The 46,918-nt window shown below is 57.0% G+C and carries 45 protein-coding genes and 2 pseudogenes; 26 read left to right on the top strand and 21 right to left on the bottom strand.

The window, feature by feature from the left end:
• Window positions 1-275 precede the first annotated feature (275 nt).
• The gene (locus IU397_RS21180; protein WP_239479970.1) at window positions 276-1,319 is read right to left on the bottom strand and encodes a PAS domain-containing sensor histidine kinase; all 1,044 of its coding nucleotides are present in this window, start codon (window positions 1,317-1,319) and stop codon (window positions 276-278) included.
• 330 nt (window positions 1,320-1,649) lie between these two features.
• Between IU397_RS21180 and IU397_RS21175 the strand changes: the two genes are divergently transcribed.
• The 3 genes from IU397_RS21175 to IU397_RS21165 all read left to right on the top strand — a co-directional run bounded on the left by IU397_RS21175 (window position 1,650) and on the right by IU397_RS21165 (window position 3,443).
• Entirely contained in the window at window positions 1,650-2,294 is a 645-nt protein-coding gene (locus IU397_RS21175; protein ID WP_204417470.1) for a DUF998 domain-containing protein, read from the top strand.
• A 10-nt stretch (window positions 2,295-2,304) separates the two neighbouring features.
• The gene (locus IU397_RS21170; RefSeq protein WP_204417468.1) at window positions 2,305-2,823 is read left to right on the top strand and encodes a DUF421 domain-containing protein; all 519 of its coding nucleotides are present in this window, start codon (window positions 2,305-2,307) and stop codon (window positions 2,821-2,823) included.
• 365 nt (window positions 2,824-3,188) lie between these two features.
• On the top strand, window positions 3,189-3,443 hold the full coding sequence (locus IU397_RS21165) for a GlsB/YeaQ/YmgE family stress response membrane protein (RefSeq protein ID WP_204417467.1): 255 nt from the start codon (window positions 3,189-3,191) through the stop codon (window positions 3,441-3,443).
• Between the two features lie 35 nt (window positions 3,444-3,478).
• On the opposite strand, the gene IU397_RS21160 is transcribed toward IU397_RS21165, so the two are convergent.
• The 7 genes and pseudogenes from IU397_RS21160 to IU397_RS21135 form a co-directional block, all read right to left on the bottom strand.
• Window positions 3,479-4,597: an AI-2E family transporter gene (locus tag IU397_RS21160; RefSeq protein WP_204417465.1), complete on the bottom strand. Its 1,119-nt coding sequence runs from the start codon at window positions 4,595-4,597 to the stop codon at window positions 3,479-3,481.
• Window positions 4,587-5,477 (bottom strand): endonuclease/exonuclease/phosphatase family protein, encoded by an 891-nt coding sequence (locus IU397_RS21155; RefSeq protein WP_239479969.1) that lies wholly within the window; start codon window positions 5,475-5,477, stop codon window positions 4,587-4,589. Before IU397_RS21155 ends, IU397_RS21160 begins: the two co-directional genes overlap by 11 nt.
• 106 nt (window positions 5,478-5,583) lie before the next feature.
• A complete protein-coding gene (locus IU397_RS21150; protein ID WP_204417461.1) occupies window positions 5,584-6,531 on the bottom strand; it encodes a YihY/virulence factor BrkB family protein in 948 nt (315 codons plus the stop codon).
• Window positions 6,532-6,596: 65 nt separating this feature from the next.
• A complete protein-coding gene (locus tag IU397_RS21145) occupies window positions 6,597-7,559 on the bottom strand; it encodes a hypothetical protein (protein WP_239479968.1) in 963 nt (320 codons plus the stop codon).
• Between the two features lie 18 nt (window positions 7,560-7,577).
• Window positions 7,578-7,715: pseudogene (locus IU397_RS24040) on the bottom strand (DUF3618 domain-containing protein); the annotation flags it as partial.
• Entirely contained in the window at window positions 7,705-8,106 is a 402-nt protein-coding gene (locus IU397_RS21140; protein WP_204417457.1) for a phage holin family protein, read from the bottom strand. The pseudogene IU397_RS24040 and the gene IU397_RS21140, both read right to left, overlap by 11 nt.
• A complete protein-coding gene (locus tag IU397_RS21135) occupies window positions 8,103-8,585 on the bottom strand; it encodes a hypothetical protein (RefSeq protein WP_204417455.1) in 483 nt (160 codons plus the stop codon). Before IU397_RS21135 ends, IU397_RS21140 begins: the two co-directional genes overlap by 4 nt.
• Window positions 8,586-8,867: 282 nt before the next feature.
• Between IU397_RS21135 and IU397_RS21130 the strand changes: the two genes are divergently transcribed.
• Window positions 8,868-9,365 carry a ferritin-like domain-containing protein gene (locus IU397_RS21130; RefSeq protein ID WP_204417453.1) on the top strand — a complete coding sequence of 166 codons (498 nt, stop codon included), beginning with the start codon at window positions 8,868-8,870 and terminating at the stop codon, window positions 9,363-9,365.
• 3 nt (window positions 9,366-9,368) lie between these two features.
• Here the strand turns inward: IU397_RS21130 and IU397_RS21125 are convergent, their stop codons facing one another.
• A complete protein-coding gene (locus IU397_RS21125) occupies window positions 9,369-10,067 on the bottom strand; it encodes a Crp/Fnr family transcriptional regulator (RefSeq protein WP_255569839.1) in 699 nt (232 codons plus the stop codon).
• Window positions 10,068-10,253: 186 nt separating this feature from the next.
• On the opposite strand from IU397_RS21125, the gene IU397_RS21120 reads away from it, so the two are divergent.
• From IU397_RS21120 to IU397_RS21110, 3 genes are read left to right on the top strand one after another with little or no spacing between them, the layout of a single operon-like run.
• Window positions 10,254-10,412 (top strand): YqaE/Pmp3 family membrane protein, encoded by a 159-nt coding sequence (locus IU397_RS21120; RefSeq protein ID WP_204417449.1) that lies wholly within the window; start codon window positions 10,254-10,256, stop codon window positions 10,410-10,412.
• The gene (locus tag IU397_RS21115; protein WP_204417448.1) at window positions 10,409-10,777 is read left to right on the top strand and encodes a DUF4112 domain-containing protein; all 369 of its coding nucleotides are present in this window, start codon (window positions 10,409-10,411) and stop codon (window positions 10,775-10,777) included. The genes IU397_RS21120 and IU397_RS21115 overlap by 4 nt, the downstream gene beginning before the upstream one ends.
• Window positions 10,774-11,556: a transglutaminase family protein gene (locus IU397_RS21110; protein WP_204417447.1), complete on the top strand. Its 783-nt coding sequence runs from the start codon at window positions 10,774-10,776 to the stop codon at window positions 11,554-11,556. Before IU397_RS21115 ends, IU397_RS21110 begins: the two co-directional genes overlap by 4 nt.
• 6 nt (window positions 11,557-11,562) lie before the next feature.
• Here the strand turns inward: IU397_RS21110 and IU397_RS21105 are convergent, their stop codons facing one another.
• The 4 genes from IU397_RS21105 to IU397_RS21090 all read right to left on the bottom strand — a co-directional run bounded on the left by IU397_RS21105 (window position 11,563) and on the right by IU397_RS21090 (window position 15,144).
• On the bottom strand, window positions 11,563-12,708 hold the full coding sequence (locus IU397_RS21105; RefSeq protein ID WP_204417446.1) for a C45 family autoproteolytic acyltransferase/hydolase: 1,146 nt from the start codon (window positions 12,706-12,708) through the stop codon (window positions 11,563-11,565).
• A 1-nt stretch (window position 12,709) separates the two neighbouring features.
• Entirely contained in the window at window positions 12,710-13,630 is a 921-nt protein-coding gene (locus tag IU397_RS21100; RefSeq protein WP_255569838.1) for a PHB depolymerase family esterase, read from the bottom strand.
• Window positions 13,631-13,821: 191 nt separating this feature from the next.
• Window positions 13,822-14,238: a CopG family transcriptional regulator gene (locus tag IU397_RS21095; RefSeq protein ID WP_204417444.1), complete on the bottom strand. Its 417-nt coding sequence runs from the start codon at window positions 14,236-14,238 to the stop codon at window positions 13,822-13,824.
• A 300-nt stretch (window positions 14,239-14,538) separates the two neighbouring features.
• Window positions 14,539-15,144 carry a GNAT family N-acetyltransferase gene (locus IU397_RS21090; protein ID WP_204417443.1) on the bottom strand — a complete coding sequence of 202 codons (606 nt, stop codon included), beginning with the start codon at window positions 15,142-15,144 and terminating at the stop codon, window positions 14,539-14,541.
• A 318-nt stretch (window positions 15,145-15,462) separates the two neighbouring features.
• Here IU397_RS21090 and IU397_RS24035 point away from each other — a divergent pair.
• Window positions 15,463-15,627, top strand: a pseudogene (locus tag IU397_RS24035) (CreA family protein); the annotation flags it as partial.
• 398 nt (window positions 15,628-16,025) lie between these two features.
• Window positions 16,026-16,433, top strand: a complete 408-nt coding sequence (locus IU397_RS21080) for a host attachment family protein (RefSeq protein WP_204417441.1) — start codon at window positions 16,026-16,028, stop codon at window positions 16,431-16,433.
• Window positions 16,434-16,508: 75 nt separating this feature from the next.
• Here IU397_RS21080 and IU397_RS21075 read toward each other — a convergent pair whose 3' ends face one another.
• Entirely contained in the window at window positions 16,509-17,318 is an 810-nt protein-coding gene (locus IU397_RS21075) for a PRC-barrel domain-containing protein (RefSeq protein ID WP_204417439.1), read from the bottom strand.
• Between the two features lie 382 nt (window positions 17,319-17,700).
• Between IU397_RS21075 and IU397_RS21070 the strand changes: the two genes are divergently transcribed.
• A complete protein-coding gene (locus IU397_RS21070) occupies window positions 17,701-18,375 on the top strand; it encodes a type 1 glutamine amidotransferase domain-containing protein (RefSeq protein WP_204417437.1) in 675 nt (224 codons plus the stop codon).
• A gap of 96 nt (window positions 18,376-18,471) precedes the next feature.
• On the opposite strand, the gene IU397_RS21065 is transcribed toward IU397_RS21070, so the two are convergent.
• Window positions 18,472-19,323 (bottom strand): formate/nitrite transporter family protein, encoded by an 852-nt coding sequence (locus IU397_RS21065; protein ID WP_204417435.1) that lies wholly within the window; start codon window positions 19,321-19,323, stop codon window positions 18,472-18,474.
• Between the two features lie 565 nt (window positions 19,324-19,888).
• Here IU397_RS21065 and IU397_RS21060 point away from each other — a divergent pair.
• The 10 genes from IU397_RS21060 (at window position 19,889) to IU397_RS21015 (ending at window position 29,838) form a co-directional block, all read left to right on the top strand.
• Window positions 19,889-20,086 (top strand): CsbD family protein, encoded by a 198-nt coding sequence (locus tag IU397_RS21060; protein WP_204417433.1) that lies wholly within the window; start codon window positions 19,889-19,891, stop codon window positions 20,084-20,086.
• Between the two features lie 61 nt (window positions 20,087-20,147).
• On the top strand, window positions 20,148-20,399 hold the full coding sequence (locus tag IU397_RS21055) for a hypothetical protein (protein ID WP_204417431.1): 252 nt from the start codon (window positions 20,148-20,150) through the stop codon (window positions 20,397-20,399).
• A 411-nt stretch (window positions 20,400-20,810) separates the two neighbouring features.
• Window positions 20,811-21,026, top strand: coding sequence for a DUF1127 domain-containing protein (locus tag IU397_RS23670; protein WP_204417429.1), 216 nt, complete (start codon window positions 20,811-20,813; stop codon window positions 21,024-21,026).
• 305 nt (window positions 21,027-21,331) lie between these two features.
• Window positions 21,332-22,216 carry a Crp/Fnr family transcriptional regulator gene (locus IU397_RS21045; protein WP_204417428.1) on the top strand — a complete coding sequence of 295 codons (885 nt, stop codon included), beginning with the start codon at window positions 21,332-21,334 and terminating at the stop codon, window positions 22,214-22,216.
• 339 nt (window positions 22,217-22,555) lie between these two features.
• Window positions 22,556-24,670, top strand: coding sequence for a catalase (locus IU397_RS21040; protein WP_204417426.1), 2,115 nt, complete (start codon window positions 22,556-22,558; stop codon window positions 24,668-24,670).
• 347 nt (window positions 24,671-25,017) lie between these two features.
• On the top strand, window positions 25,018-26,394 hold the full coding sequence (locus IU397_RS21035; protein ID WP_204417473.1) for an NAD-dependent succinate-semialdehyde dehydrogenase: 1,377 nt from the start codon (window positions 25,018-25,020) through the stop codon (window positions 26,392-26,394).
• Between the two features lie 75 nt (window positions 26,395-26,469).
• Window positions 26,470-27,105, top strand: a complete 636-nt coding sequence (locus tag IU397_RS21030; RefSeq protein WP_204417424.1) for a glutathione S-transferase family protein — start codon at window positions 26,470-26,472, stop codon at window positions 27,103-27,105.
• Window positions 27,106-27,122: 17 nt separating this feature from the next.
• Window positions 27,123-27,719, top strand: a complete 597-nt coding sequence (locus IU397_RS21025; protein WP_204417423.1) for an SDR family oxidoreductase — start codon at window positions 27,123-27,125, stop codon at window positions 27,717-27,719.
• Window positions 27,720-27,756: 37 nt separating this feature from the next.
• Window positions 27,757-28,179, top strand: coding sequence for a sorbitol dehydrogenase family protein (locus IU397_RS21020; protein WP_239479965.1), 423 nt, complete (start codon window positions 27,757-27,759; stop codon window positions 28,177-28,179).
• Window positions 28,180-28,221: 42 nt separating this feature from the next.
• Window positions 28,222-29,838: a GMC family oxidoreductase gene (locus IU397_RS21015; RefSeq protein ID WP_204417422.1), complete on the top strand. Its 1,617-nt coding sequence runs from the start codon at window positions 28,222-28,224 to the stop codon at window positions 29,836-29,838.
• A gap of 208 nt (window positions 29,839-30,046) precedes the next feature.
• Here the strand turns inward: IU397_RS21015 and IU397_RS21010 are convergent, their stop codons facing one another.
• The 3 genes from IU397_RS21010 to IU397_RS21000 form a co-directional block, all read right to left on the bottom strand.
• The gene (locus IU397_RS21010) at window positions 30,047-31,156 is read right to left on the bottom strand and encodes an HIRAN domain-containing protein (protein ID WP_204417421.1); all 1,110 of its coding nucleotides are present in this window, start codon (window positions 31,154-31,156) and stop codon (window positions 30,047-30,049) included.
• A 257-nt stretch (window positions 31,157-31,413) separates the two neighbouring features.
• A complete protein-coding gene (locus IU397_RS21005; protein ID WP_204417420.1) occupies window positions 31,414-34,821 on the bottom strand; it encodes an AAA family ATPase in 3,408 nt (1,135 codons plus the stop codon).
• Window positions 34,818-35,996: a DNA repair exonuclease gene (locus IU397_RS21000; protein WP_204417419.1), complete on the bottom strand. Its 1,179-nt coding sequence runs from the start codon at window positions 35,994-35,996 to the stop codon at window positions 34,818-34,820. Before IU397_RS21000 ends, IU397_RS21005 begins: the two co-directional genes overlap by 4 nt.
• A gap of 284 nt (window positions 35,997-36,280) precedes the next feature.
• Here IU397_RS21000 and IU397_RS20995 point away from each other — a divergent pair, with 284 nt between their 5' ends.
• The 6 genes from IU397_RS20995 (at window position 36,281) to IU397_RS20970 (ending at window position 43,769) form a co-directional block, all read left to right on the top strand.
• A complete protein-coding gene (locus IU397_RS20995) occupies window positions 36,281-36,997 on the top strand; it encodes a hypothetical protein (protein ID WP_204417418.1) in 717 nt (238 codons plus the stop codon).
• Between the two features lie 29 nt (window positions 36,998-37,026).
• The gene (locus IU397_RS20990) at window positions 37,027-38,232 is read left to right on the top strand and encodes an ImmA/IrrE family metallo-endopeptidase (protein ID WP_204417417.1); all 1,206 of its coding nucleotides are present in this window, start codon (window positions 37,027-37,029) and stop codon (window positions 38,230-38,232) included.
• Between the two features lie 12 nt (window positions 38,233-38,244).
• Window positions 38,245-38,439: a hypothetical protein gene (locus IU397_RS20985; protein ID WP_204417415.1), complete on the top strand. Its 195-nt coding sequence runs from the start codon at window positions 38,245-38,247 to the stop codon at window positions 38,437-38,439.
• 195 nt (window positions 38,440-38,634) lie between these two features.
• Window positions 38,635-40,173 (top strand): Fic family protein, encoded by a 1,539-nt coding sequence (locus IU397_RS20980; protein ID WP_204417413.1) that lies wholly within the window; start codon window positions 38,635-38,637, stop codon window positions 40,171-40,173.
• A 16-nt stretch (window positions 40,174-40,189) separates the two neighbouring features.
• Complete coding sequence (locus IU397_RS20975; RefSeq protein WP_204417412.1) at window positions 40,190-41,995, top strand: ATP-dependent endonuclease; 1,806 nt, start codon at window positions 40,190-40,192, stop codon at window positions 41,993-41,995.
• Entirely contained in the window at window positions 41,988-43,769 is a 1,782-nt protein-coding gene (locus IU397_RS20970; RefSeq protein WP_204417411.1) for an ATP-dependent helicase, read from the top strand. Before IU397_RS20975 ends, IU397_RS20970 begins: the two co-directional genes overlap by 8 nt.
• A gap of 84 nt (window positions 43,770-43,853) precedes the next feature.
• On the opposite strand, the gene IU397_RS20965 is transcribed toward IU397_RS20970, so the two are convergent.
• The 3 genes from IU397_RS20965 to IU397_RS20955 all read right to left on the bottom strand — a co-directional run bounded on the left by IU397_RS20965 (window position 43,854) and on the right by IU397_RS20955 (window position 46,673).
• A complete protein-coding gene (locus tag IU397_RS20965; RefSeq protein WP_204417410.1) occupies window positions 43,854-44,465 on the bottom strand; it encodes an SMC-Scp complex subunit ScpB in 612 nt (203 codons plus the stop codon).
• Between the two features lie 2 nt (window positions 44,466-44,467).
• Window positions 44,468-45,352 (bottom strand): DUF1403 family protein, encoded by an 885-nt coding sequence (locus IU397_RS20960; RefSeq protein ID WP_204417409.1) that lies wholly within the window; start codon window positions 45,350-45,352, stop codon window positions 44,468-44,470.
• Between the two features lie 262 nt (window positions 45,353-45,614).
• Entirely contained in the window at window positions 45,615-46,673 is a 1,059-nt protein-coding gene (locus IU397_RS20955) for a hypothetical protein (protein ID WP_370541751.1), read from the bottom strand.
• Window positions 46,674-46,918 lie beyond the last annotated feature (245 nt).

The raw sequence follows: 46,918 nt of genomic DNA, 5'->3' as shown, positions 1-46,918 counted from the left end.
CCACCGTCCGCACACAAGCCTCGCTGGTATGACGCCAGCCGAATATGCTAACCGGTCAAAGGAAGACCAAAACCTGAACAGAGCTAACCTAAATTAGCGGACTCTAAGGGGAGCAGGTCAAAAGCCCTTGAGTAAGACTGTCCAATGAACTTCGAAAAATTAGACGCAGTCTATTCGAATAGTACGCTCTTCAACCTCAAGAATAGGATAGAAACGCTTTGCTGACATCTGCCATTGAGACGACGAAGATGCCCAAGGTTAACTTGCTTCAATCATTAAATCTCCAACTTGAAACAAAACCGGGTACGATCTTCCGTGGATTCGACTTCCAAAGTGCCGCCGTGGGCTTTCGCGATCTGATCACTGATGTAGAGACCGAGCCCCAGCCCCTGAAGTGAGCTGTCATCACCTCCTCTGGAAAAAGGCTCGAACAAAGTGGGCAAAACGTTGTCCGGGATTTTCGAGCCAGCGTTCGCAACGGAGAGTTCAAAAACATCCTCGATGGAAAGAGCTTCGACCTCAATGGGGCGGCGTCGCGATCCATGAGTGACCGCATTGCCTAGTAAATTGGACAACATCTGGCACAGACGTTCTGCGTCACATAGAATTGGGTTAGTGCTTTCAGCCTTGAACTCGATGACGCGATCCGGATGCGCGAGCCTGATTTCTTCCACCACGAGCTCGAAGCGTTTGGATAGATCGTCAGTTGGTTCAAGTGCTGCCGAAAGACCTTCGCCAAGCCGCGCCCGCGCAAAATCCATGGTGACGTCGATGAGCTTGGCCATCCTGTCTGCGCTGCTCTGGATTGATGAGAGCATCTGTTCGATTTTTTCACTGTGGGGTTCGCGAGAAGCGATGCGTACCGCTGATCCGATAGCAGCCAGAGGGTTGCGCAGGTCGTGCCCGAGAATGGCAATAAATTGTTCCCGCAAGAGCGCTTCGTCATCGCTGGTTCGCAAAGCACGGACGCGGGCCTTGTCATCCGTTATGTCGCGAGCCGAACAAAAGAACATGTCCCCTTCCTCAGCGGCGACCCACGAGAGCCAGCGATAGGACCCATCTTTGCAACGGTATCTGTTCTCGAAATGCAATGCCGGTTCGCCACGTTGCATCGCCTCGAAGACCTTGAGGGTCGGCGCCATGTCATCAGGGTGTAGGAAATCGGTGAAAACCATTGCGCGGATTTCGTCTAAGCTCCACCCCAAGACGACTTTCCATGCCGGATTGGTTTCAACAAAACGTCCGTCGTGGTCCACGAACGCCAAGAGATCGGGTGTTACACGCCAAGTCCGCGTTTCGAAAAGGTCCGGTGCAGCCATAGTTTTATCCCCACTCGCCACAGCCTGTAGCATGTTCTGTGACGTAGAAGAAATCCGGCGCGACGCAGGCAGCATGAATATCTCGGATGGTCTCTCGGTAGCGGGCATCGTTAGCAACGCTCTACGTTGGCGTTACCATCTCGACGAATACTGCGACCCCAGGGTTCGAAAAACTGTTCCAGATTAGCGAGATCGCTCAGTCAGTTCGCCAGACCTGTGCTAGCCTTGAAAGAGGATAAGGTCTTTCCGAGCGAAGATCTGCCAAATCGCGCCTTGCGGAGCTTGAATCTCTTTTCCTGTCGCGTAAATGAGCGAAAGGTAATCCTTGCTATGCAGATTGATGATCACCAACCTGATAAGCACTTGCTCAATGCAGCGGCTTGGATCGCTGGAATAGGGACTTTGTGCCTGCTGCTTGGAAATGTTGTTGGAAGCATCGTCGTACCTGACCACGATTGGGTGGCAGACACAGTCAGCGACCTAGCTGCCGGCCGATATGAGATTATCCAAGATGTTGCTCTCTACGGATACGCAGCATCGCTGATCGCTTGTGCAATCGCGGCGGCCCATCTTCATCTCGACGGCACGCGGTGGAATGTTGGTATTGCGTGCCTCGCCTTGCTCGCCATGTGTGTCGTAGTGATCGGAGCACGCAACGAATATGGTGACAACGATAGCGAAGGGATCGTAATCCACATTTACGTCGTCTATTTTCTGGGCTTACTATTTGCTGTTCTGTTTCTCACGATGGCGCGCGGCCTATCGGGCATCGCGCGGCGCTATGGTGTGATCAGCTACTGTTGCGCGGCGCTCTGGATCGTCGGCGCACCAATCTTTTTCCTCTTACCCACCGAATACGACGGCGCCTTCGAACGGGGTTTGGGCGTTATCACCATGGTCTGGGTTGCGTCGTTCAGTTGGATGCTGATCTCGGTTGCTCGCGACGCGGATCACATCCGTGCGCAAGAGATATAAGGATAGCCTCATGATCCTCGATCACGCTATGGCAGACGCCATTGCCAAAGGCTTCGTCCTGAGTGCTCTTGGCCTCGGCTGGATCATTCTGCTCGTGCGCATCGTGGGATTGCGATCTTTTTCGAAGATGACCATCTTCGACTTCGTCATGACGGTGGCGATGGGGTCGCTGCTGGCTGGTGCAGCTCAAACCGGCAAATGGGTCGATCTCGTGCAAACGATGACGGCAATGGCTGCACTCTTTGCAATTCAGTTCGGTGTCGCATATGCGCGTCAGAGGTCAGATCGTTTGGACACCGCTTTCCAGAACGCTCCTGTCCTGCTGATGCGGGATGGCAAAATTCTTTACGACGCACTTCGCAAAACCCGTGTTGCCGAAGGCGACCTCATCGCGAAACTGCGCGAAGCCAATGCGCTCGAAATGACTTCTGTACGGGCCGTAATTTTAGAGACCACCGGAGATGTGTCCGTTCTACACGGGGACCATCTAGATCAAACGCTGCTGCGCGGGGTCGATCTCGAGGATTAAAGGCGGTTGGTAGTGCCTGCTGCAAACACCGAAAAACTTGTCAGAGATTAGTGTCTACGCACCCGCCCATTCGGTAAATGCTGCTAGGCTGAAAGCGGCTTCCAGGATCGACATCGTTGTCGGTTCAGGAGTCCGGGCCCGAGTACAATGATAATGAAGTGCGTGTTCTCGACCCCCGCCAGCGCATGGCGGAACTGCTCAGTCTCGATTGCACCCCTGATTGATACGGGCAACGACCCGTATCGCTCCAGTGTTTTAACGAGTTCCGCTGCCTCCGGCGTCCCTCCGGTGGCAGCTCTTTGATTAGTACGAGCACAGCGATGCCGCTCGCACAAACCTCACAAAATTGAACAAGGAATGATAAAATGGCCGGAGTAGGATGGATTGGTGCACTGATAATCGGTGCGCTGGCGGGTTGGATCGCCGAGAACATCATGAAATCTGATCAGAGTCTGCTGATGAACATCTTACTGGGCATCGTCGGTGCACTGGTTTTGAACTGGCTGCTGATCGCCGTATTTGGCACGACGCTCGGCGGTTGGATCGGACAGTTGATTGTTGCGGCAGTAGGTGCATGTCTACTGATCTTTGTGGCGCGGCTGATCCGGCGAAAATCATAGCTAGCGATCAGCTGGCAGTCCGAACTTTCAGCTGACTAAGCTTTCCGGGAACGGGATGGTGAATTCTCGTCAAGATCACCTAAAAACCGCGCAAGTGTCTGCAATGATTGGGTCTCGTCACAAGCGATCTTGAGAACGATCAGTATCGGCAAAGCAACAATCATGCCGATGATTGACCAGATCCACGCAAAAAACGCGACAAAGAGGAATACGACCGGAGTGTTCAGGCGCATTCTGCGCGAAATCACGACCGGTGTGATGAACTGGCCTTCAACGGATGTAAGCACGATGTAGGTGGCGAAAACGCCCGCCGCAGCCCAAGTTCCATCAAGGCTCACAAATGCGACTGCCGCGGCGATAGTGGCCCCCATGAGGCCACCGAGGAATGGTACGAAGTTGAGCCCGAATGCCATGAACCCGAATATCACAGCGCTTGGCATTCCCCAAAGATGCATCGCGATACCTACAGCCACACCAAGGCCCGCGTTGATGACCGCGATACCGCCGAGATAATAACCCAAACGGTCCTCTATTGAATGCGCCACCTCCACGGCACGCCGCTTGTCAGCAAAACGCTCGAAGCTCTGCACCGTCTTGGTCAGGAACATGTCTCCGGAGGCGATCAGGAAAAAGATCAGGATAAGGGCGAAGAGAATTCGGCTCAGGAACCCCGGAGCCATGCTGAACAGCGTCGCTGCGATCCCGGTGTTTGAGACGACTTCGACTTCTACAGTTTCTGCGTCCTGACCGTCGATGATTTCCTCTGCAGCAACGGTCGCGTCGTTGATGGCCTCCAGTGTTCCGCCCGCTGCAGAAAGCTTTTGCTTGATCTCATCCATCAGCGACGGAAGGTCTTCGATGAATTGCGCCGCTGGCGCGCTGAGCTGAACAAGCAAGACTACGATGAGCGCCGTCAATATCGCTGTGAAGAGGGTAGCCGACGCCACTGGTGGGATCCCGATCTTTGCCAAGAGTCTGCGAGGTCTGTTCAGCACAAAATATCCCAGACATGCAGCCGTCACAGGGATCAGGAAATCACTTGCCCAAACCAGCGCCTGCAAAAGCAGGATGCAGAAGATACCGATGATCGCGATTTCCAGCCGCTTTGAACGCTTGTCTTTCACGGGTTCGCTGTGTTCGGTTTCAGTCTGCATTGTCTGCTCGTTTGTCTTGCGCAACAAACACAGTCGTCGCCATGGGGAAGTGGTCCGAGCCGAAGTTCTCCAATCTGCGGAACGAGACTAGCCCCACGTCCTTGGTCATAAAAATCTGATCGATCGGCAAGCGCATGACGGGATAGTCCGCGTGAAAACTGGAGATCATGCCACGTCCGACACGAGGCTCAAGAAGATCGCCGTAGTCCTTGAACCGTTTTGTGGTCCAGGACCAGGCGACATCGTTAAAGTCACCCATCACCACGGTCGGCCGCTCAGATGACTGGGTCATCAGGGCGGCGTCTTTGATCTGCTTGTCGCGCACCTCGGTTTTATTGCCTGGCACGGGAGGGCGCGGATGCAGGCCGATGAAGTTGAAGTCGACGCCGCTGGGGGACGTGAGCACCGCTCGGATGGCAGGTGTGTCATCGCCCGCAGGCCAAAGCATCTCGACGCGTGCCGTTTGGAGCCGCGTGGCAAAGATCAGCCCGTAATGGTCGTCGGCAATATGGGCCTCGACAGTCGGATACCGACTGAGCACATTGGACAGGGCAGTGTTCCAGGCTTCATCGGTTTCCATGAGCAGCAAGACATCCGGGTTTTCGCGCTGCAAGATGACGATCAGATCATCATGTCGCTCGTTTTCCATCAGGACATTCACTGACAGCAGGGTCATTTCCTCGTCTGGAGAGGGCGCGGGCGCGATGTCGATCTCCGTCTGCGCCAGCGGTGTATAGGGAAAGATCTGCAGTCCTTGATAGACTGTAACAGCGACGAAGACCGTAGAAAGCAGCGGCTTCAGGGAGACTGTGAAGGGCAGACTGACAAAGAGGGCCAACAGCGCCACCCCCGCGATTTGAACGCGTGGAAAGTCCCACATGCGGACCCACCACGTGACGCTTTTGGTCAATGGTAAGAGCGTGCTGATGACAACGCAAAGGGCGACAGCCCAGAACACCCAGTTCAGCATGAGGGTGACTGTATCATCATGAGCTCGCCGCGTCGCCTAATCTATCAGCCTTCACGGCGTCACGGGATCCCATCGGTTCATCCGGGCCTTTTGTCGTGTCCGTGCGTGTCTGCGCTTCCATCTCGGCATTTAATTCGGCACCAAGAAGAATGATAAAGGCGGAGATCCAGAACCACATCAGCAAGACGATCACACCTGCCAGTGTGCCAAAGCTCTCGTTGTAGGAGCCGAAATTGCCGACGTAGAACGCAAAGCCAGCCGATGCGATCACCCAGATGAGGCAGGCGACAATCGCGCCCGGCGACGCCCATTTCCATTCGGGTTCATCACGTGACGGGGCATAGCGGTAAAGAACGGAGAGGCCAAAGACCGTCAGCAGGAACAAGCCGACCCAAAGGCCAGCGGTCATCAGAAACTCGAATACGGCACCGAAGTCGAGGACGGCAAGAACGGTGGGCAGTCCAACGGTAGCCATGAGGGCAATCAAGAGCCCGATCATAAGAAACAGCGTCAGGGCAAAAGTGACCAGCTTCAGCCGGATAAATCCGCGTTTCTCCTCCTCGTCATAGGCGACATTGATGCCTTCGATCAGGCTCGCCATCCCCTTTGAGGCGGAATAGAGCGCGATCAGCACGCCAGCGATCGCCGCGAGACCCAGCCCGCCTCCGTGCGACCCGGCCACCTTACTGGCCTGCGCGGTTACGATAGAGATCACCTCCTCAGGCATAAGCCCCGATAAGCTTTCCAGCTGATCGACGATCTGGCTTGGCTCGACGATGAGACCACTGATCGCGATGAGGGCTGTAATTGCGGGAAAGAGCGCCAGCAAGCCGTAAAATGCAACTCCGGCTGCAATTAGACCCACCCGGTCAGCGGCGATTTCGTCCTTTACGCGGAAGGCGATATCCTTCCAGCCAAGCGCCGGAATATCGGTTGGGGTCTCGGCGGCGCGTCCGCGTGACATGGCAGAACCTCGGATTGGGAAAACTGATAGGCGGGAAAGGGCCGGATGGCCCTGTCCCTATGCGTTCAGGTCTTGGGCTTACCCAAGTCCTTGTTTTGCGCCTCTGACTTCGCCTTGTCAGCAACTCGTTCCGCTGCATCCTTGGCCTTATCGCCAATCGCCTCAACGGCAGATTTGTCACCCGGCGCACCACTGTCGAGATCGGCTTTGGTCTCGGCCGCGATATCTTTGACCTCCTCCTTTACAGTGCCAGCCACCGACAACGCCTTCGCCTTTTCTTCCTCGAAGATGCGTTCAGCCTGATCAAACAGGTCGTCGCTTTGAGCGCCCATCAAATCGTCTTCGGCTTTGGTGCGCGGCAGCGCGCCACCCAAGGCCGCACCAACGGCAAGTGCGAGCGCGCCCACTACCAATGGCTGTTGGTCGTAGAAATCAGCAGCCGCATCGGTCCCCTGGGACATCGACCGCGCGGCAGACCGGCGCATCTCGACGGCTTTCTGCCGTGCTGCGATGACACGTTTTCGGCCTTCTTCGGTCAAAGCTTCGGTGCCCTCGGCGATACGGTTCCCCGCGCTCGACAAACCTTGTTTTGCAGACTGCGTAGCATCACCAACTGCCGACTTGACCGACGAAACGGCATCGCCAACTGTGGAACCAGCGTTTGCCAACCCATCTTTCGCCGATTGCGCGCTACCTGCCGCTTTGTCCTTCACAGCTCCAGCACCGCTCGACAAATGATCAACCACTGAGGGGCTGTCATCATCATCGCCACGAGCCCAGGATGGTTGTGCGGCGGAACGGTCTGCATCGTAGGTAGTCGGTGGCGTGTATGGCAGACCGCGACTTTCACGACTACGGCGGAATTCACGCTCCGTCGCACTGTAGCGGTCGTCATCGTAATTGTCGGAAACGTGACGACGCTGCTGCGGTTGCTGCGAACTTCCGAACATCAGCCACGCCAAACCAATGCCGGTCAGCGCCAACGGGATTGGGTTGGCTTTTACTTGATTGGAGATCGAGCGGCCCATGTCGCCACCATGTTCACGAAACTGATCACCGATCTGACGGACAACCGTATCGATCGAGAATTTGTCTTGCAAATCCTCCAGATTAGAAGTCAGGTCCGACCGCTGCTCTTCAATCTCGCGTTCGATCTCTTTTGGGCTCCGGGTCTCATTTGTCATCGTAAGCTTCCTTCACGGCTGCGGCATCGCGCTGGACATTCTTGACGGTCCGCGTCGGTGCAAGGCTTGAGAGTTTGAGGTCATTGACGCCCTTGTTGATCAAGACGAATGCAATAATGGCGAGACCAGCGCCAACAATCAGGGCGGACCAGCCAGCATCGAGCCCTGCTTCGGTCAAGGCGGCCACGAGGGCGGCGGCCAAAACGTTCAAAGCAACCAACGCGATAATTGCGGCACCCGCGATCAGGCCAACGGCTACGCCGGCCTTGGTGACGTTCTCGCTGATTTCGGCGCGGGCGAGATCGACCTCGCTGCGCACGAGACCGCTGACATTGCTCATGGCCTCTGTCAGCAGGTTGCCCGCACTTTTGTTGATATTTTCATCGTTCATGAGAAATCTCCATGTCGCTCAGTTCCAGGCGTGTGGAGCGTGGTCTGCTGGTTTGGTGCGTTGGACGCCTTGGCAAAGCGCGTGGCTGCAAAGCCGATCAGGGCAGCACCCCCAAGGAAGACAAGCGGGTTCTTACGGGCAAAGGCGCTGACGTCCTGCACCATCTCGCTCAGATCCCTGTCGCGCATGGCCTCGGATGCGTCTGCAAGCCCCTCTGCGATCTGGCCAAACGTGCGTTCTTGTGGTGAGCCACTGCGCATCTCTTCGGCGGCGGTGCGCAATGCGGAGGCCACGCCAGACATCTCGTCAGCGACTGACGACTTGGCTGTCTCCGCTTGGTCTTTTGCGGCAGACGCCGCGTTTTGTGCAACATCACGTGCAGCGGACTTAGCTTGCTCTGTCACGTCGCTGGCCGTTACTTTGGCCTGAGTTGCGGCAGACTGGGATGGTTTCGGATCGGGTGTATTTTGGGTCGTCATGTCATTCTCCAATTCAGGGTCAGAACAAGAAACTGATGACGGCAAGAACGACGACAATCAGTCCGATGAGATAAAAAACGTTGTGCATTGGGGGCTCCTCTTTCAGGGCATGATCAAAAGCATTTCCGTCCGGACTAGCTTAGGTGGTTGCTGAATTGCCCGTAGGTCGCAGACGCTAATCTGGTTTAGCATTTGCCCAATCTGCAGCTGTGCAGAGCACATCGTATCTGTTGTGGGGGCCAATTCCGGCTAGCGTAGAGGCTCATCTTGAAAGGACGCCACATGAGCATTGATACGCTGGAAGACCTCTATCTTGAGCAACTCAAGGACATCCACAGCGCCAACAAGCAGGCGTTGGACGTCACTAATGAGATGGCTGAGGCCGCAACCAATACTGACTTGGCCGACGCCCTTCGCGCGGGCGCGGATGGCATCCAGGACGGCATCACCGCAATTGAGAAGATTTCAGAGGGCCACGACGAAAACCCCTCCGGTGAGCATTGCAAGGGAATGGAGGGCTTGGTCAAAGAGGCCCGCGCCCACGCCATCGAAGAAACCTTCGGCGAAGATGCAACCAAAGACGCGATGATCATCACGCAATATCAGCGGCTGACTCATTACGCGATTGCGGGATATGGCTGTCTGGCTGCATTTGCGGACCGCCTCGAGCTGGACAACGATCTCTCTGCGCTGAAAGCCTGTCTTGATGCGTCTTACGATGGCGACCGCACGATGACGGCGCTGGCGACAGGCGGGATTAACAAAAGCGCTGTGACCTGACCGTCAAGCCGATCTGGCCAAATCTGGACTCCCGGTGGTTTCCGTCCCAACCGCGGGTGGAAACCACGATGTGTCCATGTCGAGGAACGCGTTGACGAATTCACAGTCCTTCTCCCATTCATCCCGTTTGAGAAGGCGAACATAGGGGCGTTCAATCTCGATCTCATCATTCTCGACAAATCTGCGCAAGAGTTTGTTGACGTAGATTGACGTGAGGCCAACGGCTTGTCCGATCTCGACTTGACTGAATGGCACCTGAAATCGGTTGCCAAGACCGACATTGGCCACCTCAAGACGGGACCGCAGTTGCAACAGCCAGAACTTCAGCTTACCGGCGGCATCCATAGAACCAAGGCTGCTGGCGTGATGGCGCAGCGCGATCTGGTCCAGGCTGCCGACGGCCGTCAGCAGAGCTCCTAGACGTGGATAGTCGATGTACAGTGGCGCGAGCCCGCTGCGTGGGAACGGGCAGATAACACCATCGGTCTGCATCATCACGCGATGACTTGCATGGGATGATCCGATCTCTGCCAGTCCCATCACCTCGCCCGGCAGGTACACCCGCAAAATCTGACTGCGCCCGTCCGAACTGTCGGACTTGACCACGGCCCACCCGGATTTCAGGACCATGATACCTTCCGTTCGATCCCCAACGCTGACGACAGGCCGACCCTTCTTACGTGGATGCTCGTCCCTTTCCATGACTGCAATAAAGGCGCATTCGTGGTCAGTGAGGGACACGAACCTGGACAGGCGGCTGACGAGGCAGCTCTGGTATTTTTCTGACATATGAGAAGTTAACACAGTTTAGGACACGCAGCCTCGCTTTAATCTGGCCAAGCTGCGATACGCTGGGGAAATCCGCCGATATCTCACAAAAGAGCACCTATGGACCTCATCCGCATCATCCTCTCCGTCATCATTCCGCCGCTTGGCGTCTTTTTGCAGGTGGGGTTTGGAAAACATTTCTGGCTCAATATCCTGCTGACATTGCTGGGCTACATTCCGGGTCTGGTACACGCGGTCTATATTGTCGCCCGCAAGTGAGTCAGGCACCACCCAGCGAGATCGAGAAGCTTGACCGTCTTTCGACGCTGCTTGACAGCCGGTTTCGCATACCAGGCACGCCCATTCGGTTCGGATGGGACTCGCTGCTCGGGCTCATTCCTGGCGCAGGAGACCTCGCATCTCTCGGTCCGTCAGCTTATCTCATCTACAAGGGCCACCGTCTCGGCGCGCGCAAGCGCACGATTTCGCGCATGACAGCGAATAGCGGACTGGACTTTGTCGTGGGTGCGGTGCCAATCCTCGGCGATGTCTTCGACCTCGCTTTCAAAGCGAACAATCGCAACTTTGCGCTTTTGAGTAGGGACCTCGCAGATGCCTCGGCTAATAAGAAGGACGTTTCATGATTGTCGATATTGATGTGCGACTGGCCTATGATATCTCTCAACCGGTCGATCTGATCTTGCAGGTACGCGCACCGAGTTTTGCGGACCAGTATGTCCTATCCGAAACTTTTGACGTTGGCACACCGGAGCAGCTTGCAGATGCCGCAGCAGAAGCTGGTCTGGGCAGCCGAACGTTGCTGCGAACATCCAAGAACGTCGCGTGCACCTATGCGGCCAAGGTAGAGATCGACCGACCCTCTTTGGACGTTTCGGCATTGGGCAAGGTGCCTCCACATCTCCTTCCGGGGGATGTCGTCCGGTATCTGATGCCGTCGCGGTACTGCCCCTCGGACGAACTCCAGAGCTTTGTCGCAGCGGAGTTTGGTCACTTGGGCGCTGGCCGACGCGTTGCTGCAATGCGCGATTGGATTTTTGAGCGCTTCACCTATGTGCCCGGCTCCAGCAACACAAAGACGACCGCCATAGACACGTTCGTCCAAAGGCAGGGTGTTTGCCGTGATTTCGCTCACGTTCTAATTACGCTCGCCCGCGCTTCCGCCATTCCAGCAAGATTTGTCAGCGTCTATGCCCCGCACGTTACGCCGCAAGATTTTCATGCAGTCGCTGAGGTCTATCTCGACGGCACCTGGCATCTGATCGACGCCACCGGCATGGCGGAGGCATCCCAGATCGTCCGGATTGGAGTCGGCATGGATGCCGCCGAGGTTGCATTCCTATCAAGCTTCGGTCCGATTTCCCTCATCGAGAAATCGGTCAACGTGTCGATTTGCAAAGCATAGGATGTGCTATGCGGCCTCGGATTTCGGGACCGAAGTGTCAGGAAGATACGCGCTGATTTCCTGGCCACGACCTGCCGCATAGTCCATCGCGAGGCGCGACCAATCGATCATGGCGGCTTGCGACCAGTCGCCTCCGCTCTCAGCTCCCATCGGCATGCTGACAGTCGCATCGCTGCCGCTTGCACGTGAATAGTCTGCCGTGTGCTGCCCTTCGCGAAACCCATCAATGGTTTGGCGCCATCGCTTGCCATTCAAGGACAGCAAAAGTGATCCCGCCTTCGGATCGTATTCAGCGGTAAACAGCGTTCCGAAACCCTCGCCGTAGCGATCCTGGCGCAATGGTTCTTTGAGAAAGTGCCGACCAAGATCGTGTGGGCCGGCTTGCAAGCCCTTCAGATGAGCCAGCCGCTCTACGGTCCGCGTGAAGCCCGGTCGGTCTGTGGCCCTGCCCTTGCCTTGATGGTTGGTCGCGATGGCCTGCGGCATGGTCTTAGCGCCGCCTCCAGGAGCGAGTTCCACGCTTGCCGTTCGGCCTGCAGCATCCGCAAGGACCACGTTGTAGGCCATGTGGGACGGTATGCGTCTCAGTGCCGCGACAGCCTCTTCGACCGTGTCGCAGGTCTCCAGCACATAGCGCAGGATCGTGGTAATGCCAAAGCCCTCGCCCGTCTCGGATCTGCCTCCATATGCCAGCGCCACGCTAAGACCGGCATCGTTGATGCCATCCGACAGGCCCCAGAGAAATTCGACCATGCCCATGACCGCACGACCCGTCCATTCTGTGCGAAGCAGAAGCCCTTCGTTCAATTCGGGCGAGAGGTCATAGTTGCGCACCAACCGAACATCATTTCGGTCCGCAACGGCGGCCAGAGAGCATCCACCCAAATAAGGCGGCGGGCACCATGTGGAGAGGAACCGCGCGGCTCGGTCGGAGCCACCTGCAATCACAACAAGCTTGTCATAGGTTGGGATCAATTCAGGCATGTGGTGCTTCAACGCTGCTCGACAGTCGGCACGGGACGGCCCTGTATCTCCGCCGCGTGCGATGAACCACGCCTCATAATCAGGCCAGGATCGTGCCCAGCGGGCTGCCCATTTCGGGCCGGGTTTGGGTTCATCAACGGCATCGAAGGTAAGTGTCATGGTGGTCATCTCAGAAATCCTTATTCTCAGTCTCGAAGAAGAAGCGGACCATCTCGGCGCTGGCATCGGGCCCATTTGGATCGGTGTATGACCCGCCTGGCTGACCGCCTGACCACGCATGGCCCTGCCCCTCGACCGTCCAATGTTCGACCGATACGGTTCCATCGACATCGCTGGAAATCTCCTTGGTATGGCTCCGCCCGGACGCAACTCCCATGTCGGACGTTTCAACACTTTGGGTGCTCCCTACCGTGCGTGCACGCCGCGCGATGCCTTCACCGTTTGAGGGGTGCACCGTTCGGTCGGCAGATCCGTGAAACAGGATCGTACGGACCCGGTGACTAGCCGTCTCTGGATCAGGGCCAACGAGTGCATTACCCGCCATCGCGGCAAAAGCGGAAGGCACGTCCTTGGCTGATCCTGCAGGAAGGCCCGAATGCGCGCCGACCGCAGCAAAGACATCCGGATAGGTCTCCCCGAGTATGACCGCCATGGCGGCGCCTGCCGAAAGACCTGCAACGAAGGTATCGTCGCGCGTGACACCGTAATCGGCACAGATCTTCTGCGCCAAACCAGCCAGGATCGCAGGTTCCCCCTTGCCCCGACGCTGATCGCCCCGGCTGAACCAGTTCCAGCAGGACTGCGCGTTGTCGCCCCGTGATTGCGCAGGGTAGATCACCACAAACCCGTGACGGTCGGCCAAGGCGTTCATACCCGTTCCTGCGGCAAAGTCGTCCGGTGTCTGGGTGCATCCATGCAGCATCATGACAACACCTGTGATGCTCTCCTTCGCGCAAGCAGGGACATAGAGACGATAGCGGCGGCTTCCGGATGCGCATACGAAGACATCGTCCGTGAAGATCGCGCCGTCCGGAACGCTGATCTTGGGAGAGCCAGAATGTATGGTTTGCCCAGACAAACCCGCCAACATGCTGTCGATTGAAGGCAGGTTTACTCCGTGCGGTTGTGCGCCCTGCTCTAACGGCGATACGAGGCCGTGCTGCGCAAGTGTGCGTTGTACAAGATCATTAGCTGCCGACGCCCAAGCGGTATCGGCCGCCGGGCGCGTCGCGCCGACGTTGAAGAGCTTCATAGTGTTTCCTTTGTTATATGTGAGGCGGCCTACTTGATGCGGTCGCCAAGTGCCTGTTTGATGTCTGTGCTGGCTTGAAGGGCGCCAAGCACAGTGATGGACCCGATGGTCTGAAGCGCGAGCTCCGGCGTCACATCAGGATCGATCCGCGCCAACCCCACGACCTTGACATGAAGCATCTCGCCCGCATCCCGGAGCGCCTCGAGATCGGCGACCGTGTAGTCCCGAAGACCAAGTTCCATCGTGTGCCGTTCGAGCGATTTGCTGACGACCTCGCCGTGACTTTCCAGCTGATTGCGGATCGCTGTGCGGATCAGGTCACTCCTATTGGAGTAGAACCCTTCCTGAACCAACAGGTCGATCCGACCGAGATCAACAAAACCGAGGTTGATCGTGATCTTCTCGTTCTCAGGCTGCTTATCGCGAAGCTGAGTAACCTTGCCCATTTCACTTCTCCATCTGCATGGATGGTATGTGGATGTTTTTTCGGGATTTGCAATGGTTGGTCTCGTCGAAGCACCGGATTTCATGGTTCAGTGCGTTCTGCCAGCGGCTCTACGGGGTGCCGTTTCTGATTGATCGAGGGTGATCGTTTCGGCCCGTTCATAGTGAATTCAATCGTACCAACGGGTCGGGGAGCGATGAACTGAAGGTCAGACGCCGCTGCTCGCGGCGGTATTGATAGGCTGCCTTTTTGAAACAGATCGTTGAACAGCGTTTGCGTGCGGTTCGAAGCACCCAACTTGTCAGCTTTGGGCAAGCTCTGCCTGAGCATAAGCTTGGCGAACATACTTCCCGACCTTGTTGTTCGGGTAGTGTTGCGGGTCTTGGTAAATCGGTATTGAAATGTTCACCTCTGGGTCACCCGGCGTTTCATCCGTACCGCCGAGTTCGTGAAGAAGGTTCTGCATGGCGTCATTTTCTTTGGCGACCAACGCAAGGAATTCTGTTACCCCGTGCGCTTGGGCGACCTTCGCAAGAACGCCAAGCAACAAAGTGCCGATTCCGCGGTCCTGAAAAGCATCGACGACGGTAATTGCAATCTCGGCTGCGTGGTCGTCTGCGTTTGTGCGTATATAGCGTGCGATCCCGACAGGATGAGCTCTATTTTGGCGCATACACAGCGCCCCAACGGCTGCATGATCTGCCGTATTCAATGCAGCAAATTGCTCGACCTCACGACCGGTCAACCTCTTCTTTGCGGTCATGAAGCGAAAAAAACGTGACTGCTTCGAGAGACGGTCAAACCCCAGTTCAATCAGGTCGCCGTCATCCGGAACAACATCGCGGAGTGAGACCCAAAGCCCGTCCTTTACTTCAGCATCGAATGGCCGAAGCGATCGATAGGCCATCTCAACCCTCACAATCAAAATAAGCGGTGACCTCGGGCAAGTGCTTTGTGCCGCCAGGCTCATTGATGTCCTGTAACAGCCTGGAGCGTACCACCGCTGCGTTCAGAGAAACAGGCGTTCCACAAATTTTACTGGCTAAGAAAAGGATCCTATCTTGGAAAACCTTGTCAGAGTTTAGGAAATGAGCGCAGACGTCCGCGCAATATCGGTCCAAGATGGGCAAAACGCTGCATGAACCGGTTACGCCTGACTTGACCGGCACCTTGCAGCGTACGAAACCGGCCGCACTTCTCAAACCCGCGCCCTAGTCGAAGAGAGGACGTTTTCTCGGAGTACCATTCGATTGTCTGGAAGTCGGTAACGATAAAACGGATCTTCGATGAAGCGTACGAGACATTGGTCTTCAATTCTCATAGGCGTGAAGTGCGGCACAGATCTGCGTGGACGTCGATTTCTACTGAGCCGCTTTTTCCGAAGACCTGAGCGGCTATCACTGTGAACCTCTAAAGAACATTCTTTCACGAAGAAAAAAGGAAGACGCAATGACATCAAAATCCGACAAACAAGCAAAAAGTACATCAGTTCTCGCCAAGCTAAACTCGGAGGGCAAAGAACCCTCAGACCACCCATCTTCTACGAAGAGCAAATCTGTCCTCTCTGAGATCAATGAGGATCAAAGCGAAAAGAAATCGAAGTCCAAATAGGCTCTTCTACCCTCATGGCTCGCTGCAAGGCGACTATAGCCAATCGTTGCTCCAGCGGTTTGTGCTGGCGCAATTGTAGGTCCACACCAACGAAGCAACCACTTTTCACCTCTGCTTTTCGCAACGGGTCGCAAGTGTGCGTCTCACTTAATCCAGACCAACCAGGGAGTTTCAAATATGACGACTTCTACTTGCCCACCCAAAGCCTTTGTCGTGATCGCATCAGGGGCTGAGGCAAAGTTCTTTGTCAACGATGGCGCTGCACGGGACATAAAGCTGAACCACATCGGTGGCCTGTCTCCGCAAAACCTCGATGATGACGGACCCTCGGGAAACCGACCACCTGAGTCCTCCAACCGGGAGACGGATGAAGCAACTTTCGCCAAACAACTCGCGCAGTATCTCTACGCGAAGGCCCACAAGAAAGAATTCGAGCATCTGGTACTTGTTGCTGACCCAGACACGTTGGGAGAGATCCGGCCAATTCTTCACCAAGAAGTCACACAAAGAATCACTTTGGAGTTGGCAAAAACACTGATCAACTCGCCGACTGATGACATCGAACGAAGTCTCTCAGCGGATTGAGCTGTCAACAAACGGCAACTTGCCGCCGCTCATCTCTGAGCGACAGCAGCACCATTCAACACTGTATGTCGGGACTTAGCCTTCATACGCCGGCTGGGCTTCCAGGGCTTCTTCTGTGCTGTCGATATACACACGGACGTCGCCGTCTTTTTGCATGATAGTCAGCTCTTCCATGGTCACAGCGATATCTTTTTCGCCAAGACCCAGGAAACCGCCGACACCAATAACAGCACGATCGATTTCGCCGGAGGCTGTCAGCAACAGGCTGTCGATTTCACCGATATCTTCGTCATTGCTGCCGTAAACGCGGGCACCTGTGAGGTTCTCAGATGTGAGTTGTTCCGCTTCCATCGTCTCGTAACCATCGCGCTCGATTGCTGGAGCGGCGAGCATCTGACGATCAGAATGCGCCATTGCATCGGAGTTCACCATGTACTCCGGCGCGTCCTTAACCCCGGCGGCACTGGCTTTGACGACGATGAAGTATTCATCAGCATCTTCACCGTCAGACACAAATGTCAGTTCTGACAGGTCAACCGCAACAGACTTTTCACCCAGGCCCAAGAAGCCACCAACACCAACGATCACCGACGTGATGTCGCCCGAGCGCGACAAGACGATTTCATTGATCTCGCCGATGTCGTCCCATTCCTTTTCGCCGTCGGCAGCCAGCGGTTCGTTCGAGATATCGGCTTCCGAGGCGTAGACGCGCGCACCGATGAGCTCCGACGCATTCAGGTTTTGAGTTTTGTCGAACTCAAGATCCATGAATGCAGCGGTATGGCCGTCGGCCTGTGCTGATGTAGCCATCACCAGAGCAGTTGCAGCAGAGGCGAGCAGCCCAGTCATGAAACGAGTATTTTGTGTTCTCAATGAGAGAGACATGAATTTTCCTTATAATTGTATGATGCTACGGACGCGAACAACCCAATCACATGCCTTAGCATTCTCAACTTGTGAGAGATTTGATCATTCGCCGATCTGTAACGACGGGTGGGCGGATATGGTCTGCAAAGACCTCGTCGACCTTCTGCATGGATACCATCCTTAGGCGGGTAGTTGCGGAAGCATTCACTAATCTCAGACAAGTTTTGGAGCATTGCGAAGCACAAATCGCACCATCGTGTGCTTTAGGTGAAGTGCGCCTGCGAGCGACGGCACGCCAGGACACATCAAATATAGATTCTGCAGTCAACGGAAGGTTCTCGCCAGGAACTCATGTTCGGACCGCACACATCCATTCAACTGACAAAAGAAGGAACAATAGATGAAAATTCTCATGGTACTCACATCGCATGACGAACTGGGCGATACCGGCAAGAAAACCGGTTTCTGGCTCGAAGAGTTTGCTGCGCCGTATTATGTCCTGCAGGACGCTGGTGCTGAGATCACGCTTGCATCACCGAAAGGTGGCCAACCTCCGCTTGACCCAAGCAGCGATACTGCCGACGCCCAGACTGCTGCAACCGAGCGCTTCAAGGGCGATAAGGCCGCACAAAAAGTCTTGTCTGAGACGCATATCTTGTCGAAAATCAAAGAGTCGGAATACGACGCGGTATTTTATCCTGGTGGTCATGGGCCGATGTGGGATTTGGCCGAGGATCAAGACAGCATCAATTTGTTGCAAGCGTTCGCCAAAGACGACCGGCCAATTGGTGCAGTCTGCCACGCACCCGCCATTTTCAAGCATCCGAAGCGCGGCGACGGGCAGCCCTTGATTGCAGGCAAAACGGTGACGGGGTTCACCAATAGCGAAGAAGACGCAGTTGGCCTCACGGATGTCGTTCCGTTTTTGGTGGAGGACATGCTCAAAGAAAACGGAGGGGTCTACGAAAAAGGTGATGATTGGGCATCGTTCGTCACTGTCGACGGAAAGCTCGTCACCGGCCAGAACCCGGCGTCTTCCGAAGAGGCTGCCAAGAAACTGTTATTGCTCATTTGAATTGTCTGTCTTGGGGGTGCCAGTGGTGCCTCCTTCGACGGGTCCACGACCGTTTTACCAACAACGAAGCCTTGCAATCTTGGAGTGTTCCAAAATTTATGTGGTGCCCGCATCTTCCACTTCGTTCCTGACCTGACCCCAGGCCATCAGCGTAAAGATCGCTGTACCGCCAACGACATTGCCTGCCAAAACCGGTATGAAGAAGCCAAAAACTGCATCATAGAAACCAAGATCACCACGAACGGAAAGCAAGGCCATTTCTACTGAGCCTGCTACAACGTGGGTAAAGTCTCCAGCAGCAATCAACCACGTGGAAACCAATATCACGAAAAATGACGCATCCTCTGCTTGTGGGAGCATCCAGACAATGGCAGCAATAAGTATTCCCGCTGGAATTGCGCGCATGAAACTCTCCCCCGCTGGCATCCCAACCGCATGTTCCGAAAGAGAAACGAGTGCTGGCATCAGCTCCACGGGTATAGCAGAGGTGTGGGCGAATACAGTCGCGATCGCGAAAGCACCGACCACATTTGCCGACAAGACAATGAGCCATAGCCGACACACGTCACTTAGAAGCCTTCGTGACGGCGCGAACATCAGTGGAAGCACCGTTGTGATGGTATTTTCGGTAAATAGCTGCATGCGTCCGAGTATGACCAGCAGAAAGCCAAGACTGTAGCCAAGGTTCTCAATAAGATAGCTGCTTGGCGTTTCCGGCAGATAAGTTCTAAAAATTGCCTCTCCCAAAACCGAAAAACTGATCAGGATGCCAGCGGCTATGCCTGACCATACCAGTGAGCTGAGAGGGCGTTCGAGTTCCTCTTCACCGTCTCGTCGAATAACTTCGTAAATCAAACGCGGTGAGAGTTTTGTCGCTTCCTGCATAGACTGTTCATCCGCGACAGCTTCCTGCCTCGTTGCGCCTGTATCATCCTTAATTTTGGTCATTTTCCGTACGGCCTTTCTTAGATGCCATCGGACCAAAAGGCGCCATATGCATCACTTAAGGCAGGGTTTCTGCCAGTCGAAATCCCTGAACTTCGGCGTGTTGGACCGAGCTCTAAGATCATTTGAACCACTTGTCTGTTGCGCAGATGATGAGGAGAACCTGGTATGGCATCAATGCAAGTTGCGTCTGGTTCTCCAAAAATGACCTTGTTCGAACTACCTCAGTGAATTTCGGGCGCACGGGTCATCGTCGCGAACCATGGCTCTGACTTCAGTAGAAGCTGATCCGGTCCCTGCCAAGCCACATGTCTTACCAGACGTGAAACGGGGGCAGCAGGATCCGCAAAAGCTGTTCTGGTTTAGTGTTTGGAGAGTTTGCCGCGCTCCGGGACTGGCTTCATTGCCACATGACCGCCAACGTGACGACAGCCGAACTGGTCGTGCACGCGCTGGAGCTGCCTGCCTCTTCACGCCGAGGTAATGCACAAAACTCCATCAAGTAACGAAGGCCTGGCTAGGCGTGGCACGAACGAACTTCAGACACTCTTACCCGAAAGGATACTCAATGAACTGGGACCAGATTCAAGGCAACTGGAAAGAAATGACAGGGAACGTCAAAGCAAAATGGGGCGAGCTGACGGATGACGAGATCGCTGAGGTCAACGGTGACCGCGAAGCGCTTGAAGGCAAAATCCAAGCCAAATACGGCAAGACCAAAGAAGAGGCCAAGAAGGAAGTGGATGATTTCGTAAACGCGAACTGATCACCCATGTGCCATCCCATCCGCACGAGCGGCGATTGGGATGGCTATCAGGACTTCTGATTTGATTGAGGCATTGAAAATGACAAACACTGACAAGACACGTGATAAAGACATCGACATGGACCAGGACACACCGATCGAACTCAAGGGGTCGGAACAGCATCATAAACTAAAGAACCAAAAGGGGGAGAAGGGTGATCCTGATCACGCAGAGGTCGAGTCTTCCAAATCTGCCGAGATAGAAGATGCTGTGGCTGACGGTGATGAAGACACGGCCATCGGCGCGGCGCTCAAGTCTGCATCTGAGGACTAACCGGTCGTAGTGAGGTTTGGTCGATATGTTCTGCCCGCATACCGCCTATGGTTTGTACTTCGGGTGCATCGACCACACCTGAAGAGTGCGGCGCAGATGCCGTACAACCGAAAGATAAAGTTATGACCCCGCAAATGACCTTCACAACAGCAAGACAGGCTGATGTCGAAAGGTATCTCGCCGAAGCGCGCGCAATGCGCCGCGAATGGTTCGCACAGATGCTTACCGTAGGCACACATCGACTCGGCGCAATGCTTCTCCGAAGACAAGCGGTCCAAACGCCTGTGGATTGACCGCTCACTCGGCGTTTGCGCCCCTCGGTCAGACTTCGGCTCAGCCGGAACAAACACCCCTAGCAATTAGTCACGTGGATTGGCACTCCTGTCCACAAAGCCGGAAAGGCTATATTACATGACGTTCCAGAACTTATATCTATCACATCCTTTGCACCGAATTGTAGAGGTCTATTGGCGACTTCGCTCCGAGATCGCAGAAAATCGCCGGACGCGGGCTGTTTATAATCAGACCTTCGCAGAGCTATCAGCCATGTCAGATCGAGAGTTGGTCGATATCGGCCTAAGCCGCGGAGATATCGGCCAAATTTCAGCGGAAGCTGCCAATATGTAATGGCTGTGGCACTCTACATCGATCCAGATTTCTCTGGTGAAACGCACTTCGTTTGATCAAGTTCGATGCCGCAGCTCGCAGGGCCTTTCATTGACATTGAGATCACCTTTCGCTACACGCATTAGTAGAGAAGCGCTGCCAGCGTTTCACGTTTGCCTTCGCGCCGAAGGATGCTCACCTAGCGTTTTTACCATTGCAGACGAACAGGGTCCAAACCCTGAATGGTACGCTGAGCGTAAGACATTCACTCGACAGATTTGGGAACCAGGCGCCTCGTTTAGCGTTGGTCTCGTGAAGGGAATCTCATGACCTATGGCCTTACATCGCCCGACCGTTTGTCGCGCTCTTCCGGTATTCGCCGATTGAATTTCGTACCTCCCGCTCCGAGAGGACGGCAAGCGACCGCCACGAGCTCGGTCAGAAACCGCCTCTCAAAATATGTCAGGCTGACTGGCGGAGAACTGGACTTCATCGACCGCTCTGAAGATGATCCGGAGCCCATCGCGAAAGGCGACAAGCTATCCCAGCAGGGTGAGGGTGGCGACATCGTCGTGCTCCAATCTGGCTGGGCTGTCCTGAAATCCTACAATAAAAGTTCGGGCCACCAAATCCTTCGTGTTTTCTTGCCCGGGGAATTTGTTGGGTTATCCGAGATCGGTACTCCCCAGATGGAGCACCAAATCAGCATGCAAACATCAGGTGTTGTCAGCCGACTTTCGAGACGCGCATTTTACAGTGGCGTGTCCAGATTGCCCCGCCTTAACGCGTTGTTGCTCGCGCTCGTGTCGCTCGATCTGCAAGCCTTTCGGCATCACGGTTCATGCATGCGCTCGATGAGTGCGGAGAGCAATTTGAAGTTCTTTCTTCTCCAGTTGCGCTCGCGGCTAAAGGTGGCTGGGGTAGGTTCTGGTGACCGGTTTCATGTACCCTTCAGTCAAGTTGAGATCGGTCAAGCCGTTGGGCTTACGTCGATCTACGTCAACAAACTGCTTCGCGGCTTCAGAGAACGAGGAGAGTTGGAAATTGACCGTCCGTATTTTCGGCTCCTTGCCCGTGAGCAGTGGAAGGCCGACACAGACTTCCACGACGCATACGAAAATGTTGATACTTCATGGTTTCCAAAGGTCGACGAAGCTGATGATCTTTCGCCACGAAATGCTCTTAGGCGCGCGAAGGTCGCACTGGTCTAACGGAACATGGACCGTTCATCCAAGGCTTGACGTAAATTCTGTAGCCTCTGAAGGAGTCTCTCTAACCGGATAGGCCCGCCCCGCAGTGAAATTTTTGAGGTTACGCCCAGCATCGTTTAGGTGTCGCGGGCGCTGTAATTTTTGCACTAACACTCTGCCGCGCCGAGCTAATCGCAGCTCACACCCTCGAAGCAAGGTCTATCGTCGGTCGCATTTCCGCTCTTCGCTGCCAAAACACTAATGTGGAATAAGGTTTGCCCATTTAGAGCCGGCTCGCTGAACGACTAAGCGCCCTCGCGTGCTAGCCTTGATTTGATCGCCCAGAACAGGAAGCACCCGATGTCCGACAAATCCCTCTATACCGCCACGGCCGATACGCAATCCGATTCCGCTACAACAGACCGCGCGGTAGATACCGGGGGCGGGGGTGAGCATCATCAACAGCCAGATCTTGCCAGGTTGACGACAGCGCAAGGCATACCTGTTGCAGACAACCAGAATACATTGAAGGCAGGTGCACGCGGTCCTGCCTTGCTTGAAGACTTCCACTTTCGCGAGAAAATGTTCCATTTCGATCATGAACGCATCCCGGAGCGGGTCGTCCATGCCCGCGGCTATGGTGCGCATGGCTACTTCGAGACCACAGAGGACCTCTCGGACCTGACCGCCGCGCATCTATTTCAGGAGAAAGGCCGCAAGGTTCCGGCCTTCGTTCGATTTTCGACCGTTGCTGGTAACAAGGGCTCCTTCGATCTAGCTCGCGATGCGCGGGGTTTCGCGGTCAAGCTCTACACCGAGGATGGCAATTGGGACATCGTGGGCAACAACATCCCGGTGTTCTTTATTCAGGACGCGATCAAGTTCCCGGATCTGGTCCACTCGGTGAAGGAAGCGCCAGACCGTGCCTTTCCGCAAGCCCAATCAGCTCACGACAACTTCTGGGACTTCATCTCACTGATGCCTGAAGCCATGCACATGATCATGTGGACCATGTCAGACCGAGGCATCCCAAGATCGTTCCGGTTTATGGAGGGGTTCGGGGTTCACACGTTCCGCTTCGTTAACGCGGACGGCGAAGGACAATTCGTCAAATTCCACTGGAAGACCAAGCAGGGTTTGCAATCGGTGCTCTGGAACGAGGCGGTCAAGATCAACGGGGCCGACCCCGATTTCCATCGCCGCGATCTTTGGAACGCGATTGAAGCGGGCGATCTTCCGGAATGGGAACTGGGCATCCAGGTTTTTGACGATGCGTTTGCAGACGCTTTCCCGTTCGATGTTCTCGATGCGACAAAGCTCATCCCTGAAGAAGACGTGCCGGTCCGCATCGTCGGACGGCTGGTCCTTGATCGGACGGTGGACAACTTCTTCTCCGAAACCGAGCAGGTTGCCTTCTGCACGCAGAACATCGTGCCGGGGATCGACTTCACCGATGATCCGTTGCTCCAGGGGCGGAACTTTTCCTATCTCGACACGCAGGTCAAACGGCTGGGGGGTCCGAATTTCACGCATATTCCGATCAACGCGCCCAAATGCCCAATTCACCACTTCCAGCAAGATGGTCAAATGGCGATGCATGCCCCCAAGGGTCGCGCCAATTATGAGCCGAACAGTTGGAAGAAGGGCGGACCGCGTGCTGATCCCCACACTGGCTTCCGACCCTACAATGCGCATGTTGAAGGTGAGAAGCGTAAGGCGCGGCCGGAGTCCTTTGCCGATCATTACAGCCAGGCGCGGCAGTTTTATCTCAGCCAGACACCCATCGAACAGACGCATATCGCAGACGCACTGGTGTTTGAACTCTCCAAGGTCAAGACACCAGTGATCCGCGAACGCGTCGTGTCCCATCTGTTGGTGATCGACCATGGCCTGGCCGCTGACGTCGCCGATGGCCTCGGATTGTCTCCCATTCCGGACGCGGCGAAACCTGCGAAAGACCCTGTCGAAGGGCTAAAGCCGTCCGACGCCCTGTCAATCCAGAAGAACGGCCCGGGGAGTTTTGGCGGTCGCAAGCTCGGAATACTCGCCACGGACAGGGTTGAAGACGCCATCTTAGACAACTTGAAAAGTGCTGTCGAAAATATCGGCGGTACGGTCGAAATCGTTTCAATGAACGTGGGCGGCATCATCACTAAGGATGGCGTATCCATTGCGGCAGACGAAAAAATCGATGGTGCACCATCGGTCCTTTTCGACGCAGTCGCGGTCTTAGCGACAGAGGACGGCGCGGAAGCGCTCGCGGCAATGCTCCCAGCAAGGGACTTCGTGTCCGATGCGTTTGGCCACGCCAAATTCATCGCCTACACAGGCCCGGCCAAGGGATTGTTCAAGGCTGCTGGCGTCAGAGAAACCGACAGCGGTATGGTCGAACTGTCCTCTCCGGATGAGATCGACGGTTTCGTCAGTAAGCTGTCGGATCTCCGCTTTTGGGATCGATTGTCCGATGGGCAGTAAAAGGTCCACCAAGAGACAGGCAGTCTCAAGCGCATGTCGGCACGCGATTCCAAAGCTTGGATCAATTGTGGGACAAAGACCCCATCGAGCAGGTAGGCGATGGTCCTTGGAAACCACCGTCTCTGCTGCGCGAGCGGGCATCACATCAAGGCATCGCGATGCAAACCCCCTGCCCGACCGATCGCCCAAACTGTTAATCCGTTTTGTGGTCCCCAGGTTCGGCACATAGCCACGATCTCCACATTGCCGCACATCTTCAACACCGAATGCTTGGCTCATTCACCATACAGCCACTTTCCAAATCGATGCCTCAACTGCGCGCTGCATCCCTAACTAGAAAGTACTTCATGTCCGAAATTCAAACAATTGATCCAACAACGGAGCAACCAATCGCAAGTTACGACCTGATGACCCGGGAAAAGGCGATAACTCGGGTTCAGGCATGTCACGATGCCTTCCTGGCTTGGCGTGAGGTGCCTCATTCAGATCGCGGCGACATTCTGCGCGCCATCGCTGCGACCTTGCGCGAAAATGCCGATGCGCTTGCTAAGCTGATGACGCAGGAGACCGGAAAACTGCTGCGCGATGGTTGTACAGAGGTTGAGCTGTGCGCGGCGATTTTCGAATACACGGCGGACAACGGCCCCACCTTTTTGGCCGATGAGGAGCGCACCCACTCTGGTGGAGAGAAATCCGGTTTGGTCGCCTATTGCCCGATAGGTGTCATCTACAGCATCCAGCCGTGGAACTTTCCCGTCTATCAACCTGTCAGGGTTTTGGCCGCCAACCTGATGGCCGGCAACGGCGTGGTCCTGAAACATGCAGGCATCTGTACCGGAAGCGGGCTAATGCTGCGCGACCTCTGTGTGAAGGCAGGATTGCCCGAGGACCTGTTCCAGGCGGTCATCATCGATCACGAGACATCCGACAAGATCATCGAACACCCATTGGTGCGCGGCGTCACGATGACAGGCAGCGACGGCGCCGGGAGCCATATCGGCGCGACAGCGGCAAAGAATCTCAAGAAGTCTGTGCTCGAGCTTGGGTCAAACGACGCTTATCTCGTCCTCGAAGACGCGGATATCGAGCTTGCGGTGAAAACCTGCGTCATGGGTCGCCTCTACAACAACGGCGAAACCTGCGTCTCGGCAAAGCGCTTTGTGGTCACCGAAAAGGTGTATGACGCATTCGTATCGAACTTCGTTGATCAAATGAAAGCCATCCGAATGGGCGATCCAACCGATGACGAAACACAGCTTGGTCCGCTCGCCAGCAAAGAACAGTTCGAGACGGTGTCGCAACAAGTGACCGAAAGCATTGAGAACGGTGCCGAGCTGCTTTGCGGGGGAAACCCGCCAGACGGTGACGGCTACTTCTACCCTGCAACAGTGCTTGGCGGGTGCAAGCCGGGCATGCCGGCCTATGATGACGAGATCTTCGGGCCAGTGGCAGCCATCATCCGCGCAAAGGATGACGAAGATGCGATGCGCATCGCCAATGATAGCCGCTATGGCCTCGGCGGCGGTATTTTTTGTGCCGACGTCGACAAGGCTGTCCGTCTGGCGCGCGACCATTTCGACACAGGCATGGTGCGGATCAACAGCTTTGGCGCAGCCGATCCGAATATGCCCTTCGGCGGCGTAAAGGATTCAGGTTTCGGACGCGAACATGGCGGGTTCGGAATGAAGGAATTCGTCAACGTAAAGGCCATCTATCGCCCGTAAAGCAGTTAACGAACGAAGCTTCTGCGACTGGTCGCGGCGGTAATACGGAACGCCATCTGCGGAAGGATCGAAACAATGATCGACATTCACTGCCTCAAATACTCGCGCGCGGTCCGCGTGGTTTGGCTGATGGAAAACCTCGGCCAACCCTACAACCTGATCGAGTATCCGCGGACCGAGGCATTCCGCGCACCGCCGGAGTTGTCGGAAGTCCACGATCTGGGCAAATCACCGGTCATCAAAGATGGTGATCTGACGCTCGCTGAGTCAGGAACAATCCTCCGCTACCTTGCGCACAAGCACGGTGATACCAGCCATCAGCCCAATGCAGGCACGCAAGACTTTTGGCGCCATGAGGAGTTGCTCGACTATGTGGAAAGCTCATTCGCCGATGCGGCTATGGGCGTGTTGCTGCCCGCGATGACTGGTGACGCGCCCTCTCGCGAGGCGAAACACCGGTTCCAAATGCATGCGGACCACCTCATGAGGGACCTGCCTCCCGAGGGACTTCTGTTCGCAGAGCGCGTCATGTTGGCTGATATCCAGTTTTCTTATCTGCTCGCCAACCTCTCCAGTCTGGATGCGCTGTCCGCGCATCCCCGGCTGGAACGCTATTGGTCCGACATGCAAAGACAGCCGGGATATCTGGCTGCAATCGCCAATGCCGGACCGATGGCTCCGGAAAAATCGACAATTCTCGAAAACCATTAATCCCAAAAGGAAACAACATGCGTGTACTTGTCGCCGGTGCTACCGGCAAAACCGGCCTTCGCCTGACCCAGGAACTCCTTGACCGGGGGCATACCCCTGTCGCGCTGGTCCGCGAAAGCTCCGACACCAGCACGTTGCCCCAGGGTGTCCAGCTCCGTCAGGGCGATCTCACAGACCTCAACGACGATGTTTGCGACGGATGTGAAGCGGTTGTGTTTGCCGCGGGTTCAGGTGGCGATACCTCCGAAGAAATGACCGAGAAGGTTGACCGCGACGGTGCCAAGGCGCTGGTCGATGCCGCAGCGAAGTCACATGTCGCGCGGTTTGTCATGTTGAGCACTGTTGGTGCTGATGATCCAAACCCCGAAGGCGACATGGCGCATTACCTGCAAGCCAAACATGACGCTGACGAGTATTTGAAAGCCTCTGGTCTCGACTATGCGATCCTGCGTCCGGTCGCCCTGACCACCGACGATGGGACCCGTGACATGAAGTTTGGCGACGATGTTGATGTGGGTGCAAAAGCTGCACGTGGCGATGTCGCCGCTGTCCTGGCGCGCGCCGTGGACGAAGACACATGGCTTGGCAAATCCCAACTCATGCAGTCCGCATAACACGCACCCCGCATACTGACGCAAGGAGGATTGACAGATGAAGCATCGGTTTTCACGACGGGGATTTTTGGCCACGGTCTCGGGAGCGGCCCTGGCCACCGCTTCCAATTGGCCGGGCGATGTTTACGCGCAGAACGTCGCACCAGACGCGTTCCTGAAGCTGTCCGAGGCTATGACAGGCGCTGGTGGGCTGAGCGATGATATCGCCTCAGACATGCTCTCCGCATTTGAGGCGGCTGGAAAAGGCAGTGACATCGCGGCGCTGTTGGACGGCGAAGCGGATAGGCCCCTCGAAAACGAGATCGTCGCGGCGTGGTACAGCGGCGTATCGCCAAACCCCGATGACGATACCGTTCTCACCTATACCGATGCGCTGATGTGGTCTGCAATGACCTACACCAAACCGCTGGGTTTTTGTGGAGGCGGCATGGGCTATTGGACCGAGCCCCCGACGGCCTGACACGTCCATCCGCCCCCAGAAACCAACCGAGGAGCCACTCAAATGGCAGATGACATCACCGCCGACATTCTGATTATCGGAACAGGCGTCGCAGGCGCAATCACCGGTGCCAAACTCGCCGAGCAGGGTTTTCAGGTCGCCTTTCTCGATGCCGGACCACGCATCGACCGCGCAGCAGCGGTAGAACGGTTCTGGAACGCCAAGATCAAGGTTCCCGAGTCGGCTTATCCAAATAACCCAGACGCCCCACATCCCGAGACCCACAAGATTGCGGAGGTCTATCAACAGACCGGCCCCGAGCTCTTCCGGTCAACCTACCTAAAGGTCGTGGGCGGCACGACGTGGCATTGGCTTGGCACGACACTACGCAACCTGCCCTCGGATTTCCGGCTCAAAACACTCTACGGGCGCGGTGTCGATTGGCCGATCAGCTATGACGATCTTGAACCCTTCTACCTGCAGGCCGAACAGGAAATCGGTGTCGCAGGCGACTCTTCAGAAGACCTCGGATCGCCCCGGTCTGGTACATTTCCGATGGACCCGATTCCGATGACCTATCTGGACCGACACTTCGCTGATCGACTGGTGGGCACGTCCTATCAGGTCAAGTCGACCCCGCAGGGACGGAACTCCGCTTACCACATGGACAGACCCGAATGCTGCGGCAACGCGTCCTGCATTCCGGTGTGCCCGATCCAGGCCAAATATGACGCGACCGTGCACGTGGCGCGCGCCGAAGCTGCGGGCGCACAGGTGCACAGTCAAACAACGGCCACGAAACTCAATTTGGGGCCGGACAATTCCATCGCCTCGGTTTCGTTTCGCCGCGACGATGGCAGCACTGGCACCGCCTCTGCCCGGGTGGTCGTGGTCGCCGCGCATGGGATCGAAACCCCACGCCTGCTGCTTCATTCCGCTCAGGAAAGCGCCCCGAACGGTGTCGCCAACAGCTCTGACCAGGTCGGTCGAAACTTGATGGATCACCCGACGCGCCTGAGTTGGGCCGAAGCAGCCGAGCCGGTCTGGCCCTATCGCGGGCCGCTTTCCACATCGGGCATCGAAAATCTGCGCGATGGCGATTTCCGTGCCGAGCGGGCCGCGTTCCGCATCGAAATTGGGAATGATGGTCACAGTTGGCCCACAGGTGCACCGACCACCACCGCGGCGGACCTCGCGCGTCAGGATCTCAGAGGCGACGCTCTCAACGAGAAGCTTCGTGACGTGACATCGCGACAGATCAGACTCGCTTCCCTTGTTGAGCAATCACCGGATGCCAATAACCGTGTGACACTGGACCCTGACAAAAAAGATGGTCATGGAATACCGCTGCCGCGCATCGCGTATGACTTCGACGATTATACACGCGATGGCCTCCAAGCGGCAGAGGAAGCACACAATGAGGTCTTCAGCGCAATCGGGGCGACGAATGTACAGCACGCGACAGAGGTGCAGGGTGCGGGTCACATAATAGGCACTGTACGTATGGGTGATGACGCTTCGGCGGCAGTGGTCGATGCAAACTCGCAAAGCTTCGATCACCGGAACCTCTTCGTCCTGGGCTCCGGCACCTTCCCAACCTCGGCAACAGCAAATCCAACTTTGACAATCGCAGCCTTATCGTTGCGGGCAGTGGATGCTATTGCAACAACAGTGCGGTAACGGTCCTGAGAGGAACCTATGCAACGCTGACGTGACTAATATGACGTGCTCTAATTTTTTGATCTAACGGCAATCGAAAAGGCAAATCTGAGTCATCCGCTACCTAATCGTCTCAGGCAATTGGTAGTAGTGGGTCCCATTATCATCACCGCTCCAACCGGCAAATACCTGCGCTACCACGGGCGTGCCAAATCACCTGCACCAAATTTCAGTCCGCTGGAATGGCACCCTTCTTGCGAGCTCGCTCGACCAAGTCCGTATAGCGCTGCCCGATACCAACTTCGGAGAAATGCCTGCACCAAGCGGCTAGGAAAGCCTTCTCGCGCTCAACCTCTTTCTGCTTCGAAAGGATCACAGCAATCCGGTAGGAATAGTACGGCGCGGGTGTCATGCCGGAGCGTTCCCATCCATCGAGTCCCTCGCTGACGATCTCCACCTGCTTGGCGAGGTCGTTGTCGTATTGTTTGATGCCGCCAGGGTCCTCGAGAACCGAAGGCGATCTGCCGGCTTCCATTTCGACCAACTTGCGCTGAATCGTAGCCTCATCGTCCTCGATGAAATCGATCCTGTTCTTTTTCTGCCTCGCATCCGCCTGCTTCGCTGTAAGGGCAGGCATCGCGTTCATCCGCTCGATCAATGAATCGAGCTTCTCGAGTGCGTTCTCGTCCACTCTGGTGACAGGTTTCGATGGCGCTTTCTCAAATCCCTGCTCCCGTCGCTGCTTGGCTGGTGGCCATAGACCTGCGCAGTTCAATATGACGTCGACCTCCCCGATCCGGGACTTCTTCAGTTCCACGGCAATTGGCATCCCCTCCGGAAAGCTTGCGACCTCAGCAGCCACATCGGCGGGCACATAGCCCAAGAAGACCCGTGATGTTGGCGTTTCGTGCGGACCAAGGATGCCGATCACCTGCATGGCGTTCTTGTCAAACTTGTTGTCAGGCTCGGGATTAAGCAATGCCCCGAAAGGCTCGCCCCGCTCGTCGGCTTGGGCGGCCAGTCGAAGAAACTCTCTTGCTGACTCCTTGTGATTGAAGAGTCCTTGGACGTCGAACCATCCGCTTCCAATCTTCCACTGTACCCAATCGCCCGCGGGCGCATTGTCGCCAAACTCATGGACATCCCAACCCATCGAAGCCGGTGCCCGCAATCCGCGTTGCTTGGCGCCGGAAGTCGCCTTGGGTTTTGCCGCTTCGGTTGAGGGCCGGGTCTCATCGTCATGCCGGTGTTGTCGGGTGGCCTTACTCGGCTTCCAGGCCCAGATTCCGAGAATGACGAGAACGACTCCGCCAACGATCCACCAGAACGAAAAGCTCACTTTCTTCCTCCATCCGAAAAGCGTCCTTCGACGACGTCCTACATAATGACTGCCTAGCGCCATACTTGGTACTCCCCAACTCAGCGTTCGGCTGTTCTGACGTCAACGGACTGCATTCTCCATTGTCGTTGTCGGCGCGAACCCATTTTCCGCATAAAGGTGAAATGAGCGGAGTGCGGCTTCGGCGCCGCCGGTCCATCAGGCAGTCCGGTCCAGCGACAAGTGGGGGGTCAACCAAGAATTGAGGACTCGGTTGATCAGGCTGGCATATCTACAATGGCCACCCCCGGAATTGCGGTCTGGGCCATCTCAACCAAGTGCGCGTGGTGCGTGAAGAGGATTGCCTGCCCACTTGCCCCTATCTCGGCGCACAGTTGCAATGCGGCCCGGGCCCGTGTGTCGTCGAACGTTTCCATGATGTCGTCGAGGACCATCGGAAGGGGTCCGAGGTCACGCGCAAAGCTGCGATACCCCGCTAGCCGCAAGGCGAAGTAAAGCTGGCCCATAGTCCCCGTCGACATCTTATCGACCGGAACCTTGTCCCCGTCGGCGTCGATGCCGACCAGCTTTTCACCTTCGACCTGGCTCCAAACCTCGACGCCGCGCCACTTGGGCGCGGTCATGGTGACAAAGGCCGCTTCGACATCGCGCAGCATGTCGCTGCGTCGTTCCTCTGCCAGCCGGCGAAGTGCCCCTCGGGCCGCCAGCACACCCAGCCGCGCAACGACCGCGTTGCGACCGCCGCTGCGGAGCGCCTCCAGTAACGTCGCCTGTTCGGTGACCAGATCACTACGGTCGGAGGCGTCGAATGCTTCGCGGTACAAACGCTCGGCCTCACGTGCCGCATCGCGCGCTGCGTCGCGGCTGTCTTGCGCATCTTGCACCTGCTGTTCGAGAACAATTCCACGAGAGGCGTCCGGCATCCGGTCGAGTTCCTCGCCGAAGAGGTCCTTGTCGACGCCAACGATGGCCTGCTGCCTTTCCTGATCCGCCGCTAGATGTTTGGCACGCAGTCGATCTCGCTCAACGAGCCGGGCAATGCGATCGCTTGGCATAAGGCTGTCGTCTCCTTGACCCTTGAAACGATCACCTAATTCATTCTCCGCGGTCTCAAGATCGGTTTTGTGGCGATCTCGTGCCGCCTTGGCCTTGTCCCTGCGTGACTCGGCATCGCCACGTTGTTCGTCGGCGCGCGTTGCCGCCGCTACACGCAAGCGCGCCTGGTCGATGGTCTGAATAGGTTCCAGCCCGCCCTGATCATCTGTCGTACCAAGGATCTTCGCCAGCCGTTCGGCCCCGTCTGAATACGCCGAAATCGCCTGCTGCAGAGCCTCGACCCGCTCATCGAGACGCTGATGATCGGTGTGTAGCCGAATTAAGTTCCATAACTGTGGAAGAGCAGTCCGGACTCCTTCGACCGAGCGATCCGGTAGCGGCAAAGAGGAAGTCAACCGTTCGAACTCGAGCTCGGCCTGTTTTAGATCGTCCTTCTTGACCAGCGCGTCGTCGTCCAGTTTGTCGATGGCCTTCTGGCTGTCCTTCCATTTACTCCAGGCCTTGCGAACACTTTCTTCCAGCGTAAGAACCCTTTGCACTAGGGCAGCCATATTGCCTTTATCCACGCCGAGATCCAAGGCGCGGGCCGCTTCCATCAGTTCGGAGCGTAAGGCTTCTTCGCGGTGGCGGCGGGTATCCGACGCTGCTTGCGCGTTCGAGTGATCGGCAGCGGCGTTGGCCGCCGCTGCAAGAGCCTGATGGCGTGGTCCGAAAGCCGCCGGAGGGGCGCCTGCTTCCAGACCGAGCCTCACCGATAGCCTCGAATGAACCTCTGACAAACTCTCGCGGCGGTCGATCAGGTTTGCCAGCCGCGCTTCAGCGGTTTCGAAACGCGCCTTCGCTGTCCTTTCCCGCCTCTGCGCTTCAAGTCGCCGCTGGCGGATCTCCGCCCCCGCCACGAAATGGCCGCGTGCGCTGTCGTCCGCACGCATCGCCGCCTCGAATTGGTCTGCGGAGGGATCGGACAGGTCGTCGCGGTGGCGAGTCCAAGCCAGGTCGCGGTGGCGGCGGGTTTCCTCGGTCGTTGCGACATCCACCGCCTCGGGCGCGGCCTGCAAAGCCGAGAGATCTGCTGTTGCATCCTCCAATTCTTTCGAGCGCTCCTCGACGTTGCTCTCGGCTGCGGCGATATCCGAGGATAAGTCCGACCACTCTCGCGCGGCTTTCTCAAGCGTTTCGGGCGCGGGTAGGCCGGCGTCGACCAAGCCAGTCCAGTCCGCAGGTAAGTCGGCGGCAGCCTTGGTGAGGCGCGCGAGGGTTTGTTCCCGCTCTGTTTCGAACGCGGTCAGGTCCGAAACCGGCCTCCAGGCCTCGAATGCGACGCGCAGGAGCGTCAGATCTTGCGGTTCGCTAGGCGGCTCGCCCTCCCTCGCTCTCGCGGCATCGGCGACGGCCTTCGCCGTGTTCAACGCCTCGCTCGCCATGCGACAAGCTTCGACAGCCTCCGCGATCTCTTCCAAGTCCTCCGTGTCGAGGACAAGATCCGACACGGCAGTGCCGGACATCGAGAGCCGCGCCAGCGCCGCCGATATCTCCGTGGCGAGCGCGTCCCGGTCTGCAGTGCGACGGTCGAGATCCGCGTGCGCCGTCGTGGCGCGGTCCATCAACGGGGCTCCATCGACCTTCATCTGATCGAGACGTTCCAACTCGGCGCTCAGCGCCGGGGCGAGCGTGTCAGCGGGGTTCCCCTCAATGATCTGGTCCAGGCCGGCGACGTCATCGTCTGCCTCCGAGATCCTGGCCTCGAGCGAGGAGATTTTCTCCACAAGCGCCGCCACGCGCTCGGCCGCATCCCGTGGCAGGTCCGGGCCACTCGGGTAGTTCTTCAGGGTCTCGGCGAGTCGCTCCATCTCCTCGGTTCGGTCGAACCACGTACTGGCCGCCGTGGAGGCAAGACGGCGTTTCTGCGCGGTGACCAGCGCCGTGTTTTCCGCGTCGAACAGTGCAGCCTTCTGGTCACGGTCCTGACGAAGAGTTCGTTCCCGTTCCGAGGTCAGCCGATCCGCTCGAAGCTCGCGACCGATCTTTTTCAGGCGGTCGCTCGCCAGTTTCAGCTCCGTGGCACGGCCATGTTTTTTGTGGAATTTGTCGGCGCGCTCCGACAGCGTGTTCAGCGTCTCCGAAATGCCGGTCAGACCCGAGACGCCCGCATGCAAGAGTTGGCCCAAGTCGCCCTTCGCACTGGCAATCCGTTCGCCGCCGTCCCGCAGACCTCTTTCATCCAGCGAGAACCGCTCCTCGAATTCGTGCCGGGTTAACCCGTGCAACGCGCTCCCGAGGATCGTGTCGGCAATTGGCCGATTGTCCGTGTCCAGCAAGGACTGCGACCGCTTACTATTTCGCCTCAGGACAGTCGCCCCTCGGTCGGGGAGATCAAGGTCCGCCCCTACAAGCAAGTCGCTGCGCTCGAACCGGAATGCGTAGGGATGCGCACCAGCCCGGAAGCCAAAGAAAATCTCCAGTAACGCATGAAACGCGGTCGACTTTCCGGCCTCGTTCGGCCCGAAAACGACGGATACATCAGGGGTGTCACGCGCGGGCACCGGAAAGACGATTTCAGCGTCTTCGAAATTGCCATAGCGGATGAGATGCAGCGCATTCAGCCTCATTCCGCGCGCTCCGCATGAAGCGCAAGCATCACCTCAGCGATGGCGTCCTCGAGCAATGCATCCAGAGCGTGATCTTCCAGTTCTGCAGCGATTTCATTCGGCAGCGCGGTTCGGACCTCATCAAGTTGTTGCAGGGCGGCTTGCCTAAAACCGTCTTCCGCCATTTCCGTACGCATCAGGCGGACAAGGTCATCTGTCTCGGTGTTAGGCGAGCGGGAGGGCGGCACTACCTCGACCTTATCCAGAAATACCCGATCAACGTCGTCCAGCACTTCCGCTGCGAGCTCCGTGACAAACGCGCCGCTCTGCCTCAAGCTCGTTGCCCTCAGCCGGACGGCGGCATCCTTATTCGGGAGCTGCGCCGATAAGAACCCGTCTCTAAGGGAAGCAACCATATCCTGCTGATCGCCGGAGTCCTGGAGGTCCAATTCCAACTCGGCAAAGCCCAACCGCGAGACGTCGCGCCGCTCGGCTACGGGTGCGCCGTCTCCCATTTCGACAAGCGTAACTGTCCCGCCTTGGCGCTCACCGAAATGGCGCGGTTGCGGGATGCCCGGCATGACCGCCAAGACGGGGCCATCCCGACGCTCGAACGGCGCATGTATGTGACCGAGGCACCAAAGGTCGAAGCCATGCGCCATCAGGTCGGCTGCGGCGCAGGGCGCATACGGGTCATGACCGGGAGCGCCATCGAGCGAGGTATGCATAAGACCGACATTTCGCTTGTCCGGCACCGGTTTCGGGTAGTCGGGAAGGAAGCTCTTTCCGACATGAGCTGCATCGTACGAAAGCCCGTGAAAGGCGGTGTCGCCGATTTCGACCGTTGGCATTTCCTTGTGAAGAAGATGGATGTTGGGACCAAGCTCTCCGTGGGCACGGTGATCGAGCAACGCGTCGTGGTTACCTCGGACCAAGACCGTTGGCACACCTGCCTCCGCGGCCCGTGACAACTGTGCGATCAGGAAGGCGCGCGATCGGAGATCTGGGTATCCGTTGTCGAAAGTGTCCCCCGCCAACACGAGCGCGTCGACCTTCTCAGAGATCGCCAGGTCTATGATCCGTACGAACGTGTCGCGACTAGCTTGCTTCAAACGATCCCCAAGATCGGGGTTTCGCAGTGCGACCGACCTGATCGGAGAACCTAGGTGAATGTCGGCAGTAACAAGTAGACGCATTATTCTTCACCATTAGAATTCATGAATACAAGCGGTTACAAATTCTGCGATCTTTTGCCATGTGGTTCCAGCGTTGTTCCATGTGACGGGCTGTCATGTTCCTGACGACACTTGGACTTCTCCGCTAGACCTGTTTCAAACTGATCACACCTGCGTCTTTATTCGAGAAACATAGCGCTCCGTCACCTAGGAAGACCATGGCATAGGTGGATCGCGACGTTGACTTAACGCAATTTTTAGCGCACATTTCCCGCAAAACGCAACCCCACAGAATCGGAGCAGTCATGGGGGATTTTGTCAAAACCCGTTTCCCGGTCGCGATCTATCGCGGCCTGATCATTGATCTTGAGGACCGCCTGCGCGGAGAAGCCCTTAAAGCACATCGGATGATTCAGGATCACTCCGGTCTGGATACACGTCGCGCACGGCGCCTTGAGGGAATGTCGCGTTTCCACATGATGGAAAAGGGGTTTCAGGAGGTCTGTGAACTTCATGGCGGCGCACTGCTCGACGGTGGCATTATCCCCGGTTCGGACTTCAAGGTTTTCCAACCGTTCATGCGTTTCGAGCATGAGGGGCAAGGCTTCATCCTTGGCCTCGCAGCAATGCCGGAACCCAGCAAACTTCCGGTCAAGAACAAGTCGCGGAAGGCCGGTGTGACACTGAACTACAAGCTGTCTCCTCACTTCGATTTTGATGGTACTGCCCCTCAGATCGGGGACATCTGCATTCTGTTTCTCTTCGCTCGCGACCCTGAACATGCCGGCAAGATCAAGGAGTTGGCCATCGGTCTCATTGACTCCGATTATGAGCAATACCTTTTCTACGAACGAATCGACCAATACCTGGCAGATGACGGGGATGTGTCGGAACCCAGTTCGCCGTTTTCGACACCTCCCGCATTGCCTGCCAGCGGTGCAGTCCGCCTGAAGCGCACGATGAAGCCTTTTGTTCCTCCCGAGGCTCCATCTGTGGATGATGAACAGGATGGCAAAGCGTAAAGGTGCCACCGGCATCACAGGAGGGAAGAATGCGAGTGGGAACACCCGGCTTCGTGCCGGAACGTCTCGTTGAGGCGCGCGCCGCCCGGCGCGTTCAAAGCATGAAAGAGTTGGCCCTGATGCTAGGAGTCAGCCCTAGTTCGGTTTCCCGTTGGGAAACCGGCAAGCAGGCGCCGGAAGCCGATGCTCTAACAGAATTGGCGAGGGCCCTGCGGGTCCGGCGAGAGTTTTTTCTCCGTCCGGTCTTCGACAGCCCGCGACCGATGTTCTATCGAAAACTGGTTAGCACGCTGAAGCGCGACCGCGAGTATCAAACTTCTCAGGTGAGCTGGCTACATGAGATCAGCCATGTCTTGCAGCACTATGTTGATTTCCCAGAACTCGACATTCCAGACGTTCTGGGTGGCTCCAGCTACGGTCAGCTTCGGGACGAAGACATCGAGGACATCGCCGACGAACTGCGGTCCCACTGGCAATTGGGCGAAGGCCCTTGCACAAATGTCGTAGCGGTCCTTGAAAAGATAGGCTGTGTCGTCGGCTCCATCGAAATGGGAACGTCCAAACTCGACGGCGTTTGCAGCTGGTCCAAGTCCGAGGACCGTCCTCACATCTTGCTCGCATCAGACAAGATGAATCTCCCCCGTCGTCAGATGGACGCCGCCCATGAACTGGGTCATGCTGTGCTGCACCGGAATGTCAGCGCAAAAGCATTGCGCGATGATCTTCCAGAGATCGAGCGCCAGGCATTCCGTTTCGCAAGCGCGTTTCTTATGCCGCAGACGACTTATGTGCCGGAGGTCCCGAACTACTCCCTGGCAGGGTTGCTGTCTCTGAAAGAACGTTGGCGCGTTTCTGTGAAGGCCCAGATCAAGCGGTTGGTGGATCTAGAGATCATCCCGCAGGATCATGCCACGCAGCTCTATAAGACCTATTCCGCTAAAGGCTGGAACCGACAAGAGCCGATGGACAAGGAGTGGGCTGTTCCAAAGCCACGTATGTTGCATGACGCTCTTTGCCTGATCGTGGATTCCGGCACCCGCAGTAAGGACGACCTGCTTTCGGTCGAGTTCACGATGCATCCAGGCGATATTGAGAACCTCGTTGGCCTTCCGTCTGGTTGGTTCAGCAAGAAAACAGGCGACGTGGTGTCATTGACTCTCAAGACGGACGTTTCGCGTGAGACAGGTGCACCTGCAGGAGGTTCAGTGATCCCATTCTCCCGGCGTGAATCGTAGTAGGGTCGGCACATGCGCGTGAAAATCGATGTCTCAGAAGAGGAACTGGATGGTGACTATGGCGCGGTTCCGGGGCTCATCATCACCTGTACCCGGTGCCGGCACTCTGTGGAGGTGTTCGGCACCGAAGAAAATTCGGTGAAACGCGGAGCGGTCATGCTTCGGGATGAATGTCCTTTTGACGAAGACAACTTCTACTCGGCGTAGTTCGTTGGAGGACCTCTTAATATCGTCGGTCGATCGCCGCAGATCGATCCGTGATCTGACATGCCCGGACTGCGGCGTAAATTTGAACCGTTTTTCATGAATAACACCTATTCAAGAACATTTTTCATGTGTTAGGAACGGATTTCATGGACGCAATGCTCTGCAGCAAAAATTCACGCCAAGGGAACGGAATTCATGCCATCGGACCAACAGGTACTTTTTTCGGGCCCGAGAACCGTTTTTCAGGAGCGGCGCCTTCCTGAGACCGCCACCTTGGCAGGCTACAGCGCACTGATCGACGCCTACAGATTATCTGTGCCACTGCCCCGCAAACTTTCGGCAACCGGGAACCATCACCGGGTCGTTGAGGATGAGGTTTGGCGCATCCTGACGCCGCGCCACGCCCCGAGTGCAGACCTGGATGGCCACCTCACCTTCGCTCTCAAATATGAAGGGCTTGACCTTGCTGTCCTCGCGAAGCTGTTCGCGGCCACCGGGCCTGACGGCATTGTTGACATCGTGCGCAAAAAGCCGACCGGCAGCTACGCAAGGCGCATCTGGTTTCTGTTTGAATGGCTAACGGGAAGCCGACTGAATCTGCCAGATGCAGAGGGCGGTCGCTACGTGCCTGTCGTTGATCCCGACCAACAGTTCGCGACGGAAGGGGAAAACGCTCCCCGATATCGCGTTAAAAATAATCTGCCGGGAACCAGAGACTTCTGCCCGCTGGTCTTTCGCACGCAAAAGCTAGACGAGTTCATCGCGATGGACCTGGCGAGTCGAGCCCGCGCGGTCATCGCCGACGTCCCCCGGGACTTGCTCGCGCGCACGGCTGCTTTCCTTTTACTCAAAGACTCACGTTCCAGCTACGCGATCGAAGGCGAGCGTCCACCACAAGACCGAATTCAGCGTTGGGGCCGTGCGATCGGCGAGGCCGGTCGCCAGCCGCTCGACCGCGATGAGCTGCTACGACTGCAACGGATCGTCATAGGTGATGCCCGGTTCATAAAGCTGGGTTTCCGCGACGAGGGCGGTTTTGTTGGCGAGCATGACCGCGAAACAAGGATGCCGTTGCCTGATCATATAAGTGCCCGGCATGAAGATCTTCCGTCCCTGACTGACGGGATGATCGCCTTTGATCACGGTGCGTCTCGGCACTCTGACCAGATCGTGTCCGCTGCAATCCTCGCATTCGGTTTTGTCTACATACACCCGTTTGAAGACGGTAACGGCCGGCTGCACCGTTACCTGATCCACCATGTTCTGGCGGAACGCGGCTTCAACCCACCAGGGGTGGTCTTTCCGGTGTCCGCCGCGATCCTAGAACGCATAGATGAGTATAGAACGGTTCTTGAGAGCTATTCAGCACGACTGCTGCCGCTCATCGAGTGGGAGCCGACGGAAAAATTCAACGTTCGGGTCTTGAACGACACAGGCGATTTCTACCGCTTCTTCGACGCGACGCCACACGCAGAATTCCTCTACTCATGCGTCCAAAAGACAATCGAAGAAGACCTGCCGTACGAGACAGCATTCCTTCGAAATTACGATGCATTCCGCAGCCAGGTCGAAGCCATTGTTGATATGCCTGACCGCACCATCGATCTGTTGTTTCGCTTCCTTCAACAGAACGGAGGCACCCTGTCGCGTCGCGCTCGAACCAATGAGTTCAAGGCATTGACCGACGACGAAACGGCGCGGATCGAGCACGTCTTTGCAGAAACAATGATTTAGATCGAGGTGACCTTGTATGCACTTGTCACGGATTGTGATTGAGAACTTTCGGAACTTTTCAAAATTGGACGTAGCCCTCGATGGGAACGTCGTTGTGGTTGGCGAAAACAAGGTCGGCAAAAGCAACCTGATGCATGCCCTCCGATTGCTGTTTGATCCCTCTCTGCCTGACAGCGCCCGTGAACTTGGCCTCGCCGATTTCTGGGACGGCCTTGGCGGCCCAGAAGAAGACGACAAGATAGTCATTGGTGTCGAAATCGAAGAATTTGACACTGACCTCGATATCCTTGCTCTGCTCACGGACTTCCGCCTTGACGACGACCCCGACACGGTCCGCCTGACCTACGAATGTCGCGCTCGACCGGGATTGGGCCGTGCGCCAACATCGGACAACGATCTGGAGTTCATCTGTTTCGGCGGCGAAAGCGAGACGAAACGTTTCGGCCATGACCTCCGCCGCCGCCTGACAATGGACCTGTTGCCAGCACTTCGTGACGCTGAAGGTGATCTCGCGGCGTGGCGCCGATCGCCTCTACGCCCGCTCATCGAGGAAGCCTTCGCCGACATCGACCAGGCAGATCTTGATGAGATTGGTGAAGCAATCGAGGAAGCCACCGAAAAATTGACGGCCTTCCCGAGTGTAGGGGATCTTGAGACAGACCTCGGTCAACTCTTTGCAGCCATGAGCGGCCCCAAGCAGGATGTCAAACCACGACTTGGCTTTGGCGCCACCGATGTCACACGCCTTTTTCGTAGCATAAGGCTGCTGATCGATGACGGCAGGCGGTCCATCAATGACGCAAGCCTCGGCTCGGCCAACATCATGTTCCTGAGCCTCAAGATGCTGGAACTGAGCAGGCTGATTGCGGAGAACCATCGCGATCATACGCTATTGGCCATCGAAGAACCTGAAGCCCACCTTCACCCGCATCTACAACGATCAGTTTATCGCCACCTTTTTCAGTCAGTTGATAATCCTGATCAGCAGAAGCAAATGTCAGTGCTACTGACTTCGCACTCGCCGCATATTGCCAGCGTTGCTCCGTTGCGTTCCCTTCTCTTGCTAAAAGAGAAAGCTGACGAGGGCACGACCGGCTGCTCTACAGCGTCGATAAGACTGACAGATGATGAGGTCGACGATCTCACGCGTTATCTGGATGTGACGCGTGCTGAGATGCTGTTCGCCCGCGGTATCATTTTGGTCGAAGGCGACGCAGAAAAGTTCCTTGTGCCACTCTTCGCTGAGGCTCTTGGCTGTTCGCTCGATATGCTCGGAATTACCGTGTGCTCAGTCGCCGGGACAAATTTCACGCCCTATGCGAAGTTCTTGACCTCCCTGGACATACCCTTCTCGATCATCACAGATTGGGATCCAATGCCGAAGAGCAAACCCTTGGCCGTAAATCGAGGGATCAAACTTGCGGTCGCGATCGAGCGCGCCAGAACAAAAAAAATCCCAAGAGCGCTCGCAAAAGAATTGGGAGACATCGCCGAAAACAAGGATGAAGACGATCTCGCAGGTCGCTTCGAAGATTTCGGCATTTATACGAACATCCGCACTCTTGAGACAGATCTGTACGAAGACGGGTTCGCAGCTGACATTCTCGACACGCTCAACGAAGGAAAATGGAGCAAGGCGAGACAAGCGCAGATCAATGCCTGGACTGCTGATCACGACAGTATCAACCACGACCAGATGCTCAAGCTGATCGATGTGGTTGGGAAAGGGCGCTTTGCACAACGCCTTGCCTCTAAAATCGAAGGACGAAAGCCCCCGCGCTATATCGAAGATGCTATCCGACATGTGGTGAAACGTGTCTGACGCGTCCATCTACCTGAAAGCTGCCGAAGATCTACGGGCTAATCCCGCACAATGGGCCGCCTACGAATCTCAAGGACACTGTGTTGTCCTTGCCGGGCCAGGTAGCGGGAAGACAAAGACCTTGACCGTCAAATTGGCACGTCTGCTGGCCGAAGATATTCAGGAGCCACGGGGCCTCGCCTGCATCACCTACAACAATGAATGCGCCCGGGAGCTCGAAACCAGGCTATCAGCGCTCGGAATTGAGGCCGGAAGAAGAGCGTTTATTGGGACTGTCCACTCCTTCTCCCTAACACAGATCGTCCTACCGTATGCCAAGGCAGCCGAAATGGGGCTCCCCGACGAGTTTTGCGTCGCAACTCGCGCGGAGCGGCGTCAAGCATTGGAAGCCGCTTATAGGAAGGTGATTGGCGGGCGTGATAACCCACAACAGCTCGATTTCACGATGGGCACCTACCGTCGATCCATTCTGAACAGAAGCAGCGCGGAATGGTATGGAACTGATCCCGAGATGGCCGCATTGGTGGAGGCCTTTGAGGCCGAACTCAGGGCAATGGGGCGAATTGATTTTGACGATATGCCTCTTCTCGCCGTCAGAGCGCTGCGCGAGCATGAATGGCTGCAGCGCGCCATTCTCGCCAAGTACCCGGTCCTTGTTGTCGATGAATATCAAGACCTCGGAAGAGCGCTCCATCGTATGGTCATGGGCCTGTGTTTCAGCACCGGGATGAGGCTTTTCGCAGTCGGAGACGCAGACCAATCCATCTATGAATTCAACGGGGCGAACCCGCAGCTTCTTCGCGAGCTGGCGGCCCTTGATGATGTCGAATGTGTGCGGTTGCGACTAAACTACCGATCTGGATCGAAGATTGTAGAAGCATCCAATTTTGCGCTTGGCGAAGCGCGAGACTACAAGGCGGTTGACGGTGCAGAGGAAGGCACGGTCTATTTTCACCCTCAGCAGGGTAGTTACGAACACCAGGCCGCAGAGGCGTTCAGGACAGTCATCGCTGACATCGCCAAACGACATCCGGATTTGGAGCCCGGAGACATCGCTATCCTCTACCCAGCTGCCTGGCTAGGTGACAAGGTTGCCGAAGTGGCCCAGCAGGTCGGCTTGTCAGTTATCAGAACTGATACGAACGCAATATATCCTCGCGCGAGCCGCTTGATGCGCTGGCTGGAGAGCTGTGCAAAATGGTGTTCGGGTGGATGGCAAACAGGAACACCGCGTTTCAACCATCTGGTCAACGAAGGCGCACGCCTGTTCGCCGAAGAGATCAACACACCCGAGTTGCACCTCGCCTTCCAACGAGCGCTAATGCAATGCCTCTGGTCGCGGCGCGATGGCACCTTGGTACTGAGAAAATGGCTGTCAGATGTTCGCGCGGCAATCATCAAAGACCTGATGGTCAAGTGCCGCTCAATGAAAGATGAGGGCGAAACACTGGACACTTTCATCGCGCGCACCCAAGCAGGCAAAGATTGTGAAGATATGACTGTCAGTCAGTTCGCCGGCCAAAGCGAAGGGAACGACAGCCTGCATCTTTCAACACTTCACAGTGCCAAAGGTCGAGAATTCCCGATCGTCATCATGTTTGGTATGGATCAGGGGAGGATTCCGAGAAACGATTCCACCCCGTCACAGAAGTTGGAAGCTCGACGCCTTTTCTACGTGGGATTTACGCGGGCCAAATCGGAAGTACACATCATGCATTCTAGCTCGCGCCCGTCGCCTTTCGTGACCGAACTTGCCGCACGCCTCGATCAATAGGAAAACTGCGTAGCGGCGACAGCGAACATATGCTTTTGTTAGAATGCCGATATCCATGGGCTGTGCAGCTGACGCGCGGCAATTTTACAGGGTACTCGGCTCAGCTGCACCTACCACGCCTGCATCCTCCAACTGCTCCCGATCGGGAAGATCGAGAAGGCTCTCCAACCCGAAGGCGACGAGGAACTGCTCTGTGGTGACGAAGGTATAGGGAGCGCCGCGCCGAGGCGACCTTGGCCCGGTCCCGATCAGGTCGCGCACATGCAGTCGGCCGATCAGGTCGCGGCTGATTTCCTTGCCGAAGATATCCTTCAGTGCGTCGCGGGTGATCGGCTGGTGGTAGGCGATGGCGGCCAGGACCGCGACGTCGAATTCGCTCAGGTCCAGCAATTGGTCCCCGATATCTGCCGCCGCGCGGATCGCGGGGGCGTAGGTGGCGCGCGTGCGGAACATCCAGCCGCCAGCGACCTGGGCGATCTCGAAGGCCCGCCCTTCCAGATCTGCGGCGAGGTCCTCGACCAGAAGGTCGACCGAAGCCCCCTGCCCCACCACGCGTGCCAGGTCGTCGCGCGGCACCGGCGAAGCTGAGGCAAAGAGCACCGCCTCGATCCGGCGCATCCATTCACGCCAGCGCAGCTCGGGTGGCAGGTCGGGCAACTCGCGATCCAGTTCGGGGTCAGAGCGATCCTTCGCCATCGCTAGACCCCGTAAAACCGGAAGGTGTCGCGCCCGGTCAGCTCGTGCACCGCGCCGAGGTCGACCAGCCGGTCGCAGAGCCGCCGCGCGGCGCGATCCGTCAAGGGCAAAGCCGAAGGCGCCATAGCATCGCGGGTCAGGAACATCTTGACCGCGTCGCCCGCCCCCTTGGCCCGCAGCTTGGGTGCGACCGCCTTGAGATGCGCCGCCCGCCGCGCGAGGTCGACGGAGAGACGCACGGCCTCAAGGACCGACGAGATCAGCGAGCGATAACAGGCGAAGCGAAGATCATCGCCTTGCTTGCGCAGGTCAGCCCGTTTCAGGCCAGTCGCCAGCAGAGGCATCAGATGATCCCAACCGAGAGCTTGGGCGAGGGCTATATCCGCGAGGATCAACGCCGGCACATCGGACCGAGGCGCTTTGGTCAGCACCGCCTCCAGCACCATCGCGGCACGGGCTACCGGCATTCCCTGCCCTGTATCCAGCCACCCGGCAATCTGGCCCGGCTCGAAGGCCGGCAAGGCTCGTCCCAAAGTCTTGATCGACACCGGCCGCTCCGCCGCACGCCGCCAGGCAAGGTAGGTTTCGCCCGCTGGTCCGGGAAGATCGCCGGGCCGCAATAGGTGTACCGCGTCGCGCAGCTCCCCTGCCCGCTCCGGGCGGCCAGAAAACGCGACACAGGCCTCTGCCGCACGCAGCGCGAGCCGGTCCCGCAACAAGGCATGGGGGAGGTCAACTCGGCTCAACACAAGATGCAGATGACTGAGCGCGGCGCCCGACAAAAACGCCACATCTTCAAGGGTTTCCGGTCGCAATGAGGTGACCCACCCCGGAAATTTCGGTAGGTTGATCAGGTCGTCCGAGATAGTGGCAGGCTGGTATGTCATGCCACAAGACTATCGCAGTACGGCGCTTACGTCCACGATATGATGTGCAAACCGCCCCACCCTGCGGCTCTCTACTATGTCCAATAAGTTTGCCTTATCGCGCATTTAGGACTGCTCGGCTTCGGCTTTTTCGCCGGATTGGTCCGGGTGCGTTAAGGGTCGTGTTCTTGGGTGGGGTTGTACTTTGCTGAGCGGTCGCTTTGCCATTTCCGAATGGAGGGTTTCTCGCATTGTCTGGGGTGCTCTGGGGGTTCGTTTTGGCTCAGGTTTTTGCGGTCCACATTTGGAACCTTTTGTGTCCTGTGATTTCTCGGATGAGGCCGATTTGCTGCATCCATGTGAGGTTGCGTTGTATGGCAGCGCGGCTGGCGCCTGTGGCGGCCTCGGCCAGGGGGGCGGAGATCAGCGGCCATTCGGTGAGCAGCGCGCGCAAAGCTGGGGGAGTGCGGCCGGAACGTTTGACCATGGCGGTTTGGGCCCGGACGGACCAGGCCTCGATCTCATCGAGATGGCGCATGGCGGTCAGGGTTGCGCTGCTCATCCCGTCAAGCCAGCGGGCCAGGCGCGCGGCGACAGATCCGTTCGCCCGCAAGGCCCCTGCCCCGCCCATGGCCAGGGGCGCAAACACGGCGCCCACTCCATCACTTGCGGCGATCCGGGCGGCGGTGACGGCAGCTTCCATCTGGTCATCCAGCTGTCCCAGGCCCGCCAGGCGCCACAGATGAAACCCCATGCAGGCGCGTGTGATCGGGTGCAGGTCCTGCGCCTCGGCCATCAGATCGGTCCAACTGCCGGCGCGGTCGGCCAGGCGGTCGGCTTCGGGATCCAGCGTCTCCGGATCATGGCGGCCGAGAAAGGTGGCCAGTCCCGCCTCGGGCCCCGGCCCCCCGGTCAGCCGTCGCACCGCCCAGCCCGCGCGGGACAACGCGGCCGTATCGTCTTGAACGCCCGACAGCCGGAGAGAGATCCAAAGCGCCAGCCGATCCGGCGGGATCCGATCGCCCGAGATCCAGCTCAGATCCGCCGCTTCGAGCAGCGCCAGCCGGTGATGCCAGCCGTCCGGCCCGCGCCCGAGGCGATCATCGAGGGCGCCAAGCCGACCCGCCACACGCGCAAGCGCCGCGGCCAAACCGGCCTCCGCCTCTCGCCAGTCCGTGAGGATCCCGGCTTCGCTTGCGCCCGCCCTCGGGCCCGGCGGCTCATCATCCGGTGCGTCTTTGATTGGACCCGGCAAAACCCACAGATCGTCCTCCAGCGGCTGCCCTGATCTATCGGCAGGTTCCTTGAATTCACCAGCTTTGTCAGAGGCTTCAGGCATCATATGCGCAAAATATGCGGCTTTTGCGGGCGACCCAAGGGTTTTTTCAACCCCCTCCCCTGCCCTGCATTAACCACACCCGCGCGATACACCGCCATCGCCCTGTCGTTGCGCCGCGCCCATAAAACAAAGGGCGTATGCAGCAGCCCCGCCACAGCGCACCCCCTTGCATCCATTTACAAACGATCGTTTACTGACGATACCCAAAACTGCAAAAGCCGCCCAAAAAGGCAACGCCAACCGGAAAA

Origin of the sequence: Actibacterium sp. 188UL27-1 (assembly GCF_016901225.1) — a bacterium.
In the GTDB taxonomy this organism is placed as follows: Bacteria; Pseudomonadota; Alphaproteobacteria; order Rhodobacterales; family Rhodobacteraceae; genus 188UL27-1.
The sequence above is the reverse complement of the archived record's forward strand: the minus strand, read 5'-3'. Positions and strand labels throughout refer to the sequence as shown.

What these genes read in the sequence shown, in the direction of transcription:
- IU397_RS21135 (WP_204417455.1), bottom strand. Translation starts at nt 8,585, where the DNA reads ATGACGACCCAAAATACACCCGATCCGAAACCATCCCAGTCTGCCGCA.
- IU397_RS21015 (WP_204417422.1), top strand. Translation starts at nt 28,222, where the DNA reads ATGGCAGATGACATCACCGCCGACATTCTGATTATCGGAACAGGCGTC.
- IU397_RS21075 (WP_204417439.1), bottom strand. Translation starts at nt 17,318, where the DNA reads ATGTCTCTCTCATTGAGAACACAAAATACTCGTTTCATGACTGGGCTG.
- IU397_RS21145 (WP_239479968.1), bottom strand. Translation starts at nt 7,559, where the DNA reads ATGGGCCGCTCGATCTCCAATCAAGTAAAAGCCAACCCAATCCCGTTG.
- IU397_RS20955 (WP_370541751.1), bottom strand. Translation starts at nt 46,673, where the DNA reads ATGATGCCTGAAGCCTCTGACAAAGCTGGTGAATTCAAGGAACCTGCC.
- IU397_RS21005 (WP_204417420.1), bottom strand. Translation starts at nt 34,821, where the DNA reads ATGAGGCTGAATGCGCTGCATCTCATCCGCTATGGCAATTTCGAAGAC.
- IU397_RS21175 (WP_204417470.1), top strand. Translation starts at nt 1,650, where the DNA reads ATGCAGATTGATGATCACCAACCTGATAAGCACTTGCTCAATGCAGCG.
- IU397_RS20960 (WP_204417409.1), bottom strand. Translation starts at nt 45,352, where the DNA reads ATGACATACCAGCCTGCCACTATCTCGGACGACCTGATCAACCTACCG.
- IU397_RS21065 (WP_204417435.1), bottom strand. Translation starts at nt 19,323, where the DNA reads ATGACCAAAATTAAGGATGATACAGGCGCAACGAGGCAGGAAGCTGTC.
- IU397_RS21025 (WP_204417423.1), top strand. Translation starts at nt 27,123, where the DNA reads ATGCGTGTACTTGTCGCCGGTGCTACCGGCAAAACCGGCCTTCGCCTG.
- IU397_RS21080 (WP_204417441.1), top strand. Translation starts at nt 16,026, where the DNA reads ATGACGACTTCTACTTGCCCACCCAAAGCCTTTGTCGTGATCGCATCA.
- IU397_RS20975 (WP_204417412.1), top strand. Translation starts at nt 40,190, where the DNA reads ATGCACTTGTCACGGATTGTGATTGAGAACTTTCGGAACTTTTCAAAA.
- IU397_RS21140 (WP_204417457.1), bottom strand. Translation starts at nt 8,106, where the DNA reads ATGAACGATGAAAATATCAACAAAAGTGCGGGCAACCTGCTGACAGAG.
- IU397_RS20965 (WP_204417410.1), bottom strand. Translation starts at nt 44,465, where the DNA reads ATGGCGAAGGATCGCTCTGACCCCGAACTGGATCGCGAGTTGCCCGAC.
- IU397_RS20990 (WP_204417417.1), top strand. Translation starts at nt 37,027, where the DNA reads ATGCGAGTGGGAACACCCGGCTTCGTGCCGGAACGTCTCGTTGAGGCG.
- IU397_RS21045 (WP_204417428.1), top strand. Translation starts at nt 21,332, where the DNA reads ATGACCTATGGCCTTACATCGCCCGACCGTTTGTCGCGCTCTTCCGGT.
- IU397_RS21095 (WP_204417444.1), bottom strand. Translation starts at nt 14,238, where the DNA reads ATGGGCAAGGTTACTCAGCTTCGCGATAAGCAGCCTGAGAACGAGAAG.
- IU397_RS20980 (WP_204417413.1), top strand. Translation starts at nt 38,635, where the DNA reads ATGCCATCGGACCAACAGGTACTTTTTTCGGGCCCGAGAACCGTTTTT.
- IU397_RS20985 (WP_204417415.1), top strand. Translation starts at nt 38,245, where the DNA reads ATGCGCGTGAAAATCGATGTCTCAGAAGAGGAACTGGATGGTGACTAT.
- IU397_RS21070 (WP_204417437.1), top strand. Translation starts at nt 17,701, where the DNA reads ATGAAAATTCTCATGGTACTCACATCGCATGACGAACTGGGCGATACC.
- IU397_RS21170 (WP_204417468.1), top strand. Translation starts at nt 2,305, where the DNA reads ATGATCCTCGATCACGCTATGGCAGACGCCATTGCCAAAGGCTTCGTC.
- IU397_RS21030 (WP_204417424.1), top strand. Translation starts at nt 26,470, where the DNA reads ATGATCGACATTCACTGCCTCAAATACTCGCGCGCGGTCCGCGTGGTT.
- IU397_RS21120 (WP_204417449.1), top strand. Translation starts at nt 10,254, where the DNA reads ATGGACCTCATCCGCATCATCCTCTCCGTCATCATTCCGCCGCTTGGC.
- IU397_RS21180 (WP_239479970.1), bottom strand. Translation starts at nt 1,319, where the DNA reads ATGGCTGCACCGGACCTTTTCGAAACGCGGACTTGGCGTGTAACACCC.
- IU397_RS23670 (WP_204417429.1), top strand. Translation starts at nt 20,811, where the DNA reads ATGACGTTCCAGAACTTATATCTATCACATCCTTTGCACCGAATTGTA.
- IU397_RS20995 (WP_204417418.1), top strand. Translation starts at nt 36,281, where the DNA reads ATGGGGGATTTTGTCAAAACCCGTTTCCCGGTCGCGATCTATCGCGGC.
- IU397_RS21155 (WP_239479969.1), bottom strand. Translation starts at nt 5,477, where the DNA reads ATGTGGGACTTTCCACGCGTTCAAATCGCGGGGGTGGCGCTGTTGGCC.
- IU397_RS21150 (WP_204417461.1), bottom strand. Translation starts at nt 6,531, where the DNA reads ATGTCACGCGGACGCGCCGCCGAGACCCCAACCGATATTCCGGCGCTT.
- IU397_RS21100 (WP_255569838.1), bottom strand. Translation starts at nt 13,630, where the DNA reads ATGTTGGCGGGTTTGTCTGGGCAAACCATACATTCTGGCTCTCCCAAG.
- IU397_RS21020 (WP_239479965.1), top strand. Translation starts at nt 27,757, where the DNA reads ATGAAGCATCGGTTTTCACGACGGGGATTTTTGGCCACGGTCTCGGGA.
- IU397_RS21035 (WP_204417473.1), top strand. Translation starts at nt 25,018, where the DNA reads ATGTCCGAAATTCAAACAATTGATCCAACAACGGAGCAACCAATCGCA.
- IU397_RS21160 (WP_204417465.1), bottom strand. Translation starts at nt 4,597, where the DNA reads ATGCAGACTGAAACCGAACACAGCGAACCCGTGAAAGACAAGCGTTCA.
- IU397_RS21105 (WP_204417446.1), bottom strand. Translation starts at nt 12,708, where the DNA reads ATGACCACCATGACACTTACCTTCGATGCCGTTGATGAACCCAAACCC.
- IU397_RS21110 (WP_204417447.1), top strand. Translation starts at nt 10,774, where the DNA reads ATGATTGTCGATATTGATGTGCGACTGGCCTATGATATCTCTCAACCG.
- IU397_RS21040 (WP_204417426.1), top strand. Translation starts at nt 22,556, where the DNA reads ATGTCCGACAAATCCCTCTATACCGCCACGGCCGATACGCAATCCGAT.
- IU397_RS21090 (WP_204417443.1), bottom strand. Translation starts at nt 15,144, where the DNA reads ATGGCCTATCGATCGCTTCGGCCATTCGATGCTGAAGTAAAGGACGGG.
- IU397_RS21130 (WP_204417453.1), top strand. Translation starts at nt 8,868, where the DNA reads ATGAGCATTGATACGCTGGAAGACCTCTATCTTGAGCAACTCAAGGAC.
- IU397_RS21060 (WP_204417433.1), top strand. Translation starts at nt 19,889, where the DNA reads ATGAACTGGGACCAGATTCAAGGCAACTGGAAAGAAATGACAGGGAAC.
- IU397_RS21125 (WP_255569839.1), bottom strand. Translation starts at nt 10,067, where the DNA reads ATGGAAAGGGACGAGCATCCACGTAAGAAGGGTCGGCCTGTCGTCAGC.
- IU397_RS21165 (WP_204417467.1), top strand. Translation starts at nt 3,189, where the DNA reads ATGGCCGGAGTAGGATGGATTGGTGCACTGATAATCGGTGCGCTGGCG.
- IU397_RS21000 (WP_204417419.1), bottom strand. Translation starts at nt 35,996, where the DNA reads ATGCGTCTACTTGTTACTGCCGACATTCACCTAGGTTCTCCGATCAGG.